Below are 56,555 nucleotides of genomic sequence, written 5' to 3' on the forward strand. Positions count from 1 at the left end.
TAAGCTCCAGATGGTTATGGATGCGTGACTTAACCAGCGCTGGTTTGATCGGTTTGCGGATGTAATCCACGGCGCCGATCTCCAGCCCCATTGTTTCGTTAATATCCTCATTCAGTGAGGTTACGAAGATCACCGGAATATAACGGCTCCGTTTCTCCTGCTTCAGCCTTCTGCAAACCTCATAACCATCCATAAGCGGCATCTGGATATCGAGAAGGATAAGGTCCGGTACTGGCTCTTTGATTGCAAGTTCAAGTGCCTTGCTGCCACTGGTGGCGGCAATCAGGGCATACTCATCCTTGAGCGTCTCGATAAGCAGGTGGATGTTCTCCACCATATCATCGACAACCAGAATTTTCTGCTTCTCCACGGTCACACCTCCTTCTCCAGTGGTAGACCAAAGTGCTCGCGGATCATCTGTAGGGAGGCTCTTGCGTTATCCGTATCGAATGCATCCATGGCGTTCTCAAGCTGTTCGAATAGAACTTTCGTATCACTTTTATAGACTAAAGGCCGCAATAGCTCAAGTTTGGCTGCTGCCACACCAAGGTCACTTTCCAAGGCAACCTCCAGTTCTCTGATCAGTTGTGCCAGCTCCACCATGCTGATTTCACTGCTCTCTATGTGCAGGTCATCTTGCCCCGTCTCTGTTGAAGCAGTGATGCTTGCCAGCGCCCGGGTGAGTTGCTGCTCGAATGGTTCGATTAACCTCTCCAATGCACTCCCTTTGCCCCTGGTGGCGGCCTTTTCAATCTCTCCTGTGATCCCGGCCAGTTCATTGCCCCCGAGGTTGGATGCCACCCCTTTGATGGAGTGAGCAAGTCTGGCGGCTTCAGCGAAATCTTTATGGCCAACGGCATGACGCATGCGGGAAGCTGCATTCCTGTTGCTGTTGCTGAATGTGTTCAGCAGTTTCCTGTAAAGCTTGCTGTTTCCACCCAGCCGTTCAACTGCAGTGCCAACATCAAACCCATCTATGGGTGGAAGCAGGGTCTCTGGCCGGCTGTTATCCTGGATTTCAGGAGCCTGTGTATCCATGGTGGTATCTTCTGCCTGCAGCCACTGAACCAATGTTCTGGCCAGCTCCTGAGGGTCGAGCGGCTTGGTGATGTGGTCATTCATGCCGGCTTGAATACTTTTATCGCGGTCGCCAACCAGCGCATGTGCGGTCATCGCAATAATAGGGGTCTCAGCCAAGTGGTGGTATGATGAATCTTCTGCAAGTTTGCGAATCCGGCGTGTGGCCTCCAGCCCATCCATGCGTGGCATCTGAATGTCCATGAGCACGAGTGCATATGGATGGATGCGGAGTTTTTCTACTGCTTCGATTCCGTCATTGGCGATATCAACGGTGCAATCCAGCTGCTCAAGCATCTCGGTAGCCACCTGCTGATTGATCTCATTGTCCTCAACCAAAAGAAGGCTGGAGCCACTGAGGAGGCGCAATTTCTTCTTGGGTAACTCTTTCAGCGACTCATGGGCAGTGACATGGCGCCTGTAGCCATACAGATCCATGATCGCATCAAAGAGCGTGGAGGGGTTGAAGGGCTTGGAGATGATGTTGCAGTTGTTGATCTCCTTTACTTTGTCGTATGTCTCTTCACCACTGTAGGGCAGTGCCAGAAGCACCACTGGGACGTCCCTGTAGGCCTCCAGTCGGCGGATTTCACGGCAGGTCTCCAGACCGTTGATGCCGGGCATCTCCATGTCGATAAAGATCAGCCCATAGGGCTCCTGCTCAGCCTCACCGGCCAGTTTGATCCCCTGTTTGCCGGAGGAGGCAAGCCTCGGTTTGAAGGTGAAGGATGTCAGGGTCTCTTTAAGCATGCTCCTGGCCGCCTTGTTGTCATCAATGGCCAGTACCCTCATGCCTTTCAGGTTGTCCTGGGGGACGGGTTTGCTATGGCTGCCGTTGTGGGTGCTGCCGAATGTGGCGCTAAAGTGGAAGGTGGTGCCTTTGCCGACACTACTCTCCACCTCAATCTCCCCACCCATGAGGTTGATCAGGCGGCGACAGATCGTCAGGCCTAGTCCTGTGCCACCAAGGTTGCGTGAGATGTCGCCGTGCGCCTGGTCGAACGGTTCAAACAGGGCCTGCATGCCATCCTCTGGAATACCTATGCCCGAATCGCTGACAGAAAAATCTAGTGTGATCGTCTCACCATCTTCAGCTGCCTTATCGACAGTGACGATCACTTCACCCTTGTCGGTAAACTTCAGCGCGTTGCCGATCAGGTTGAGAAGAATCTCCTCCAGCCGAACCGCATCGCCGACCAGCCTGATCGGCACCTCAGATTTGACATGAAATACCAGCTCCAGCTTCTTCTCTGCCGCCTTGATGCTGGTGATATTGGCGACACTGTTGAGCACCTCGTCGATATCGAAGGTTTCACTGGAGAGCTCAAGTTTGCCGGCTTCGATCTTCGAGAAGTCGAGGATGTCGTTGATCAGGTGCAGCAGGGATTTTCCTGCCGCCTGAACCTTCTTCAGGTAATCCTCCTGTTTGGTCGTCAAGTCGGTCTTCAGTGCCAGATGGCTCAGTCCGATAATGGCATTCATCGGCGTGCGAATCTCATGGCTCATGCGGGCCAGGAATTCGCTTTTGGCGGTATTGGCGCGCTCCGCCTCCTGCTGGGCTGCAATCAGGCCGGTTTCAGCTCTCTTGCGAGTCTCAATCTCATCGTTCAGTTCATCGCGTGAGGCCATCGTCTCTTTCAGCCTGTTGGTCATGGCATCGAAGGTGCGGGAGAGCTGGCCTATCTCATCCTTTGCATCGGTGGCGACCGAGGTATCAAAATTTCCTTTTGCCACCTCATTCATCCCCTCCTGAAGGGACTGAATGGGGGAGGCGATGGAGCGTGCCATGGTCCAGGCGATCAAAATCACGATCAATGCTGCAATGGAGCCGATCAGCAAGATAAGCTTCCTGATATGCTCGATTGGAGCAAATGCTTCCTCACGGTCAATCTTGGCTACCACACCCCAATTGCTATTGGGTAGTGGACGCCATGCTGCAATCACCTCTCTGTTGCGATAATCGATTGAGAGGCCGGAGCCGCTTTTTCCTTGAAGCGCCTTCTGTATCGGTAACGCAAGGTTTGATCCGACTGGAACATACCGTTTCATGGCTGCGTCCGGATCGTGGCGAAGTGGATTCAGGAAGAGGATGTCGTCCCCATCCTTTCTGGCGATCAGCGTCTCTCCGCTGACGCCCAGACCCGCAGCATTCTGGATGAGGTTGAACAGGGTCGACATATCCACTTCAAAAAGAATATTGCCGACTCTCTCCCCGGCATGATTGCGAATCGGCGCATAGATAAGTCTGCCGAATGGTCTGTTGCCACCGGGATATTGAAATGTGGGGCTTATCGAGACCCTTTCCAGTTCGGGTGTGAATTTTCCGTCAAAGTAGTCTGGAACAGTAGCGCCGAGCGTTTCGAGGTTGTGATGTTCCTTGTTGGCGATAAATTGAATCCTTTCTGCTCTGTCGAGCAGCATCACATCATGAAAGCCGTATGCCCGGGTTAAGCTCTCCAACTGCCTGGAAAGCTCTTTCAAGTCTACATGCTCACAGTTTTGCTCACTGCAGTCGTGTTCCAGAAACTGGCGTACGGATGTGTTTAGCATGGCCACATGGACATTACCCATTCGTTCTGAGATGAACCGTTCGATGTTGAAGATTTTAAGGTCAGCAATGGTCTCAAGGTCAGAGATGATGGATGTCATCATCGCTTCCCGTGTGTTGCTGTAACTCAAGTTGGCGATAAAGGTCATCGGGATGATGGCGATGAACAGAAATACAATGGCCAGCCGCCACTTCAGTTTCATCTAGCCCTGCTCTTTCTTGTACTGCCGAGAAGAAGCAGTCCCACTCCCAGCATGGCAAACAGGATGGCGGTATGCACTGCCATGGCGCTACTGATCCCCTCAATATGGTAGTAAAGGGCCGGTTTATCGACGAGGTAACCGAGAAGTGCGGTGAAGCTGAAGCCGCTCTCAATACAACCTGTCACCAGCAGGTGGGTGGCTTTCATCGGGTTCATCAGGGTAACGACACCGCTTAATGAGATGATGATAAATGCCCCCATCGTTCCGATGGAGGGCATGCCCGGAATTACTGTTTTGACCGCATGGGAAACGTCCTCAATAAACCAGCCCTCTATGCCGGTATGAATTCCCGTCAGGCTTGAGGCCAGCAGGCTTCCCATCAGCAGCAGGATGCCCATGGTCACAGCAGGCATAAATATACCGGATTGAATCGAATGGGTTTCAGTAGCTTTGACGATACCGAGCAGCACCAGGCCGCTGAGAAGAAATGAGAGAGCCGTGGTGAACTTCATGCTAACCCAGTGAGGCAGGATGCTTTTAAGCAGCGGTATGTCATAGAGCCAGCCTAGCATGACGATGATGCCGGCCAGACATACCAGCATCGCGATTGCGCGAACCAGAAGGAATCTATTCATGAATATATTATAGCAGCTAAAAGCAGGATTGGTTTTAGGAAAATTCTTAGAAAAGATCGGGGTTTGATAGGTAAGATGGGGCGAATGTTTTGAGTGGAGGGGTGACAACTGACTGTGAAGGTGGTTGTAGTGGCAAGATAGAAACGATGAATCGTTTCTCCCTATCGCGCAATTTCAAAGATTGTTAATCTTTGAAATTGCTTGCTGGTACCTGAGGCCGGAGTCGAACCGGCACGCCCGTGAGGGCACGGGATTTTGAATCCCGGGTGTCTACCAATTCCACCACTCAGGCATTGCAATTGATCTATCGGAGACGGCGCGAAGCATTGTCATCCGGCATGCAGGTGTCAAGCCGCAGAGGAGCGGGTTGCCAACAGCTTGCAATCCTATTTAAACCCGCAAGGATAATGCGGTTAGGGATGGAGCGTGGGGGATACGCATGGGCAAAGCAGAACATTTTGATATTGTTATTGTCGGCGGCGGTGCCGTTGGGGCGACGCTAGCCCTTGAACTGGAGCATCTGGCCTACTCTGTAGCAGTAATTGAGCACGCTGAACCCTCATTTTCATCCAGCAACCCGGAACGCGTTATAGCCCTGAATTACGGCTCCCGTTGCCACCTTGAGCGCCTTGGCCTCTGGCAGGGTGTTGAAGAGGGCGGCGTTGGCAATATTCGCCATATCATTGTCACAGAACCGGGTAACCGCGGTCGTGTTGATATCGATGCCAGCGATGGCCGTAACGACATGCCGGCTATGGAAGAGCTTGGTTATGTGGTCGAGATGGGACTGTTGCTGAAACCGCTGTACGAAAAGCTGCGCGCCTCTTCGGTCACACTCTTTTCACCCGCATCGCTCTCAGAGTTTACACAGCACAGTGAGCGTGTGGAGATAACCCTTTCAACAGGTGAAGGTGAACACCAATTAACTGCTGCACTGATGGTTGCGGCAGATGGTACCCACAGCCAGATTCGACGCATGGCTGGCATTGGTTTGTTCGGCTGGGATTACAACCGTTTTGGCCTTGTGGCATCGGTAAGTTGCGAGAAAGGGCACCGCGATTTTGCGCACGAGTGTTTCCGCAATTCCGGTCCTCTGGCACTCCTGCCACTGGCCGATGGTCGTTTCTCGATCGTCTGGGCTATGGCACCTGCCGAGGCAACCCAGCTTCTCGCCATGAGTGATGAGGCTTTTATCTCTACGCTGCAAAGGGCAGTCGGAGAAAATACGATGGCCGAGATCGGCGCTATTACCGCTGTTTCCAAGCGAGCCAGCTATCCGCTTGAGCTCTCCATCGCCAAACAGTTTACGGCACCACGTATTGCACTGGTCGGTAATGCCGCCCATACGATCCATCCGGTGGCAGGGCAGGGGATGAACCTCGGATTCCGGGATGTTCAGGATATGGTAACCATGCTGGATGGTGAGCTTGCCCACAGCGATCCTGGCCAGCCGATTATTCTGCAGGGTTATGCCGAGAAACGCCGCGCTGATGTGATGGCTGTTGCCGGCTTTACCGAGTCGATGACACACACCTTTGGCAGCACAATTCCGGGCGCGAAACTGCTGCGCGGCCTGGCACTGGAGAAGATGGCCTTTACACCGTCGCTGCAGGGGCTGCTGCTCAGGCAGGCATCCGGTATCGGCCAGATGCAGGCAGTTACAGGAGAACTATTATGACCTCACATGCCGATCATGCGGATCTGATTATTGTTGGTGGCGGTATGGTGGGGCTTGCCCTTGCCTGCGCACTGCGCCATTCAGGCCTGCATATTGTGGTGATTGAACGCGGCGAGCCGCCGGTGCGCAAATCACTGGATCGCGACTGCCGTGTCTCTGCCATTGTAATGGGTAATGTGAAAATCCTGCAGGGGCTCGGCGTCTGGAAATATCTGCAGGAGGATGCCGGCCCCATGCGCAGCATGCGTATCTGGGACAACCAGGAGCAGGGTGGCATCCGCTTTGATGGCAGCGAGATTGGTGAGGATGTGCTGGGTTGCCTGATTGAGAACTCGGCCACCCAGAAGGCGATGCATAAAGCGATGCTGGAGAGCGACAATATCGAGTTCTGTTCGCCTGCCGAGATTGTCGAGGTGCAGTGGCTTGAGGAGCATGTACTTGTCAAACTAGCTGATGGGCGTGTGCTGACCACGCCGCTGATTGTCGGTGCTGATGGCGGGCGTTCATGGATTCGCGAACAGGCTGGGATTGGTGTCTGGCAGCGCGATTACAAACAGAAGGGGATTGTTGCAACTGTGCGTCCTGAGCGCGACCACAATGGTGTCGCTTTCCAGCGTTTCCTGCCGACCGGTCCCTTGGCGATGCTGCCGATGACGGAAGGGCTATGCTCCATTGTCTGGAGTGCCGAGAGCAGTGAAGCGGATCGTCTGATGACGATGGATGGGGATGCATTCCTCGATGCGCTGAACCTTACATTCGGCCCTGTATTGGGGCGTATAACCGAGGCAGGTGAGCGGACGGCGTTCCCTCTGATTGCACGACTTGCCAAACATTTTGTGCGCGATCGCGTGGCACTGATCGGCGATGCGGCGCACTGCATTCATCCACTTGCGGGGCTTGGTGTGAATCTGGGGCTGCGCGATGCGATGGTGCTGGCTCAGGAGATATCCGATGCAAGACGCTTTGATGAAGACTGGGGTAAGATGGATGTGCTGGAGCGCTATATGAAGCTTCGTATGCCGGATGTGCTCTCGGTGATGGGTTCCATGGAGGGGCTGCACCAGATCTTTACCGGCACGATTCCGGGGCTGAAAGAGGTTAGAGGGCTCGGCATGCGGTTGATGGGAAACTCCGGTGCGATCAAGCAGCTGCTGATGCGCAACTCCACGGGCCTGTCGCTGCCTGTTCCCAAACAGATCAGCTAATTCCTTAAAACCACATGGATGACCTGCAAGCATGGCAATATATTGCCACGGCACTGATTTTTGTCTGGACCGGCTTTGTACGTTCAGGACTTGGATTTGGTGGTGCCGCGCTTGGCTTGCCGCTGCTGTTACTGGTTGTTGATGATGCGTTGATCTGGCTGCCGCTGATCGGAATACATCTGCTTTTCTTCTCATCCATCACGGTCAGTTCCCGCATTCATGCGGTCAACTGGCCATACCTGAAAAAGGCACTCGGCATCATGATCATACCCATGCTGATCGGCGTGTTTGGGTTGCTGACCCTTCCTCCTGAGTGGGTCGTAGTTTTTGTCTATCTTACCACGCTCTTTTATGCCTTCTGCTACCTGTTTAAATTCCAGATCAGAGGTGGCAACCCCTGGGTGGATAACACGCTGCTGATCAGCGGCGCCTATGCCGCAGGTGTTTCACTGATTGGCGCTCCATTGATTGTTGCGGTATTCGCACGGCACGTGACCATAGAACAGCTGCGCAATACTCTCTTCGTCCTCTGGTTTATACTGGTGGTGATCAAACTCTCGGTGCTGCTTTGGGCAGGCATCGACTTCTGGTGGTTCCATCACCTCTGGCTGCTGCCCTGCGCCGCCCTTGGCCATATCGTTGGCCTCAAGCTGCACGAACGCCTGATGGCAGGCGATTCAGCCACCTTCAAACAGATCATTGGCGGCGCTTTAGTCCTGATCTGTATCGTTGGACTTCTTCGGTAGATATGGGAGTGTAATATTCTTCGTGCGTTCAAAGAAAGGTTAATGGCCTACCAATAAGAATGGATAGTCGTGTAAAGATGGACCTTACCCCTTGAGATATTGCTGTGATTAAATAATGAAGGTAGGAACCTTAATGCGTAGTGCGATGGCGAAACATATTCTGGTAAAAACAAAGGATGAGGCCGAGCAGCTGAAACAGCGGCTCGCCAGAGGTGAAGATTTCGGCAAACTGGCGAGAAAGCATTCAACCTGCCCCTCTAAAAAGAGGGATGGCGATCTCGGTGAGATCTATCCCGGCCAGCTGGTAAAGCCGATTGAGGATGTTGTTTTCAAGAAACCGCTGCTGAAGGTGCACGGGCCGATCAAGTCAAAATTCGGTTACCATCTTGTGGTTGTCTATTTCAGGAGCTAGGCCTCTCTGTGAGAGGTGGCCCTCCGGTATGAACCGGAAGGCCGTCCCCATGCTGTACCACTACAGCCTTTTCGAGAGGAGATCAGAAGATCAATAGAAGTGGTACTGCAGCGATAGGGTGTACATGCTAGCGCTGACACCCTTGTAGTTGGCGGAGCTTGCTCCTTTAGGTTTGCTGTTCAGGTGTGACCATTCGCCGGAGATGCCGAGGTTGTCCATGGCGCTGTAGGAGAACCCCAGGCCGTAACCAAGGCCACTGCGTATTTTGCTCGAGGAGAGTCCTGCAACAGGGGAGTGGGTGGCGCGGATGGTGCCCACACCAATCAGCGCGTAACCGGTGAAATCTTCAGCAATTTTGATCTGCGGCTTCAGGAATGCTGCAGCAAAGTAGTCAATCTTGTTACCCGCAATGATAGCCAACTCCTCCTTGGTACTGCCGCTGGTTCCGATGCGAATTTCACCACCAAGAAACTCCGAGAAATTATCTCCAACCTGCAGATAGGTTCCGATGGTGCTGGCTTTTTTCGAGATACCGTCGTTGAGGATGAATGAGCCGACGCCGACGCCGACGTAAGGGTCGCTTGCGTGTGCGACAGATGCCATTGAGGTGATGGCAGCCAAGGCAGCGATAAAGGATGTTACGGTTTTTTTCATTGAGTGCTCCATATTAGATTGATGCCGGTCGGAACGGCGGACGCGATGACGCTATGGCGTCAAGCTGAAATGAAACTGAAAGGGGAGGCTTACTGTTTTGTGGGTTTCTGGTTGCTTTGAAGCGGCAGTGACAGCTCAACGCGCAGACCGCCAAGCGTTTCGGATCTACCAGCACTGATTCGGCCACCATAGGTGGTGACGATATCGTTGACGATCGCCAGTCCCAGACCGTGTCCAGGCCTCGATTCATCGCTGCGCATACCACGCTGCAGCAGCTCCTGCCATGCACCCTCAGCCATTCCGGGTCCATCATCCTCGACGATGAGTTCAAGCTCATGATTCATCCGCAGTGTGCTGCGGATCTGCTGCCTGGACCATTTACAGGCGTTGTCGAGCAGGTTGCCGATTAGCTCCAGCATATCCTCGCGGTCGGCCGGAAGATGCAGGTTGGACTGTATTTCTAGTTCGATTTGGAGCTTTTCACCATGCACTTTTTTCAGCATGGCGGCCATATCCCTGAGATCCTGCTCTGGCTCCGGCCAGAAGCCACCGGGAGCTGAACCGGCCAGCCGTGCACGTGAGAGTTCACGCTCGATCAGTGATTCGATCTTTCCCGCTTGCTCGCCAATCACATCGTTCGCGGAGCCGCTCTCCAGCGTGCGCCTGATAACCGCAAGCGGTGTCTTCAGGGCATGTGCGAGGTTGCCTGTGGCTGAGCGGGAGCGGGCCAGGCGCTCCTGCATCACCAGCAGCAGGCGGTTTACCTCCTGCACCAGGGGATTGATCTCACTCGGCAGGTCGAGCTGCAGTTGCTGGCTCTCACCCTGTTCAAGTTGCTGCAACGCCTGCCGCACCTGGCCGAGCGGTCGCATTGCCCGCCTGATTACCCAGACCTGCAGCCCGAGCAGCGCCAGCAGGGTAAGAAACAGCAGCAACAGCAATCGCTTCTGGTATATCCGGGCCTGATGGTAGAGTTCCGACATATCTTCGGCGATGGTTAGGCTTATGGTATTTTCGTTGATGCTGTATTCACGCTTTAGCAGCAGCAGGTGTTGTCCGTCTGGGCCGGTGATATCGCGGTGAATGCCTGTGTCTAGGTTCTGCAGACTCTGGTCCCATAGTGAGCGTGAACGGATCAACTGATCACCTGCGCGAATCTGGAAGTAGTGGCCCGATAGGGGGCGCTCATAGATGGCATCGATCTTGGCAGGGTCGAGCAGCAGCTGATCACCCTGCAGGCGAGTCGCAGCCAATACGCTCTCCATATCGTGCTCCATACGGGAGAGGACTGTGTTTTCGCTCAGCGATTCACTTTCAATACCGAAGATGAATGCCAGCAGCAGGAAGAAGAGGGCCAGACTTGCAGCAAGGCTGAGACTCAGGCGCTGGCTCAGTGATCGCATACGCCATCCGGATTGAAGACATACCCCTGTCCACGCCTGGTCAGAATGGCGCTTTTGCCGAGGCGTTTGCGCAGGCGGCTGATATAGACCTCGATGACATTCGACTCCTTCTCATCATTGTAGTCGTAGACATGTTCAACAAGTTGGCTGGCGCTGAGGATTTTTCCCGGTTGCAGCATCATGTATTTGAGTAGCCGGAACTCGACACCGGAGAGCTCGATGGTTTTCTCTTGCCCTGCGCAGTGGATGGAGACGCGCTGCCTCTCCTCATCAAGCCTGAGCGGGCCTACCTGCAGTTCGCCGCCTGCATGGCCGTGTGCTCTGCGAACCAGCGCCTGCAGGCGCACCAGCAGCTCCTCGGAGTGAAACGGCTTGGTGAGGTAGTCGTCGGCCCCGGCACGGAACCCGTCCACCTTCTCATGCCAGGCACCGCGCGCAGTCAGTATAAGTACCGGAATAGTGATGCCCGAAGAGCGCCACTGCTGCAGCACCTGCATACCACCGAGGCCGGGTAATCCCAGATCCAGGACGATCACATCATAAGGCTCGCTACTGCCGAGAAAGGCGGCCTCGGTACCATCTTCGGCAAGGTCAACTGCATAGCCGTGGCTGCGCAGGAAATCGGCCACGGTGGCGGAGAGTGCTGTGTCATCTTCAACCAGTAGCAACCGCATCAGTCATCTACCTCACTTTCTAGCACGCTGCCGGTGCGGGCATCCACCTTGATTTTGCGCACGCCACTATCCTCGCCGAGGATTTTTATCTCATAAACAATCAGGCCGTTATCCTCCTCTTCCAGTTCAAGGTCGAGAATCTTGCCGGGGTAGGGGGTGGCGATGATTTCTGCGATGCGGCTGAGCGGCAATACCTGATGCTCATGCATCAGTCTGTGTGCCCGCTCATGATCCTCCTCATCCCCCCATGCCACTGGAGAGATAGCCGTCAGCGATAGCAGGAGGAGAACGATTAGCAGGCGCATCAATCAGTCGTCCCAGCGGCCGAAGCCGGGGATAACCACGCTGTGCTCATTGAACGAGCCCTGTGCCGCCTGTGTGTGGCAGCTCTGGCAGTTGGAGAAGGAGCGTACCTTTGGGTTGTCCCTGACAAGGCGGTTCGGAAGCTCATGGTGTTCGCGGGTGAAAAAACGGGTTTCGGTAATGCGCAGCGGCGCAGCATCCTCCGGGATTGAGCGCAGGATGCTGTAGCTGAAACGCTGGTTCATGCGGTCTGCAGCATTGTCGCTCAGGTAGGCGAGAACCTCCTTGCCGGTGGGGGCATCAAGTGCCGCATTGTCGCCAAAGTGATCCTCAAGGCTGCCCATGATTTTCACCCATGAGCGCACTGGCAGGAAGCCTGGCTGATAGGCAAAGTGGCATGCGCCGCACTCGCTCTCGTAGGCTTTGTTCATCACTGTTGCCACGGATTTGGTTCTCTCACCATAACTCCGATCTTTGTCACCCCACCAGTCATCGTCGCCAACGGCAACAAAAGAGACCGAAAGGCCTATGCATAGTGCCATGATAGCACCGCCTGTCGCAATTTTTTTATTCATATACATCTCCTCAATTAATAATTTTGAATAAACAGCAGAAGGTCGCCCTTCTCCTGCGCTGTGCAGGCGCGGCCGTAGGTCCAGTTGCAGTTGCGGTTAAACCACTTCTCGATTTTCTCAGCATCGGTCAGGCGGTCGGGGTTAACGCGAACCGCCAGTGGCTCGATCAGTTTTCCGGTTTTAATGTGTTTGCCGGTTTGGGTCAGGTCCGGGCTGTGGCATGAGGCACAACTAACCTGTTGCTCTAAGTTCGCCTGTAGATGCTGCTGTTGCCACCGTATCCGGCCAGCTGCTGCATCGAACGGGCCGGCGCCTTCACTCCGGTAACCGTTTAACAGATCCTCAACAACATCAGCAGCCATGGCTGGTTGCCCTATCAATAGCAAAAAAATGATTCCGATTCGTTTCATTTCTCTCTCTCCTTTCTTGATTTGCGGCCGGTAATCATGGCCAGAGGTAAATTCTGTTTATGTAAAAGGCTTTCAATCAGTACGCCGCCTACATGCAGCAGCACAAGCAATACGATGCTGTCGGCGAGCAGGCTGTGAATCTTTGTCATCCATATCTCGCGCTGAAAATCGATTGCGCCTGCCCAGCCGGCCATAGGTCCGTGACCTGTCTGCAGTGCATAAACCGCTACGCCGCTCAGGCTCAGAAGCAGAAGCAGAAGGAGGAGTGCGACAATCATGAAGCTGCCGGCGGGGGTGTGCCCCGGATAGCTGTTTTTGCGCAGCTGCCAGAGGCTTTTGAGGTGGGAAAGAAGCAGGCGGGAGGCAAGCGGGAAATCACGGAACAGGGAGTAGCGCGTGCCGGCAAAGCCCCAGATGATGCGGAAGAAAACCAGGCCGAGAACAGTGCTGCCGCAGAGCAGGTGCAGATAGAGATAGTCATCCTCGAACCACCATGCCACTGCAAAGCAGAGCATGAGCAGCGCATGGAAGATACGCACCAGTGGATCCCAGATAATTTGGTTGTTTCTCATCATGGCCGCAACTTTAGTGCGGTTATCTGAACTCAAGCTGAAAGCTTCAGGCGTTGCGGTAAAGCGGGGGCTCTTCAGTCGCACAGGCCTATTGTGTAAATGTGCTTTTGGTGGTGTCAGTTTAGCTTTCTATCTATCGTAAACCTTTTTCATGGCTGTTTCGCGAAGCTGTCTGGAAAAATCAGGGTATCTGGCAGACACTTCATCAATCACTTCGCTTGGAAACAGAATCGCCTCTACATCACTCACCGCAATCACATCGGCAACCGGCGGGCTGATCTTCGACATCGAAACCTCACCGGCGGTGTCACCGGCCTTCTGCCGATCCACCTCGGTGCCATTGGATACGATTTTCGCCTCACCCAAAGTCAGCAGGAATAGCGACCTGTTTTTGCCATTCTCTTCAATCAGTTTTTCACCTGCACTAAATGTTTCAATTCTGCTGTGATCGGCCAGTTGAGCCAGACCTTCTGAGGGAAGGAGGGCAAAGAGCGGATTACCTTTCATCTTTGTTATCGTGTTTGCCGCATCGCCCATGTCAGACCTCCGGTTTGGAATTGCTACACTCTAGGAGCGGAAGGAATATGTGCACCCTTTGATTGTGAGGGTGGATTGTTGCGCTTAAAGCTTGCAGATTTACGCCACTTTTCTTGCAAGGAGCTTCATCATCGCTGTTTCTCTTCACCAGACTGCGCTTCTATGACCACTGAACATCTGATTCATATCTTATCGCCTCAGGTCGCCAACCAGATTGCTGCCGGTGAAGTGGTGGAACGCCCGGCCTCTGCGGTCAAGGAGCTGGTGGAGAATTCGCTTGATGCGGGTGCGACCAAGGTTGTGGTGCGCATTACAGCCGCAGGCAAGAAGTCCATTGTCATTGAAGATGATGGTTGCGGTATGTCAGCAGCCGATGCCGAGCTTGCACTGCAGCGTCATGCCACCAGCAAGATCGAAACATCAGAGGACCTGCATCTGATTGCCAGCCACGGTTTCCGCGGCGAGGCACTGCCTTCAATCGCATCGGTCTCCCGTTTTCGCATGCAGACAGCCCTGGCAGGAAGCAGTGAAGGGGTGGAGGTGCGCGTGGATGGTGGTGCCACCACCGAGGTGCGTCCGGCTGCACCGAGAATGGGTACCCGTATCGAGGTGCTCGACCTCTTTCTCAATACACCTGCACGTCTGAACTTTATGCGTACAGATAAAACCGAAGATGCCGCCATCATCGAGGTTTTTCGTGCTCTGGCGCTGGCCAATCCATCCGTGGCGATGCTGCTGGAGCTCGATGGTCGCAAGCGGTTTGATTTCACACCACAGGATGAACGATCACGTGTGATGGCGATTCTGGGTAGTGATTTTTCCGATAATAGTATCGAGATGGCCATAGAGCATGAGGGGATGCAGATCTCAGGTCATCTGGGGTTGCCGACCTTCCATCACCGTGACTCTACGCGCATGCTCTTCATGGTGAACGGTCGTGTGATTCGCGACAAACAGCTGCTTGCCGCAGTTCGGGCGGGCTACCGCGATGTGATGTTCCATGACCGCTATCCTGTGGCGGTCATCAGGATCGAGATCGATCCTGCTGATGTCGATGTCAACGTTCATCCGGCCAAACGCGAGGTGCGTTTCAGGTCTCCGCAGGCCGTACGGGCGGGTGTGATATCCTGTATTCGGGCGGCGATTGAGAAGATGGGGCAGGCTGTCTCTTCAACTACGACGGACCAGGCGATGCGCTCGATGCATTACGGAGGGTCGGCATCACCTTCGATGGGGCGTGGTGGCATGCCGCGTTTTTCATCCGGTGATTTCAGAGCGCCATCGACCGGTTCCAACCCTATGCCGAAAGATATGCAGCGTATTCTCTTCTCTGCAGCGGCTGTTTCCGAGCCGGGAGCTGAGTACGGGGCAGGGCAGCTGAATCTCGGTCATCCGCTAGCCCAGATTCACCGCTGCTACATTCTGGCGCAGACCGAAGCCGGTGTGATTCTCGTCGATCAACATGCGGCACACGAGCGCATGACCTACGAAAAGCTGAAAACACAACTGGCAGGTAAAAAGGTCTCCAGCCAGAAACTTCTGACCCCCGAACCGCTGAATTTGAGTGGCAAGGTGGCGGCATGGCTGCATGATCACGTTGAAGAGCTGGAGCCCTTCGGGGTGGAGCTTGAGATCAGTGGTGAGGAGTCTTTCCTGATTCTTGCTGTTCCTGCGATGCTGGTACGGGAAGCTGCAAGTGAACTGGTGGCTGAACTTGTGCAGAGTATCATGTTGATGGGGAGCGATGCGGAAGGGGATGGTCGCGGGCTGGGGCGGATTCTTGAGCGCTGGCTCGGTAACCGCGCCTGCAAGGGCTCGATCAAGTCCGGCCGGCTGCTTTCACATCAGGAGCAGGAGGCACTGCTGCGCGAGATGGAGCAGACCCCCAACATTGCCCAGTGCAACCACGGTCGTCCGACCTATGTATCCTTGTCGCTGAACGATCTCGACCGCCTCTTTGGCAGGAAAGAGTGATGAGTATTAAATGCACTTAGATCCGGTGATTCTGGTGATCACCATTGTGCTGTTTTTCTCTATGCTGATGGCTTATGCCGCCATGCGCATGAAGCTGCCGATTGTCGTCGCCTATATCCTTACCGGTATTGTGATTGGCCCTTCCGGGTTCGCCATTATCGAGGATCACGATCTGGTGACCCGCATTGGAGAAATCGGTGTGATCATGCTGCTTTTCTTTGTCGGCATGGAGGTATCCATTCCGCGCCTTATGGCTGGCTGGAAAATAGCCTTTGTCGGCACCAATGTTCAGATCGTGATCAGTGTGGTCGCTTGCGTTGCTCTTTCCCTGTTGGTTGATATGAGCTGGCAACAGGGCGTGCTTTACGGCTTTATTATCAGTCTTTCCAGTACTGCTGTGGTGCTGAGGATGTTGCAGGACTCGGGAGAGTTGGAGCTGCCGATGGGGCAGAATGCGCTTGGTGTACTGCTGGTTCAGGATATGGCCATTATTCCGATGATGGTTATTCTCAGTATGCTCGGTGACAGCGATAAAGTCGCGTTTTCCCATATCGCCATACAGGTGGCCGGTGGGGTTGCGATCCTGCTGTTTGTCTATTGGTTGATGCGCAGCAAGCGGTTTCATATCCCTAAGGCTCTGCTGGGCAGTTACGAACACCGGATGATGCTTGGTCTCCTGCTCTGCCTGGGTTCGGCATCACTGACCGGCTGGCTGGGTCTCTCTCCGGCTCTGGGGGCATTCCTTGCCGGTGTGCTGCTGGCATCATCGGATCAGTCGCAATGGGTGCATGAGCATATCGGCCCTGTGCAGGTGATATTCATGGCGATGTTCTTCCTTTCTGTCGGCATGCTTGTGGAGATCGACTACCTGCTGGCCAATATTGAAATGGTATTCGGATTGACTTTGCTGGTATTCCTCTTTAACTCGGGCAGTAACGTGTTTGTCATGCGTGCACTCGGGGAGCCATGGGAGTCATCGTTGATCACTGCCGGCTTGCTTTCCCAGATCGGTGAATTCTCCTTTCTGCTTGCGGCCGTTGGTCTGCATGTAGCCCTGATTGATGAGAATATGCACACCATGACGGTTCTGGTTATAGCGCTGACACTGATGCTGAGTCCACTTTGGCACGCTCTGATCAAGAGATTTTCCCGGATGCAAGGTATTTATACAAAGGATCGCTTATGACTCACGCACTTAAGGCAGTAGCCCTGATGGGGGCAACCGGCACCGGTAAATCGGCGTTGGCGATGCGGCTGGCTGCCCAGTCGCAAACCGCAATTATCTGTTGTGACTCAATGCAGCTCTATCGAGGGTTGGATATCGGCACGGCGAAGCCGACCGAGGCTGAGCGGAAAGAGGTTGCGCATTATCTTGTAGATTGTTGCGAGATGCCTGACCTCTATTCGGCTGCGCGCTGGGCCCAGGAAGCGCGGCTTGTGATCAAATCGGAGAATGAGCAGGGGCGGACTCCGTTGATTGTCGGTGGTACCGGCCTTTATCTCAAAGCACTTTTACAAGGCTTCGCAGATATTCCGGACGAGAAGGAAGCGGTGCGTAAAAAGTTCGAAATGCTTCAGTGGGTGGAGGGGACAGAGGGGCTGTTCAGCTACCTTCAGGAGCATGATGCGGTGATGGCTGCGCGGCTGGAAGCGAACGATAGCCAACGCATCATGCGCGCACTCTGCGTGCTGGAGAGTACAGGACGTTCACTCGCCGACTGGCAGGCTGAGGCTTCCAGCCAGGTGGTGACAATTGATTGCCCGGTCTTTGTAATCGATGTTGAGCGCGAGCTTTTGCGTGAGCGGCTTGCCGCACGTTGCCAGGCCATGATGGAGGCGGGTTGGCTGGATGAGGTGCGCTGGCTTGCAGCGTTAAGTCTGCCTGATACTCATCCGGCGATGCGGGCGGTCGGCTACCGGCAGCTTCTCGATCACCTGAAGGGTGATCTGAGTTTAGAAAAAGCGGTTAGTGACACTGTTACGGCTACGCGTCGCTACGCCAAACGGCAGGTGACCTGGTTCAACCATCAGACACCGGACGCTGTGCATGGCAGCGCTGAAGATTTGAAAGATAACATGATGGAGATACTGCGAAACCGATGAGTGGCGAATTGAACGATACACAACAGGCGCCGGATATTGCTATCAGTGTGCACCCTGAACTCTCCAGCCGGCGTATCAGTGATTATGCGTGGAAAGCGCGCGCTGAAGAGTTCGACAGGCTTGTTGAGACCAGCAGTTGCAACTTGGTAGAATCGCTTCGCTTCACAGTGCGCAGGGCACTGTCTGGCACCCTGCTTGGCTCAGGGCAGGTTGAGGATATTCGCCAGCAGATTGAAATTCAGGAGGCTGTGGTGGTGTTTGTGGATCATCCGCTTACACCTGTACAGCAGCGTAACTTGGAGAAGGCATGGGATGCCAAGGTGGTGGATCGTACCGGCCTGATTCTTGAGATTTTCGCATCGCGTGCCCGCACCCGTGAGGGTGTCTTACAGGTGGAGCTGGCCAGCCTCAACTATCAGCTTGGCCGGCTGGTGCGCAGCTGGACCCACCTGGAGCGTCAGCGTGGTGGCTTCGGTTTTATGGGTGGACCGGGTGAACGCCAGCTTGAACTCGATCGCCGTATGATTATGGGCAAGGTTAAATCCCTGGAGAAGGATCTGGAGAAGGTGCGCCAGATGCGCGCAACCCAGAGGGCCGGGCGCAAAAAGAAGGATATTCCGACCGTGGCGCTGGTGGGTTACACCAATGCCGGCAAATCGACACTTTTCAATCATCTGACTGCATCGGGCGTCTATGTTGCTGACCAGCTCTTTGCCACACTCGATCCTACCATGAGGCTGCTGGAGCTTCCCGGTGGCCTGCGGTTGATGCTCTCCGACACAGTGGGTTTTGTGCAGGAGTTGCCGCATGAACTGGTCGATGCTTTTCGGGCTACACTTGAGGAGGTGATTGAGGCTGATCTGGTGCTGCATGTGCGCGATGCTGCTGACCCGATGCTGGCTGAACAGGGCAAGGTTGTGGAGCAGACGCTGGAGCAGATGGGGTTGGTGGGTGATCTGGCTCCGCCGGTGGTTGAGGTGATGAATAAGAAGGATCTGGCTCCGGGGCTGGAGAGCTATCGCGCCGAAATGGTATCGGGTAGCCGCATTGCACTCTCTGCCGTCACAGGTGATGGGGTGGGGGATCTGATTGCGTTGCTGACCGACTGGCTGCAGCAGGATATGCACGAACTGCACCTGAAACTGGATGTTTCAGACGGGCGTTCGCTGGCTTTCTGTTACCAGAAAGGTTCGGTGCTATCTAAAACAGTGGATGAGTCTGTCGTGGATGTTGTGGTGCGCATGAATCCAGCCGATGCGGGTCGCTTCATGTTCTATGAGGGGATGCACCAGCTACAGTAGCGAGACCGGATTGGGGTTTTCGTGGAAATCGAAGGTGACGCGGCAGTTTCGATTCGACATAATACGCGCCCCGAATTCCTCATTGCTCGGGAGTAGAGGGAAAAGGCGTGTGATAACATCGCCTTTTTGTCATTTTTAGGAGTTTTCATGTCCGATCGCAGTCAGTTTTTTAATGCGCCACTCGCCGATAAGGTAGTCAAAGATGCCATCGCAGCCGAGTTGGGTCGCCAGCAGCACACACTGGAGCTTATCGCCAGTGAGAATATCGTCTCGCGTGCAGTGATGGAGGCGCAGGGTTCTGTGATGACCAACAAGTATGCTGAAGGTTATCCGGGTCGCCGCTACTACGGCGGCTGCGAGCATGTTGATGTGGTTGAATCACTGGCACAGCAGCGCGCTTGCGAACTTTTTGGCGTCAAATACGCCAATGTACAGCCGCATTCCGGATCTCAAGCCAATATGGCCGTCTTTATGGGGCTGCTGAATACCGGTGACACCATCATGGGTATGGACCTTTCACACGGTGGCCACCTGACTCACGGCTCTCCTGTGAACTTCTCAGGGCGCCTCTATGGGGTTGTGGCCTACGGAGTTCGCAAGGACAATGAACTGATCGATTACGATGTCATGCAGAAGATGGCAGAAGTGCATCGTCCAAAGATGATTATCGGTGGAGCATCGGCATATGAGCGCGGTATTGATTTTGCACGTATGCGCGAAATTGCTGACTCTATTGGTGCCATCCTGATGGTGGATATGGCGCACTATGCAGGCCTGATTGCAGCTGGCGTCTACCCGAGTCCGGTAGGGCATGCCCACGTGATTACCACAACAACCCACAAAACCCTGCGCGGACCGCGTGGCGGCATGATTCTGACCGATGACGAAGAGATCTATAAGAAGATCAACTCGCGTATCTTCCCTGGCATCCAGGGTGGCCCGCTGATGCATGTTATCGCAGCCAAGGCGGTTGCCTTCGGTGAAGCACTTGGTGAACAGTTCAAGGCTGACCAGAAGCAGGTGATCGCCAATGCACGTGCTCTGGCCAAGACTCTGACTGAGGGTGGTCTACGCATTGTTTCCGGCGGTACCGACTGCCATATGTTCCGGGTTGATGTTCGCCCACAGGGCATTACCGGCAAGCAGGCTGAAGAGGCGCTGGAAGCAGCCGGCATCACCACCAACAAAAACACCATCCCGTTTGACCCTGCGTCCCCGTTTGTTACCTCCGGTATTCGTATTGGTGCTTCCGTGATTACCGCACGCGGTATGGAAGAGGCTGATGCATGTCTGGTTGGTGAGATGATTCTGAAGGTGCTGAATGCTCCGGAGGATGCTGCTGTTCATGCAGCAGTATTTAAGGATGTACGCAAACTGACTGACCGTTTTCCGATTTACGAAAGTTAAGATCGTTAAACGTTAGCCTGTAGCTGATCTGAATGTTTTGCCCCTATTGTGCAAACGATGACACGCGCGTGGTCGATTCACGTGTAGTGGAGGATGGTGCTGCTGTGCGCCGTCGTCGTGAGTGTGAAGCATGCGGCAAGCGTTTCTCTACCTATGAACGTGCTGAGCTCAAGCTGCCGCTGGTAGTGAAGAAGGACGGTACGCGGCAGACATTCAGTATAGGTAAAATTCACTCGGGTATGCAGAAGGCACTGGAGAAGCGTCCGGTCTCGGCAGAGGCGCTGGAGAAGGGTGTTAATGCGGTGCTTCGCTCTGTGCAGGAGCAGGGTGAACCGGAGATTGCTGCAGCTAGTGTGGGTGATTTTGTGATGGAGCAGTTGCGCAGGCTTGATGGTGTGGCCTATGTGCGCTTTGCCTCTGTATATAGAGAGTTTAAAGATGTGGATGATTTTCTGGCAGCGGTAAAAACCGTAGTTGGAAAGAAGGAGTAGATATGTCTGTTAAGATTGCAGTGTTGCCCGGTGACGGCATCGGAAAAGAGATTGTCGATGAGGCGCTGAAAGTGCTTGAGGTGCTTAATCGTGATTTCGCGCTTGATGCGACCTGGGAAGAGGGTGATATCGGCGGCGTCGGTTACGATGTGGCGGGCGATCCCTATCCGGAAGCAACGCAGAAGCTGGTTAAGGCATGCGACGCCGTTCTGCTTGGTGCTGTGGGTGGCCCGAAATGGGAGCCTCTGGACAAGCCGCTGCGTCCTGAGGCCGGTCTATTGCGTATCCGCGAAGATCTCGGTCTGTTTGCCAACTATCGGCCGGCCAAGGTGCACGATCAGTTGCTCAATGCCTCAACTCTGAAGCCTGAGGTTATCAGCGGTGTTGATATTCTGGTGGTTCGCGAACTGGTTTCCGGCATCTACTTCGGTCAGCCACGCGGCATTGAAGAGCTTCCAAACGGTGAGAAACGTGGTTTTAACACGCTTGAATATAAGACTTCCGAGATTCAGCGTATTGCCCGCAAGGCATTTGAAGCGGCTCGTCTGCGCTCCAACAAGGTCTGCTCGATCGATAAGGCCAATGTGCTTGAATCCACCGAATACTGGCGCGAAGTGGTGACTGAGCTTCATGCTGCCGAGTACGCTGATGTCGAACTTTCGCACATGTATGTCGATAATGCGGCGATGCAGCTGATTCGCAACCCCAAGCAGTTTGATGTGATTGTAACCACCAATATGTTTGGCGATATTCTCTCTGATGAGGCATCCATGCTGACCGGTTCCATCGGTATGTTGCCGTCAGCCTCCATTGGTGTGGATTATGCCATGTATGAGCCGATCCACGGCTCTGCTCCTGATATTGCAGGCCAGAACAAGGCGAATCCGCTGGCGACCATCCTTTCCGCTGCAATGATGCTGCGCTTCTCACTCGATCGTGCCGACCTGGCTGAAAAGGTAGAGCAGGCAGTGGAAAATGCACTCAATGCAGGAATTCGCACCATCGATCTTGCTGAAGGCGGTGATTTTGTATCCTGCTCCGGCATGGGTGATGCGATTTGTAAAGAGCTGGAGGCGCTGGCGTGAGTGCAGAACCATTTATGCTGAAAAAAGAAGAGGGTTATGTCGTAGCGGTAGTCGGGGCAACCGGTGCGGTTGGCCAGACCATGCTGGAGATCCTGGCTGAGCGTAACTTCCCGATTGATGAACTCTATCCTGTGGCATCCAGCCGTAGTGCCGGCTCAACTGTTGAGTTTAAGGGCAAAGAGTATGTTGTGCAGGACCTTGAAACCTTTGATCCCACAGGTGTTGATATTGCACTTTTCTCTGCAGGGGGATCCACCTCCAAAGAGCATGCACCACGTTTTGCAGCAGCAGGCTGTTATGTGATCGACAACTCCAGCGCCTGGCGCATGGATGAGGAGATCTGCCTCGTTGTTCCCGAGGTGAATCCGCATGCACTTGAAATGGCGCGCGAGAACAAAATTATCGCCAACCCGAATTGCTCGACCATCCAGATGGTGGTGGCACTCAAGCCACTGCATGATGCCGTACCGATTGAACGTGTGGTTGTTTCCACCTATCAGGCTGTAAGCGGTGCAGGTGGCAAGGCGATGGATGAGCTGGCCAAGCAGTCAGCACAGCTGATGAACGGCCAGAGTGTTGATGTAAAGGTGTTGCCTGCCCGTATCGCTTTTAATGTGATTCCGCATATCGATGTCTTCATGGAAGACGGATATACCAAGGAAGAGCGCAAGATGATAGATGAAACGCGCAAGATCATGGAGTGTGAGATCAAGGTCACAGCTACGACGGTTCGTGTGCCGGTATTCTACGGTCACTCTGAATCGGTGAATATTACATTTAGCGGGCCGATGAATGCTGATACAGCACGTGGACTGCTCGCTGATGCAGAGGGGATCTGCGTTGTCGATGATCCGACAACTGAAGATTATCCGATGCCGAGTGAGGCAGCTGGTACGGATCCGGTTTGGGTCGGTCGAATTCGCAATGATGATTCCTGTGCGAATTCTTTGCATTTGTGGGTTGTTGCCGATAACGTACGTAAAGGTGCGGCTCTAAATGCTGTGCAGATAGCGGAAATTCTGATTCCTCACTCTTAGGAGAGAAGCTCCTGCAGTGGTGATGGAGGGAGCAAAATGAATCGAGCAAGGCATGTTTTTCGACTGGTCTGGGTGGCTGTGGCGCTGCTGCTGGCGGGTGGCGCATATGCTGCATCTCTTGAAAGGATCGAGGTTAACTCCCGCCTGGGAGAGATCTTCTATGCAGAAATCCCCCTCAATCTGGAGGCCGATGAACTGGTTTCCAAGGTTTATGTCGAAATTGCATCAGCCTCCGATTACAAGATTTTCGAGGTTTATCGCGACTCGGTTCTGCAGGGTATTCGCGCCAGTGTGGCCAGCGATGATCGAGGCACCCGTGTTGAACTCACTTCATCCAGCGAGATCAAATCACCGTTTTTTAACTTGATTGTAAAAGTGCGTCATGGCCGTGTGGCTCACTTCAAGAAGTATCCTGTCTTCCTCGAGCTACCAAAAGCTGTCATCCATGCAGCAGAGATGTCGAAATCCTCAACAGCTCAACAAGCATCTCCGCAGGATGTTGCATCAACAGGCCAGGCTGTGGCGGCTGAAGATCAGCCTGCCTCCCGTGTTGAATATTTTGACGGTTGGGCCAGAACCAGCCGTTACGGGCCGATTGTGCGTGGCGATATGCTCTCGACAGTCGTTAATCGACTTAGCATCGACAAACGATATACGCTTTCCCAGGTGGCGGTCGCGCTTTTTGAGAAGAACAGGTCTAAGTTCAATAAAGACAATATTAACCTGATGTTGAAGGGCAGCTATCTTGATGTGCCGACTGCAGCTGAGGTCGAACGCCTCTCTGCCAGCGAGGCCTATAAGGTTTTTGAAAAGCATAATCAGCAGTGGAAAGCGTTGAAGCAGAAGCCAAGGTATGCCGCTGAGGCCGAGGCACAGCGTACCCGTTACTCAAAACGCGTTCATATCGGCAAGACGGCAGGTGGCGTTGCCTCTGCACCTGCAGTAGCAGTTGATGCTGCAACGGGCCAGGCTAAAAGTGAGGCTGCGACTGTCAGTGCCCAGGATGGAGCGGAGAGTGGAACCCTCACCGAAGAGGCGGTTGTTGCAGTAGATCATGCAGCTGTTCAACAGGCGGCTGCTGGAAAAGAGAGTGCCTTGCTGACAGAGCTTCAGGAGAACAATGAAATTCTGAAGCAGAAGCTTGAGCAGAGCGAAAAGAGAGTCGAACTGCTGAGCCAGAGTGTGGATGAGGGGGTTGCTGCAGCATCCAATGCCAAGGTTGCAAGGTTGGAGCTTCTGGTAGCCCGCATGCAGAAAGATCTGGAGAGTGCGAGAGCACAGGCAGCGCCTTCACAGGCAGGTGCTATGGACTGGATCGTCTGGGTTCTGGTCGGGCTGGTCATTATTCTGTTAATCGTTGTTGTGCTATTGATGCGCAGGGAACCTGCCCATCCGGCTGAATCACAGGTTGCCCCGGGTGTCGCGGAAAATCCTGCTGCACTGGCGCAGGAAGCGGCGCCAGTCATGGATGTAGCTATGCAGGAGAGCGGTGAGGGAAAAACCGATGAGGCTGTTGAAACTTTCAACCTCTCTGAGGGTCTTTCCGATACAGATACTGCGGAGATGGTGCCTTTTGACTCATCTGCAATGGAGAGTGAATCGAATATTGACTACCTCTCCGAGGTTGATGTTTACATCCGTTATGGCATGGAAGAAGAGGCTATGCAGCAGCTGGAGATGGCATTGGCTGCCCATCCGGACAATGTAGAAGCCCATATTCGTAAGGCTAAGCTGCTGCATGGTAAGGGCGATAGCGCAGGCTTTGATATGGCGAATTCTGCTGCTCTGGCTCTGCTCAGCGGTGCTGCGCTAGAGAAGTTCAATGCTGCAGTGAGTGAATGTTCTGAAACAGGTAAGAGTGCTGCTGTTGATGAAGTGGCTGAAGTTGATCTGGAAGAGAATAATGATGTGGCGCCTTCTGCAGCAGCAGAAGAAGCAGAAGAAGAAGAAGGGCCCATGCTGGATTATGATCTTTCAGGGATAGATGAATTGGAAGAAGAGCTCTCTGAGACAGATGACGCTGTTACAGAAGAGAACCTGCATGCCTCCAGTATGGATGACCTCTCCGAAGTGGACTGGTTGCGCGGCGCCTCGTTTGAGGATGAGATTGTAGCTGCTGATGAGGATGAAGCTGTCATACTGAACGTGGACGATGAGGAAGCAGCTACAATCGAATCAATTCTGGATGAATTTGAAGACGAAGGCTCAAATGAGATCTCTCTGGAGGGGGAATCGATTGATACAGAGCATACCGCCGAGCAGTTGCCGGAATCTGATGGCACGATAGATCTTGCAGAGGTCGGTGGGACGCAGGAGCTGGACAACCTCTTCAATGCTTTCAGCGAGGAGACTGAGGCAGCACCGGAAGAGCTTCTCGTGGAAGAACCTGTGGCCCCTTCAGATCAAGATGCGCTGGATTTGGAAACGGAACTTACTGCAACTCAGCATCTTGATAACCTCCTTGGTGAATTCGATGATGAAGATGATTTTCTGTTCGAGGTTGAAAAAGAAGCTGTATCCTCGTTTGAAGGAGACAGTGACCTTGACTCACCGGGGCAAGTACCTACGGATGAAGATATATTCGGGTCCACGCAGCATCTTGGCTCTCTGATGAGTGAATTTGCCGGAAACGAAGAGAATGGCGATCTGCTGGAGTTCGATGATGAGAGCGTGTTCGCGGATGCCTCTCTTTCAGAAGGGTCGACAGTAGAGGAAGTCGCCGGAGGTCATGATGCCACTCAGGAGTTTGATGAACTGCTTGGTAAATTGTCCGCCGAAAGTGGCTTGGAAGAGGGCAACGGAGAGGCAGAGGTGAGTCGTGAGGATGAAAATAGTCTTAGTGCGACTCAGGAACTGGATGATCTGCTGATCGACTTTGCTGATGACGATGATGAGGAGAAGGATAAGAACGCCTGAAGCTGTTGCAGGTCCGTCCAATGCCAGCGAATAGAGGTTTGTTCTACACGATCCATCCGGTTTCAAGGTTTCTGCTTGGCCTGGCACTATTAAGTTTGGCAACAGTGGTTTCAGTCATTGGTTATGGTGTGCTGCTGGTGCTGCTCTCAGCCCTGTTCCTGCGATTTATAGATGCTGACTGGAGCAGGGTAATTCGAACGCTAAGCCTGTTGCGCTGGTTTGTGATTCCCATTCTGATTCTACATGCATGTTTTTCGCCTGGGCGATTTGTTTTCCCCGGACTGCCGCTGCCTTTGACATGGGAGGGCGTCACGCAGGGGATATACCTTTCCGTCCATCTTGCTGCCATGTTCTTTGCTGCGACTGCTCTGTTCCTCTGTCTGAATCGACGTGAGTGGTTTAAGGCCATATTAAGCCTGCCGGTCATCAACAGAGAGCTGGCAGTTTATGTGGTGATGATTGCACCACTGCGAGGCAGTGTTGGTTGTATGTTGCAGCTGTTACGGCAGAAGTGGCAGTTGCGAAAAGGTTGGGTTGAATTCCCTTTGATTCTTGTTTCCGCATTTCGTTCCACGCTGGTGCTGGCTGCAGAGCACTCCCGCCAAATCTGGCTGCGCTGGCCTGTTCATCCATTGCTGGATGACCCGTTGCCGGTCAGTTCAAGCCTGATTGTGAACCTGTTGTGTGCGATTATTGGCGGATTTGGAGTAGTGATGGCATGGCAGATTTAAACGTGGAGAAACAGCGCATCGCAATGGCGGTGGAGTTTGATGGCAGCGCATTTCACGGTTGGCAGAAGCAGGATAATGCGGCCTCTGTGCAGGCTGAACTGCAGGCTGCACTGGCAGCTATTGAAGGAGATTCGGTTGTTACGGTTGCTGCGGGTCGCACTGACAGCGGCGTCCATGCAGAGGCGATACTGGTGCATGGGGATGTCTCAGCAGCGCGCTGGCAACGCTCGCATCTGGCGTACCTGCATGGGCTCAACAGCAAGCTTCCGGATACGGTCAGGGTTATTGGCGTGAAAGCTGTTAAGCCAGATTTCCATGCGCGCTTCGACTGCAGGGAGCGCGCTTATCGTTATCAGATTTGGAATCGTAATACGCTATCCGCTATTCACCGCTGGCGGCACTGGTGGATGCCCAGAGAACTGGATGTGCAAGTGATGCAGGAGGCTGCATCATACTGTCTTGGTACGCATGATTTCAGTTCCCTGCGTGCATCAGGTTGCCAGGCCGCGCATGCAACCCGAACGATCAACAGACTGGAGATTAGAAAAACCGGTGATGCCATCGAGATCGAAGTGGCGGCTGATGCCTTTCTCTATCACATGGTTCGCAACCTGGTGGGAAACCTTGTCGAAGTAGGGGTGGGGAAGCAGAGCCCCGATGGGTTCAGGGAGCTGCTGGCTATGTGTGATCGCAGCAAAGGTGCCGCAACTGCGCCTGCCCACGGTCTCTACTTTATTGATGCGGTTTATGACGGCTTCAGCTCCCGTGAACTGATTGGTCGCAGCTGAACTCAGTCCGAGCTTAACAGTGATGCCTGGGCGATGGCTTCACTAATACCATCTTTGAGTTTAAGTAACGTGACGGGTTTGTTGATGAGTGTAACACCATAGTTGCCGACCCTTTGCAGCTGCTCATCCTCACCATATGCTGTGACCATCAGAATAGGGATGGTCGAATGCGTTTTTCTGATCGCCTCGACCAGCTCCAGTCCATCCTTTCCGGGCATGCGATAATCAGTAACGACCAAGTCGAACTGATGCTGTTTATCCTCAAACAGGGTGAGTGCGGCATCTGCGGATTCTGCAGGCGTTGTCGTATGGCCTATGCGGGAGAGGATGGCCTGATGAATTTGCAGAATATCAGGCATGTCATCGACAACAAGAATGTGCTGTGAAGGTATCTCTGCTGATAGGCTGGCAGTGCTACTGCTGCCAGGCTCTATCTCAGTAAGCGGAGCAGGGGTTTTAATCGCTTCAGATATATATGGCGGAATGCAGACACGGACCGTTGTTTTTTGTTCTCCGGCTGGCGATGAAACATCAATACTGCCGTGGTGCAGCTTGACGATGCGTTGAATCATGGTCAGGCCAAGGCCCGTGCCTCCCTCGTCTGCCCTGGAGGTCCAGAACGGCTTGAATACCATCGCTATATTCTCGTCACTGATGCCCGCTCCATTATCAGTGACGGTAATGCAAAATGCCTCCTTGCCTGTTGTGTCCTGGCCGCTGACCTCCACCTCGATAAGACCTGAGTCGACGATAGCCTGCATCGAGTTGTTGATCAGGTTGAGGAGAATCTGTTCGATCTCAACAACAGAGATGGCAACGTCGGGCAGTGGCTCCCTGATATTGCTGATTAAACGTACCTTGTGCGGAAGCTGCAGACGGGCAAGGGCGATAATATTCCCCAGCGGCAGAGAAAGTTCTTCGCCTTTCGTGCAACCTCGGGATTGGTCGTGGTTCCTGTTGCTTCTGCTCAGCTTCAACAGGTGGGTAATCAGGTCAGAGCCGCGCTCTCCAGCTGCAATAATGGTTTCGATCTGCTGTTTTTCAGCCTCATCATCACTGTTCATTTGCAGCACTTCGGCATTGCCTATCATATTGGTCAGCACGTTCCTGAAGTCGTGAACAATGCCTGCGACAAGCGTGGACATATACCCGTGCCGGTGCACCACCTCCAGCTGTTCCTGCAGGGTTTCTCGCTCGGTGATATCGAGGAGAAAACAGACACCGATCCAGCGGTCGCGCCAGCGCATGCGGATAGCCTTAACCATCAGTTTGAGTATCCGGCCAGATCCGTCCCTGCCCCTGATATATGTGGAGAGCGGTAGCTGGGGTTCCTTGTGCCCCTGTTCGCGGAAAGCTGAAGAACAGAATTTATGCATCTCTTCACTATCCTCTGGAAGTACCAGAAGATCTGTGGATTGGCCGATAATGTCACTTTGGGTTTTATTAAATAGCTTATAAACGGCTGCATTGGCATAGAGGAGGCGGATGCCAAACTTGCTGTTCAGTTCATAGGTGAAGACAGGCAGTGGTCCCTTGTCGATCAGCTGGAAAGAACTCTGTTCGGCCACGTTTTTATCGTCGATTGCCTTTTCAACCTTTTTAACGATCAGGTAGGCGAACAGAGGTACAGCAAAGAGGGTGAATATCTGCCAGCTGAACAGGGTATAATCGATCGCAAGTTGCAACGTGTAATGTCCATAGGCGGTTGTGCATAGCATGCCGACCAAGCATGAAACCTGAGCATAAATAAGCAGGGGGTTGCCGAAGCGAAGACCATTGCCGATAATGATTGGTAAGAGCATGAAATAGACGCCGCTTGAGTGACCGCCATCGATCAGCATACCGAATGAAACGATCATCACATCAAGAATTGGGTAGGCCAGGCTGCCAACGATGGTGAAGGGGCGGTGGCGAAGCCTTATCAGTGCTATCGAATTCAACATGAAATAGAGAGCGGCGAAAGAGAGTGCCTCTAGCTTGTAGTATTCGAAGTACTCCCCGTGAAGGATTATATATGTAAGGCTGGCTATGGTTAGCAGGATGCGCGACTTGGTCTGCTGAAGCTGCAGTTCGGCAAGGGGTTTGCTGTCCGTATACGCTTCGTTCTGAATCCATGTTGCGAATCTTTTGAAGTTTTGCACGAGCCCTCCACCCATAGTTGTTGCTTGCATCAGGGAGCCGCCTCATCTGCTTCCTGACTAACGAGTGTAGTTTAATTCCATGCTGCTGCAAGGTGCCTGGGGAAAGCTGAAAATATTTCGGCGTACTTTTTCAATCATACTTGATATGGTTCGCGAACCGATCAGGCTGACTCTAACGGGATCGGCTGTTTCAGGAGTGATGAGTGTTATATGTAGCAGTGCGGGCCGCCAGACGGGCAGGGGATTTGATTGCCAGAGCATTTGATGAGCGTGATGACATCAAAGTGCATCAGAAAACCGATCGGGATTATGTTACCGACGTGGACCAGCGTGCGGAGGCACTGATTCTCAGGGAGATTACCCAGCACTATCCCGATCACGGCATCGTTGCTGAAGAGTCTGCTAAACGAGTGAATCCCGATGCATCCATACAGTGGTATATTGATCCACTCGATGGTACGACCAACTTTATTCACGGCTATCCGCATTTTGCCGTCTCTATTTCTGCATGGAAAGATGGCAAGCCACTGCTGGCAGTGGTTCATGACCCCATTCGCGATGAAACGTTCGAAGCCAAAAACGGTGGCGGTGCATTTGTAAATCGTCGGCGGTTGCGTGTGAACAGTGAAAAGAGGTTGAGCCATGCCCTGTTTGCTTCAGGTATGCCCTCCTATCAGCGGGAGCATATCGATCTGTTCCAAAGGCGCATGGATCTCTGTATGCGCTCGATGGACGGGTATCGCCGCGGTGGTTCCGCTGCGCTTGATCTTGCCTATGTGGCAGCAGGACGCCTTGATGTTTACTGGGAGGCGGGTCTGAGGCCCTGGGATATTGCAGCGGGTTACCTTCTGGTTCAGGAGGCCGGTGGTATGGCGACAGATATCAATGGCGCAACCATCGATCTTGAGAAGGGTGATATTCTCGCCTCCAATTCACATCTGCATGGAGATGTTTGCAAGCTGCTCAAGTCGGCTTAATGGCCTTCCCGTTTAAGTAGCAGGAACATACCCAACCCTCCGAAAACAAGGGTGGGTAACCATGCAGCATAGGCCGGAGGAATCCGTTCGCTACCGGCCAGCAGGTTTCCTGCATTGCCAATCACATAAAACAGTAGCCCAAGTGAAATAGCAGAAACGATGCCCCAAGACATCTTACTGTTACGGCTGCCGGTGTGCAGGCAGAGGGCGGTTGCAAGAATGACCATCAGCAGGCACGCCAGCGGAGCAGCGAACTTTCTGTGCAGAGCATAGGTGTAAGAGCCGGTGGTTAGTCCGGCATGCTCAAGGTCTGAAATGTAGTGGTAGAGCTCGGAGACGTGCATGTGGCGGGGTTTAGGGAGTTCAGCGGTTTCCGGTCCGATCGCCGAATTAAGGGTCATCTTCTCCAGCTTCTCGTGAAGCATGCCGTGTTCGGAAGAGGGCTTGGTAATGTGGACGTCAGACATCTGCCACTGCTGGTTTGAATAGTTGGCGCTGGCGGCATCGATGCGTTTTAGCCAGCCTCCCTGACTGTCAGTTTCCAGAATAATAATAGCAAATTTACTCTCTTTTAATGGCGTCAGCCGGAAAAAACGCTGCCCGTCCTTTAGCCACTGGACGCCTTGGCTAGCACTCTTTTTCTGCTGGATGTGTACATTTTCAATGACATCCAGACGTTTGTTGGTAACTGGAGTGATCCACTCGCCAATAAGGAAACTTAGTGCTGAGGCAAGAAAGGCGACTGCAAGCAGTGGCATCAGCAGTTTGTTGATACCGAGACCTGCTGCCCTGATGGCAACCATCTCATGGTTGCGGGAGAGTTCGATCAGGTAAATGCTGGCTCCGATGAGTACGATGATCGGCATAAACTCACTGATCATAAATGGAATCTTCAGCAGCAGGTATTCGACCATCAGCCCACCATCCAGACCGTGGCCGAGATAACGGGCTTTATCGAAGCTCTCAATAATCACATATATGGACAGCAGGGCTGCCAGAGTGACCAGGGCGCGGCTCATGCAGCCGGAAAAAATCCATCTGAATATGACAGGCATGGGGAAAGACTAAGCAGCTGTTACGGTCAGGGGAAGAAATCAATGCGTGTTCATGAAGCCCATTAGGTTCATCGGTAGTAATTGCAGGCTTTTCTCTTTTCAGGTGAGAACTAAGATTGGTAAATCCTGTTGTCACGACTCGATGAATAACAACCCTTGGTTTTGAACATTTTTTACTTTCCTGTTTAAATACAGGTGCAAGGTTCTGTGTTTGCGGGGAAACTGTTACACTCGCGCAAATTTTTACAGGCGGTAGCTTTTTTATGGCGACTGAGCTGACATATAAGGATACATAAATGAACGAGAACGAGATTCTGGCAATGTATGAAGATGCGGGTGCACTGTTAAATGGGCACTTTATCCTCTCAAGTGGCAGGCACTCTGCCCGCTACCTGCAGTCGGCACTGGTGCTGATGAATATCGATAATGCTACAGCTCTGGCTGGTGAACTGATCACCAAGGTGGATGCGGATGAGATCGATATGGTGGTTGCGCCTGCGATTGGCGGTTTGGTGATTGGCCAGGAGGTTGCACGCCTGCTGCGCAAGCCGTTTATCTTCACCGAGCGCAAAGAGGGTGAAATGCAGATGCGCCGTGGATTCTCGATTCCGGAGGGTGCAAAGCTGCTGGTTGTTGAAGATGTGATTACCACTGGTGGTTCGGTGCGCGAATGCATGGCTGTTGTGCGCGAACATGGTGGTGAGCCGGTGAAGGTGCTGGCCGTCGTAGACCGTGCGCCGGATGCCGAGGGTCGCTTTGATGTGCCTTTTGCAACAGCGATCAGCCTGAGTGTTGAAACCTATGCTGCAGATGACTGTCCGATGTGCAGCGAAGGTCTGCTGCCACCGGTTAAACCGGGAAGCAGGGGTGCAGCCTGAAACAGGCAGTCCCGATAAAGGCGCTTGTGATCAAGGGCACGGCAGTTTGGCCGTTGCCTGTTACGTTTGTCCCTCGGTCAATATAAGGAGTTTAAATGAGTAAACCTGTGCTGCGATGTTTCCCGTTTGGTGGAGTCGGTGAGTTTGGCAAAAACATGATGGTATATGCCATCGATGATGATGCCGTGATTGTCGATTGCGGCATGGGTTTTCCTGATGCAGGTCAGCATGGTGTTGATGTCGTGGTGCCGGATATATCATCCCTGCATGAACTTGGGTTGAATATCCACGCTCTGCTTATCACCCATGGCCATGAGGATCATATTGGCGGCCTTCCGCACCTGTTGCCGCGCCTTGGCCTGCCTGTTTATGCTACAGAGGTGACGCTGGCACTGATCAAGGCAAAGCTCTCCGAGCGCGGCTACAAAGGTGATCTTCGCAAGCTTCCGGATGACGGGAGGATGGTGAAGGTCGGACCATTCAAGGTTGAGGGTGTACCGGTAACTCACTCGATTATGGATGCGGTCTCCATCGCGATTCACACCTCACTCGGCATTATTGTCCATACCGGCGATTTCAAGATTGACCCGGCACCGATCGATGGTCGTACCACTGCCATCCATCGATTCTCTCAGCTGGGTGATAAGGGTGTGTTGCTTCTGGCATCTGACTCTACCAATGCGACGCGCTCCGGTAGCGGCCCATCCGAGCGTGTTGTGGGGCCCGCACTGAAGCAGGCCGTTTCCCAGTGCAGTGGCAAGGTGATAGTCACAACATTTGCCTCCAACATGTTCCGTATCCAGCAGATTGTTGATGCGGCTGTGGCCAATGGCCGCAGGGTGGCCGTTGCTGGGCGCAGCCTGGAACGGCATATGGATATCACCAGTACGCTTAAGCGCCTGACTATTCCGGCTGGCACCCTGATTGACATCAAACAGTCTTCAAATATCCCTGATGATAAGCTCCTGATTATTGCGACAGGCTCGCAGGGTGAATCGAGGGCGGCACTGGCCCGCCTAGCGCAGAACAGGTTTACAGGGCTCAAGCTTGGCCATGGTGACCTGGTCATCTTTTCATCAAGCAATATTCCAGGTAACGAACGCATTATCGCCGGCCTCTACAATCATATCTACCGCTGCGGTGCCCGGATCCTGCACTCAGGTCAGGCCTCCCTGCACGTTTCCGGCCATGCACAGGCGCATGAGTTGAAGATGATGATACAGTTAACCAGACCCAGTTATTTTTACCCTGTGCACGGCGAATACCGAAACCTGATTGAACACCGCGACCTGGCAGTATCGACCGGCGTTGCCTTTGACCATACGGTGATTGCCGAGAATGGCCAGAGCGTCATTGTCGATGAGGAAGGGGTAAAGCAGGGTCCTGATTTCCATGCTGGTGCTGTCTTTGTCGATGGTGATGCCCGTGACGAGATTGACGGAATTGTGCTGCGGGACAGACGGGTTTTGGCGGATGATGGCATGATCTCTGCCTTCGTGCTGCTCAGCAAACACGAAGGAAAACTGCTGGGCGAACCGGAACTGGTTGCCCGCGGTGTGCTGCATGAGGATGTCAGCGACGAGGTTCTGGCTGCAGCTGGCAAGGCGCTGCGCCAGTTTCTTGAATCAATGGATAAAGAGTGGCTTGCAGATATGGATGCCGCTAAAGAAGAGGTGCGAATCTTCCTGCGTCGCTGGTGTAAGAAACATATCGGACGTAGGCCGATGGTGCTGCCTATCGTGCTGGCATTGTAAGGAGCCCTGATGGATGTTCGTCTGTTAGTTCGCGAATCGCTGGCCTTACTGATTGCCGGTGTTGTCATTGTTTTGCTGCTGGCGATGTACAGCTTCTCACCGCTGGATCCGTCACTCAATCGTGAAACAGGCGAGGCAGTGCGGAACCTGACCGGCATGGCTGGTTCCTATACCTCCGATTTTATCTATCAGCTGTTTGGTTATGCAGGCTGGATCTGGGTTGCCCTGCTGGTGATGTTAACAATTCGTATCGGTTGGGGGCGTCGTCCTTACATGGGGGGGTGGACCGCCCTGTTCTGGCTGCCGGTTATTCTGACGCTGGCGGCACTGATGCATGCCCATATTCCATCCGGTTCAGCTGTCGATCTGCTTGATCTTCCGGCTGGTCCTGGTGGTGCGCTTGGTTCAATGCTGGATGCGACACTGCGTGAACCCTTACGCGCTCTTGGCCGCGATGTGCTGCTGCTTGCCCTGCTACTTTCAAGCCTTGTTGCGGCAACCCACTGGTCACTGGTGAAGCTGTTGCAGAGATGTTATCAAGGTTTAGTCGGCGTTATCGCCTATCTGACCAGTATCACTCAGGCTGTGTTTTCAAAGGCCTATGAGCGCAAGGATCGCATGGATGCGCGCGAGGTTCGCAAGGAGATTCGCAAGGCCCGCCCTGAACGCATTGCCAAATCAGAACCCGCTGTAACCAAGCAGCCAAAGGTGAAGGTGTCTCGCCAGGCCAAGCAACAGCAACAGGCTGAGCTCTCCTTCTTCGAAACTGCAGCATCCGGTTTCAAGCTTCCCTCTTTAAACCTGTTTGGTCGTGGAGAGGGACGGCAGAAGTCCCACAATCCGGAGGCACTGCAGGCGATAGCCCGTATGCTGGAGAAGAAGCTTCTCGATTACAGGGTGGAGGGGCAGGTAATAGCTGTGCACCCGGGCCCTGTGGTAACGCAGTTTGAACTGGAGCCGTCACCGGGCACCAAGGTGAATCGTATCGTTGCACTGCAGGATGACTTGGCCCGCTCGATGGCTGCGATCAGTGTGCGTGTGGCCGGAAATATTCCGGGTAAGAATGTGATCGGCATCGAGCTTCCGAATGAGGAGCGTGAGACAGTCGTTCTGCATCAGGTCCTCTCCAGTACGGAGTTCGCCAACCGTAAACTTATTTTACCGATTGCTCTCGGCGTCGATATTTCTGGCCAGCCGGTAGTAACTGATCTTGCCCGCATGCCACATCTGCTGGTGGCCGGTACTACCGGTTCTGGTAAGTCGGTGGCGATCAATGCCATGATCTGTTCTCTGCTGATGGTGAAGACACCACTGGACCTGCGAATGATTCTTGTCGATCCGAAGATGCTGGAACTCTCTGTTTACGATGATATTCCACATCTTCTGGTGCCAGTGGTGACCAATCCACATAAGGCGGCCAAGGCACTGGCATGGGCGGTTTACGAGATGGAGCGCCGTTACCAGTTGATGAGTGATGCCAAGGTGCGCAATATCGATGGCTACAACAAGGCCGCAGAAAAAGATGAGGGAGCCGAGCGTCTCCCTTATATCGTGATTGTGATTGATGAGCTGGCTGACCTGATGATGGTGGCGGGTAAAGAGGTGGAGCAGTCGATCTGTCGTATCGCACAGAAGGCGAGGGCGGCGGGGCTGCATCTGGTGCTGGCAACCCAGCGTCCGAGTGTCGATGTCATTACCGGACTGATCAAGGCTAACCTGCCGAGCCGTCTCTCCTTCCAGGTTTCATCGAAGATTGATTCGAGAACCATTCTTGACCAGATGGGTGCTGAACAGCTTCTCGGAAATGGCGACAGCTTGTTCCTGAGCGGCGGTCGTGACCTTAAACGTGTGCACGGCGCATTTGTCTCTGATGCAGAAGTGATTGATCTGGTCGAACATCTGAAGGCGCAGGGTGAGCCCGATTATCGGGAAGAAGTCTTCGAGGTTCCTACTGCAGCCGATGGAGACAGCGCTGGCGGTATGGGTGGCGATGATCATGATGAAAAATATGATGAGGCGGCGGCACTGGTGATCGAGAAGGGGCAGTGCTCTGTCTCGATGGTGCAGCGCTACCTGCGCATCGGTTATAACCGCGCCAGCCGTCTGGTTGAGCATATGGAGCGGGAGGGTCTGGTTTCACCGCCCGGTTCAGGGGGTATGCGCAAGGTGTTGGCCCGCTCAAGCTCTGATGGTGGCGGTGTCATAGAGTGAAGCAGTTAACCCCCTCATCGTTGGTGATTTTCTCTTTTGCCCTGTTTATGTTTATCTCACCGTTGCACGCCGCCGAGTTGAAACCGGTTGAGCAGACTAATGGGCATGAGCAGTCGTCGGACGACTTTTTTACCAGCAGCATCAACCGCCTTTCCGGGCTACCGGGTTTTCAGTGCCAGTTCGACCAGTTGATGGTTTTCAGTGATGGCGGTAGCCAGCACTTCTCCGGTGAGGTGGCTGTGCTCAAGCCCAAGCGCTTTCGCTGGTCCTATCACCAGCCTTATGAGCAGCTCTATGTCGGAGATGGTTCGGTCATCTGGCACTATGAGCCAGACCTGCTGCAGGCTGAACGCCTGAATGACCTTGATCAGGTCGATCCCGCCGTGATGAAGCTTCTGGATGGACGTGTGTCGGTGAAGGATGTGGAAATTTTAAATCAGAAGCAGGATAGCGAACTTGAAACCAGTCACTATCAGGTGCGCATTGGCGACTCTGCGGCAGTCTGGCTGGGGTTCAATAAACTGGGTGACCTGATCGCTATTGAGCGCAAGGATATGCTCGGTAACAGTAACCGGATGCAGTTGTCTGAGTGCTCTTACATTGCACCTTCGGTAAATCTATTTAGTTTTGCACCGCCAGAGGGTGTGGATTTGTTAGATCTGCGCACAGCAAACAGTGAATAAGGATTCCCAATGAAAAAAGTAATATGTTTGATCGCCGGAGTAACGTTTGGCAGCACTTGCGCCCAGGCTGGCGGTTTCATCCAGAGCAGCCATTCTGCTGCCGCAGCAGGTGTGGCCGATGCTTTTGCTGCCACGGCAAGCGATGCGTCCGCCGTTATCTATAACCCTGCAGGCATAGCCTGGTTGCCGGGCATATCGATAACCGGTGGTATTAATCTTTATTACAGAGATTCATCAGTGAAGATTCCGGGTGGTATCGCCCCGAATGAAGGGACTGAGCCCACCAGTGGCCATATCTTTGCAACCTGGGCGCCGCTGGATAGCCGCTGGGGCGCAGGTTTCGGATTTGCCCCTCTCTACTCAATCAACAACGACTGGAGCAGTACTGCTTTTGCTGGTGCTACTAAGCTTACGGTGGATCATGCCAGCTTTGATGGTGTCTATGCTGTCAGCAGCAGCCTTGCTATTGCTGCGGGCCTTGACTGGTATCTCACCCGTGCCGATTTTTCTCAGGTTCCCAACAGCTTTAAAAAGAACAACTTTGCCACCTTCGGTGGTCACGCGTCACTAATGTGGAAACCGGCACCGGCTTGGAGTCTTGGTTTAACCTATCGATCCGGTGCCAAGGTCAAGTTGTCCGGTTCTGCCAATCAGGAGCTTGCCATTAAGCTGCCCGATGAACTGACAGTTGCTGTTGCCCGTGATTTTGCCGATGTCTGGCGTTTTGAAACGGATGTGAAGTGGACCCGCTGGTCAACACTGAAGGATATGAATGTTACCGGTGCCACACCTCAGTCAAATCCTCTGAATCTTCGCGATACCATCACAGCGATGGCTGGCCTGACATGGACATGGCGCCCGGATAGCCAGTTCCGTTTTGGATATGCCTATGATCAAGGTGCAAACAAGAGTGCCGGCTATAACCCGATTATTGCAGATCAGGACGGTCACCGCATCACGCTTGGTATGGGCGGAGAGATGGCGGATATGCATATGGACCTAGCTTACAACTATACCTATTACACCAAGAAAACTGCGACTGGACTCAATGCAGGAACCTATCGTGATCGCAAGCAGGCGTTTGTTTTTTCCGTAAGTAAAACCTTCGATTAAGATACAAACGGGTGGCAGAACAGGTTTCATTTCTTCAACCCGAGGCCATGGCCAGCGGTAATGAGGTGGCCATACCGCTGGCACACCGCATGCGGCCGAAATCGCTGGACGAGGTGGCAGGGCAACATGAACTGACCCGCCCTGATTCATGGTTTGCAGCGATGATGGCCGAGGGTAGATGCATCTCCTGCATCTTCTGGGGGCCGCCGGGGGTGGGTAAAACCACGCTGGCAACGATGATGGCCGATGCTGCAGGCCTTCCCTTCACACAACTATCTGCCGTTTCAGCAGGTAAGGCCGAGGTGCAGCAGGTTGTGCGGCAGGCCAAAGAGCAGGGCCAAACATGGCTGCTCTTTCTTGATGAGATACACCGTTTTAACAAGGCGCAGCAGGATGTTCTGCTTCCCTATATTGAGGACGGCACACTGGTGCTGGTCGGTGCCACCACCGAGAACCCGTCGTTTACGCTGAATAACGCACTGCTTTCACGTTGCCGGATGATTGTGCTTAATGCACTGGAACCGGCTGATATTGAATCGATCCTGTTGCGTGCTGTGACATTCCTGCAGCAGGAGAGCCCCGCGTTTACTGTTGATTCCGATGCAGTGAGTTGGCTGGCATCAGGAAGCGATGGCGATGCCCGTTATGCGATCAATGCTCTCAATGCACTGTTTGAGTCGGACCGATCTAAAAGCTGGAGCAAGCAGGCGGTGAAGGCGCAGAGCCTCAGACGTGCTGCCCGATATGATCGTGATGGCGATGCCCATTACGATCTGATCTCTGCGCTGCATAAGTGTATACGCGATTCCGATGCCGATGCTTCCGTCTACTGGCTGGCGCGAATGCTGGAGGCGGGAGAGCAGCCGCTTTACATCGCCCGCAGGCTGATCCGCATGGCTACCGAGGATATCGGCCTGGCCGACCCCAAAGCACTGAATGTGACGCTCGATGCGCATCGCATGTATGAGATCCTGGGTTCACCAGAGGGCGAACAGGGGCTTTTTGAGGCAGCAATCTACCTGGCACTAGCCCCAAAGAGCAATGCGGCTTATATGGCCGAGAAGGGTGCGAGAAAGCTGGCAAAAGAGACGCAGCAGACGGATGTGCCGATACACCTGAAAAATGCCCCGACAAAGCTGATGAAGGAGCTTGGTCATGGTGTCGGTTACCAGTATGCACATAATGCAGTGGACGGGGTGGTAAATCAGCAGCATCTTCCCGATGGTGTGAACGCCGAGTTATATCAGCCTGTGGATCGCGGGTTTGAGCGTACGCTCAGAGAGCGCATGATTTGGCTGACTGAGAGAAAGGGCAGGGGAGATAAACCGTGACGGGGCAGTTGATCGCAGTGGCAATCGGAGGAGCAAGCGGTGCAGTGATGCGCTGGTTGATGGCGTCCGGTATCCAGAGGCTGGCTGGCGGTCCGTTTCCCTGGGGCACCTTTGCGGTCAATGCGATTGGTAGTTTCCTGCTTGGTTTCCTCTTTGTCTGGCTGATTGAGCGCTCCACGGTCAGTGAACTTGTGCGCCTGGCACTCACCGTTGGTTTTCTTGGTGCCTTCACCACTTTCTCCACCTATTCGCTGGAGTCGATTCGCCTTTTGCAGGAGGGAGCCTTGGCGCTCGCTTTCGGCAATGTGGTGGGTCAGGTGGTTGTCTGCCTCACTCTGACATGGCTGGGGATCCAGCTCGCCCGCGCGCTCTAGGTAGCTGCGAAAGCTTTTAAGAAAATAGCTGGCCGAACAGCTTAATCATTAAACTGTTTTCTTTTCTATGGATGCGAAAGATCGATGATTTTGCGGATATCGTAATCCTTTGAACCACCGGCCTGTTTGACCAGGTCGGCCATGATATCGTCCAATGTTGGGCGCTGGGTTTTATACAGAAGGCCTACCGGCTCCTTCTCCTTCTCTTTGAACTTGTAGACTAGTCGCATCGCCTTGCGAAGGTCAGTCACATCATGGCCTTCCGGAACTTCCTTGATGATGGACTTGAAATAGTCAGCGGTGTCCATCTTGTTGAAGCTGGGGCACTGGCTGAGGATATGGATATAGGCCATGCCCCTGTGTTCCAGCCCGCCCTTGATCAGTTCAGCGCACATCTTTGCATCGCCGGCAAAGGCCTGTCCCACGTAGGTGGCGCCGTAGGTGAGCATGTAGAGCAGTGGCCACATCGGTGCCTCAATGCCGCCATAGGGGGTGGTGTAGGCTTTCATCTCCCGCCTGGATGTGGGCGAAGCCTGTCCCTTGGTTAGCCCGTAGATGTGATTGTCCATCAGCACATAGGTGAGGTTAACGTTGGTGCGCCCCAGATGTGGCATGTGTCCGCCACCGATGGAGAAGCCATCACCATCGCCACCGGTAACCAGCACCTTCAGGTCAGGCCTAGCCAGTTGCAGGCCTGTGGCCACAGGGCCTGCGCGCCCGTGCAGGGTGTGCATTTTAAAGGCTTTGAGGAAGTAGGGCATGCGCGAGCTGCAGCCTATGCCTGAGATGTTTACGAGATTGGCGGGGTCTATCTGCAACTCGGCCAGTGCGCGGTAGACTGCGGCGAGTGCACCGTAGTTGCCACAGCCTGCGCACCAGACCGGATGTATGCCCGACTGATACTCTTTGGCTTTCATGAGTTCACTCATAACTGTTCCCTGACTGCGGCCTCAATGTTGGCCGGTGTGAAGGGCATGCCTCCGCAAATGGTGTGTGAAAAGGGATTGAGAGAGGTTTCCGCACGGATAAGGTGAGCCAGCTGCCCCTGATGGTTGACCTCAACGACGAGGATCGTGTTGCACCTCTCTGCGAAGCTCTCGAACTGATCCACCTGCATCGGCCAGAGAAGTTTGGGGTAAAAGCCTTTTACGCTGATGCCTTCACCCCTGAGGCGGGCGATGGCTTCGCGCACCACGCCGATCGTGCTGCCCCATGCGATAATGCCGATATCGGCTTCTATTTTGACATCGCCATCAATTTCAACCGGGTGATAGTGATCAGGCAGCGATTTAAGCTTATCAAAACGTTTGTTGGACATCATCTCATGATTATCCTGCGTAAAGGCAGGTCTGCCGTCTGCTTTATGCTCCAGCCCCGTAGCGATGTGGAGGGCACATGGGGTGCCGGGATCAGCCATCGGCGAGATAAAGTCTGCAGTCATCTCATAGCGCTGGTATTCACCCTCGCCACCCCAGCGTTTGCGCTGAACTACCTCTATGAGATCGGGATCGGGGGTAGGGATGGTCTGGCTGGAGAAGGCCAGTGAAGACTCGGATAACAGGATAACCGGGGATTGATAGTTCTCTGCAATATTCATCGCATCGACTGTCATGCTGATACAGTCAGCTACGTTTTCCACAGAGAGCACAATGCGGACGGCATCGCCGTGGCTACCGTAGATGGCGGCAAATAGATCTGATTGCTCATGTTTGGTGGGCAGCCCGGTAGATGGTCCACCGCGCTGAACGTCCACAACAACGGTCGGTGTTTCGCTCATAAAGGCAAACCCCAGCATTTCGCTCATCAGGGAGATGCCTGGGCCGCTGGTGGCAGTCATGGCCTTTTTGCCGGCGAATGATGCACCTATTACTTGCGAGATAGAGGCGATTTCATCCTCGGCCTGAATCAATGAGCCGCCCGTTTTGGGCAGGTGCATGGCCAGGTACTTGGCTATTTCGCTGGCCGGGGTGATGGGGTATGCTGAAAAGAAATCCAGGCCGCCAATCAGTGCGCCAAGGCCAATGGCCTCATTGCCGGAGATCATAATAACATCTTTTGACTCCGTACCTTTGGATAGCTGCAGCTTGTCGATCTTTTCCATGCCTGTCGCAAGCTCTGCACCCTTATCAAACGCTGCGAGATTGGAACGCAGTACCTTTTCCCCCTTGCTTCTGAACTTATCGCTCAGCACATCCTTTAAGGTCTTGGCGGGTATATTGAACAGTTCAGAGATGGCACCGAGTGCCACCATGTTCTTGGCCTTTTTAAAGCCCAGACCTTTTGAGGCTGTTGTCATCGGGATAGGGAAGGCAAGTACGCCATCGGGAATATCAGGGCTGAAGCTATCATCATAAACAAGGACGGTGCCGGGCACCAGGTGGCTTCTATTGAGGCCATAAGCCTCGCTGTTCAGCGCACAGAATATATCGAAGCTGTCACCCTGATTGTGCAGGGCTTTCATGCCGGCACGAACCTGATACATGGCATAACCACCACGCACCTCGGCAGGGAAGGTTTTGAATGTATATACCTCCAGACCAGAGCGGGCGCAGGCGGCAGCAATAAGATCGCCGCAGGAGATGATGCCTTCACCACCGTCGCCAGCAATCCGGAATATCATATCATGAGCGTGATCTGTCACGGTTCTGATCTCCTCTTAAGCTGCATATATCTATCATAGAGTATGCAACTTGAATAGGCTACTTCAGCAAGAGGATTAGATCTGTTTTCTCCATGAGAAGCAGCAAAGTCCTTTTCGTTTTCCAGCGATTCAGCCATCGGTCTATAATATTGTGACAGTGATGTGACTATTCATAAATAGCTCACAATGGCCTCCTGACTGCGGTCTGTTTTTCATATAGATCAGCTGTTTTGTAGACATACTGAATCAGTACCACTGCACTTTCTGAATTGCCTGATATAATAGTAGGATTATGTGATGCTTGACATATAACCATATTATAATATCTTAACGCCATAATTTGAATTCGATCTCTAATGACGTTTAGGAAACAGGAGGAGAAAACATGTCGCGAATCGTGATTTTAGGTGCAGGCATATCTGGCCATACTGCCGCCAGGTATCTTGATAAATGGATAGGCAAGAAACATGAAATTATCGTGGTTTCTCCTAATGCCAAATGGAACTGGATTCCATCCAATATCTGGGTAGGCGTGGGTCAGATGACTGAAGAGGATGTGACCTTCGATCTGGCTGAGGTCTATAAAAAGACCAATGTCGATTTCCGTCAGGCTAAAGCGATTTCTATCAATCCAGAGGGCAGTGCCGATAGTGAGAAACCATTTATCACAGTTGAGTACACCCTTGAGAGCAGAGCCGGTGAGCAGGAAAATATTGAATATGATTACATGATCAATGCCACCGGTCCTAAACTGAACTTTGGCGCTACCGAAGGATTAGGCCCGGATCATGGCCATACTGTATCGGTCTGTACTGCTGGCCATGCACTCGAGGCCAATGAGAAGCTGCAGGCGACCATCGATAGAATGAAAGCAGGCGAGCACTGCACTGTAGTGATCGGAACCGGTCACGGCATGTGCACCTGTCAGGGTGCTGCCTTTGAGTATATCTATAATGTTGATCATGTTCTGCGTGAAGCGGGCGTGCGTGATATGGCCCGTATTGTCTGGATCAGTAATGAGTATGAGCTGGGCGACTTCGGCATGGGCGGCGTACATATCAAACGTGGCGGTTACGTCACCAACGGTAAGACCTTCGCTGAATCACTGATGGTTGAGCGTGGCATCGAGTGGATTACCCGTGCACATGTGAAGAAGGTTGAAGCGGGCCTGATTCATTACGAGACGCTCGATGGTGAATTTCATGAGCAGGAGTTTGATTTCTCCATGCTGATTCCACCGTTTGCCGGTGTTGGTCTGAAGGCCTTTGACAAAGCCGGTGAAGATATTACAGCCAATATCTTTGCACCTAATGGCTTCCTGAAAGTTGATGCCGACTACACACCGCGCCCATTTGCGGAGTGGAGTGCCAAGGATTGGCCAAGGAACTACCAGAACCCAACCTACAAAAACATGTTTGCAGTCGGTATCGCCTTTGCACCACCGCATCCGATCAGCAAACCGATGCAGAGTCCTAATGGCACAGCCATCAACCCGACACCACCACGGACCGGCATGCCTTCAGCAACCATGGCTAAAGCTGTGGCTCAGAGCATCCGCGATATGGTTAATGGCGCTAAAGAGCCAACCCATTCTGCGTCAATGGCAGAGATGGGTGCGGCATGTGTCGCCTCTACCGGTTCGCATGTGTTTAAAGGAACAGCTGCAACAATGACTGTGTTCCCGGTTGTACCGGACTTTGAGAAGTATCCGGATACCGGTCGTGATATTGAGCTTACTACCGGTGAGATCGGTTTGGCAGGTCACTGGATGAAGTATATTCTACATCACACCTTCATCTACCAGGCTAAACTGAAACCGGGCTGGTCAGTGCTACCGGATTAATAGAATAGATATTTATAATTATTGAGGAGCATGACATGGCAAATAAAGTAACCAATAAGGAGCCTTATCAGCAGGCTTATTATCCACCAGCCCCGACCGGGTTTACCAAAAGTATGCGGACATCAGTCATCTGGCAGTTTTTCCGCTTTATCGTCATCAATCTGAAGATGCTTAAATTGATGTCGAAATCGCACCATTAATACCCAAGGGTATTAACCGCTGAAACACCAAAGCCCTCTGCGCAAGCAGGGGGCTTTTTCTTTTTTTTAAATAATAGCTTAACTTCCTTCGGGTGATGAGCTGGGTAAGTATCTAGGGTGTTTAATATGAATGGCTGCTTCCAGCCAAGCCCACTCATTCAGCATTTCCTTTTTTGAACTAGAATAGAACTATAAGTGAAAAGGAGGCAGCAATGAATGAGTTGGCACCTAACAAGATATCCTGCCTTTGCGGGGTAGTAACCCTCACTACCAAACCAATCAAACAACAGTTTACAGCATGTCATTGTGGCATGTGTAGGCGATGGGGTGGCGGCCCTTTGTTGGCAGTTGATTGTGGAACAGAAGTTCAGTTTGATGGGGATGAATTTGTAGCGATATATAACTCGTCTGAATGGGCAGAACGTGGGTTTTGCAAGAAGTGTGGAACACACTTGTTTTATCGTTTAAAGGAGTCTCGAGAGTATCAAATTCCTGTTGGACTATTTGAGGAAGTGGTTACCCTGAAGTTTGGACTTCAAGTGTTTATCGATAGAAAACCCGATTATTACACCTTTGCCGATATAACCCAGAAGATGAGTGAGGAAGAGATATACGAGATGTATAAACCTAAGAGTTAGCGACCCAGTCGTTCGCTCAGTGTCCGCTCCTTTCCGCAATCGGGCGGCGATAGTGAATCCTGATACTGTGCATAGATAGACAGTACGCCGACATGCAGGGTCAGTGAGCAGAGAGCGAATCAGTAACGGGAGTTGCTGAGTTGTTTGAACTCGGCCGGTCAGAGGCTTTCTTTATGTTTTCAGCGGATTACTTCAGAGACTTTTTGAGCCAGATGTAGCCGCAGATGGCTGAGAGGCTGGAAGCTAAAATGATACCCAGGCGCTCATCGAAGAGGAGATTGTTACCACTACTCTCAAAAGCGAGGGAGCCGATAAAGAGGCTCATCGTGAAACCGATACCGCAGAGCAGTGATACACCGTAAATAAGTGACCAGTCGACGTTCTTTGGCAGCTTGGCTAGTCCCATTTTTACTGCCAGCCAGGCAAAGGTGAATACGCCAAGCTGTTTGCCGATAAACAGGCCTAGTGCGATGCCAATGGTTACTGGATGTAACATCTCATCAATGCCCATGGCACTTACATTCAGTCCCGAGTTGGCAAAGGCAAAGATGGGAAGGATGACAAAGGCGACCAGGCCGTGCAGGTCATGCTCCAGCTCTTTAAGCGGCGAACGCCCACTCTCCGGTTCCCTGGCAAGAGGAATAAACATTGCCAGAAATACACCGGCAAGCGTGGCATGTACGCCCGATTTCAGTACAGCTACCCACATCACCAGTCCAAAAAAGATGTATGGCGTCAGCCTGTAAACATTTCCCCTGTTCAGCAGGGCAAGCGCAGTCATGCAGACAGCGGCGGTGATCAGACTGATTGCGGAGATATTGCTGGTATAGAAGATAGCGATAATGACGATCGCACCGATATCATCAAAGATCGCCAGCGATACCAAAAAGGTTTTTAGTGCCAGCGGTACGCGATCACCCAGCAGGGTCAGTACGGCAAGTGCAAAAGCAATATCGGTCGCTGTAGGGATTGCCCAGCCCTGCAGGGCAACCGGATCATGGCCATTCACCAGAATATAGATCAGAGCCGGTAGAGCCATGCCGCCAATTGCAGCAAAGGCAGGCAGAGCAATAGCGCGTGCGCTGCCCAGCTCACCTTCAAGTATTTCCCGCTTCAACTCCAGGCCAACAATGAAAAAGAACAGGGCCATCAACCCATCGTTGATCCATAGCAAAAGTGGCTTGGCAATCTGAAGCGCGCCGATACGTACCTCTACGGGTGTATCAAGCAGCAGGTCGTAGTAGTGCGAAAGCGGAGAGTTTGCCAGCAGCATGGCAAGCAGGGCCGCGGCAATCAACAGGATGCCGCTGGCTGATTCGAGCCTTAAAAATGTTTTGATTGCTGCAACCATTGAGCCTCCAGAGCTATGAGGTTTTCATGTTATCTTATGTGAGATTAAAGGTGAACTAAATGACCAGTGCAGAAGGGGGTGCTTAAGAAGTAAAGCTCAAGACTCAGAGGAGGGATTGAGCGGCTCGGGTTGGCCGCGCATTTTACGAAATGCATTGATCAGATAGATTTTAATATAATTAAGCATCACACCAGCCATTATGCCATAACTGATCGCAGCCATGCTGCTTAATGCACCCTGGCTGAGGGTGATGATTTCGATTGCCGATACTGCTAATTCGCCCATGCTGACGGCCGCAAACGCGATAACTTGAGGTGCGAGGAAGAGGGTCGCCGCCGCTATCGCCAGACGTTTAAGAAATATTGTTTCAAGCTTCATAAACAGAATAAACAGAGCAAGAATAGTTGCTGTAGAAAGGTGTACACCTGCGATTAGATTGATATCCATTTTCTCTCCAGGGCCCGACGAGGCGGTGCATATTATAAGGTGACGATTTCTGCCTCCTGAATCATTAATATTCTATGAAGCTGGAGTAGCCATGGGAAAGGGTGAATAACTTGGCATCAGTACTGATCGGAGGCGATTAAACAGTTACGATACAGAAGGTACTGGTTTTCTTGGCGAGATGACCAATCTGGATATGAGACAAAAAAAAGTCCCGGCACGGTCGGCCGGGACTTACACTGATTCCACTCCGGGGGTTATAGAACGCCGCCCAGATATAGAAAGAACACTACCACTATGCCGCCCGTAATGCCTGTCAGCATCAATGCTTCCATGGTTCCGTTTACCTGCTCTGAATCGCTCATGTTGAACTCCTGTTGTCGCCACCTGGGCGAACAAGCTTTCTAAAGTAGAATAACCGAGAAAAATAATCAACTATTTTCATTGTGGTTAAGGTTTGTAAATATTTGAAAAATAAATATTTTTTCCACAGTTTGCCAGCCAGTGGCTCCTTCAGACGCGCCTCTGTTCTTACTATTGATGAACGATTCTAGATGCTTAGCGAAGCAGGCGGTGAGCGGCCAGGCGCGCGGCCAGAGTGAATCCTGCTACCGCATAAATAGCGAGCACGCCGACATGCAGCCACGGCATAGTTAACGGCATCTCTGTGAGTAGGGGCCGAATCAGTGCCACCGCATGGGTCAGCGGCAGAATCTGCGCCACCATCTGGACGAAGGCTGGCAGGGTGTCGATCGGGTAGAAAACACCGCAGAAGAGGAACATCGGTGTCACTGCCAGGGTGAAATAGTAGAGGAAGAAGTCGTAGCTGGGGGAGATCGCGCAGATCGCCAGAGCGGGACCCGCAAAGGCGAGACCTACCAGGAAGATCACAGGTAGAGCCAGAAGTGCCGTTTCCCACTGCTGGATGCCGCCTAGCAGGCCTGCAACCAGGAAGATTGCCGTGCCGCTGATCAGGCTCTTGGTAGCTGCCCACACCTGTTCACCTGCAATGATCTCGGCAATGCGTACAGGGGTGGCTAGCATGGACTCCCAAGTGCCCTGTTGGTTCATGCGAGTAAATGCCGAATATAAGGACTCAAAGGTGGCTGTGTTCATCGCGCTGGAGCAAAGGATGCCGCTGGCGAGATACGCCATGTAGGGGATGCCTCCCATGGCACCAATATAAGATCCGAGGCCATAGCCGAGGCCCAGAAGGTAGAGAAATGGATCACCAAAGTTGCCGAGCATGGAGGCGCCGGCAAGCTGCTTCCAGACGAGAAAGTTTCGCCGCCAGACGGCCAGCACACGGGTGAGATTAAGGTGAAAGGGGCTCATGCCTCTTCCCTCATATCACGCCCGGTAAGTTTCAGAAAAACATCTTCGAGTGAGGCGGGACGATGGATGAAGGTGAGTTCGGCTCGCTCGCTACAGCGTGCTACCAGTGGGCGTGCATCAATGCCGTAGCAGAACCATGTGTCGCCGACATGATCACGGCGGATATCCAGCCCTTCACAAAGCTCAATCGCATCCAGCTCATTGTGCAGCCCCCGGATTGCCACCACCTCAGGTTCAACATGCTCGACAATCAGGTCGCGCGGTGTGCCACGCGTCAGGATCGAGCCGCGATCCAGTACCATCAGTTCATCACACAGCTCTGCGGCCTCCTCCATGTAGTGGGTGGTTAGAATCAGGGTTTTGCCATGTTTTTTCAGTGAACGTAGCCGTTGCCAGATCAGGTGGCGCGCCTGTGGATCAAGGCCCGTGGTCGGTTCGTCCAGCACAATAAGATCAGGGTTATTGATCAGGGCGCGTGCGATCATCAAGCGCCTGCGCATGCCACCGGAGAGGGCGGATACCTGATCGTCTCCACGGGAGGTGAGGGCGGCGAATTCGAGTAGATCCTCGATGCGGGGCTCGGCATCTTTAGCGCTAATGCCAAAGTAGCCGGCATAGACCTTCAGGTTCAGTCGCACGGAGAAATCCGGGTCAAGGTTATCCTGCTGCGGGACGACACCTACGCGGCTGTGAATGGATGCATCGGAGACATCTCTACCAAACAGTCTGTAACTACCAGCAGTGACCGGGGAGAGGCCAAGCAGCATGCGCATGAGCGTTGTTTTGCCTGCGCCATTCGGGCCAAGAATGCCAAAGCAGATACCCGGTCGAATATCAAAATCGACACCACAGACCACCTCCCGGTCGGCGAATATTTTGTACACACCTTTTGCACTGACTACAGTTCCACTCATTGCCCTAATCTCTCACAACCGGCGGCAACTTCAATGTGTGGGAAACAGATGCATATTACATGTTGCTAATATAATCAGAATCGAATATATTACGCCGCATGAGTGAACTACCGCAAATCCCAGAAGATAGAATTAAAGCTGCCAGTCAGGGTTTAAGAGCCATTGCGCACGAATTGCGCCTCTCCGTGCTCTGCCTGCTGCTTGAGCGCCCGATGTGTGTACATGAATTGATTGAGGCAACCGGAGCCGCGCAGTCCAACCTGTCGCAGCATCTTGCTAAGATGCGTATGCTTGGTATTCTTGAAAATGAAAAGAGGGGACAGGAAGTCATTTACCGCATCGCCAACCCGGCGTTTGCTGATCTGGTGCAGTCCTTGAAGTTTATCTACTGCCCAGAGATGTGTGTGCCCTCTAAGGGGGAGTAATGCCATTTTTTTGCTCTAATGTATCAGTAAATTCTAATTCTGTAATAAAGCCTCTACTTCTTGCGGGGGCTGTTTTTGTGACCCAGCCAATGGCTGTTGCAGGAGATATTTCGACGCTGAGAGAGAGCGTGGAGTATGCGCTCACACATAACCGGATGCTGGGCGCTAATGCACAGTCTGTAGAGCAGGCCAATGCCGGCCTTTCCGATGCAACAGGGCGTCTGCTGCCGCGTGTTGATCTCTCCAGTGGCGTGGTTCGCAGCAATGCGCCGGGAGACTATTTCGGCATGAAGCTGAACCAGAAGGGTATCACTGCTGCCGACTTCAACCCGGCCGTGATGAATAACCCCGGTTATATCAATAATTACCAGACCCGTGTCGGCGTGACGATGCCCCTGTATCAGGGGGGCGCGCTCTGGGCAGGCCGGAAACTTGCTTCACATCAAGCGGATGCAAGTCTCTACGGGCATGACTACATGAAACAGCAGATTGTGTTTCAGACGGTGTCAGTCTATGCGAGAGTAAGGCAGTCGCAGGCGCATATTGAAGCGATGCAGGGCGCTGTAGTTGCAGCAAAAAAACGACTTCAGGATACAGAGGCCATGGAGAAGCGTGGTGTTCTTATCAAGAGTGATGTCATGGATGCCCGTGTTCACCTGCTGCGCACGACGGTCCAGCTGGAAGAGGCGAAAAACGCTTTAGCCGGCAGTAAGGACATGCTCGAGCAGGTGATGGGGCTGAACGGCGATGTGGCGCTGAATACTGAAGAGGATCCGCACCTGAAGATGCCTGTCATGACTCTGGAAGAGGCGATTGAAAAGGCACTTGCGGCTCGTCCAGATCTGAAGGCGCTTGAAGAGAATCATATGGCTGCCTCCGCTGGTATCGACAGGTCACGTGCAGCCTTCCTGCCACACGTTGATCTGGTAGCCGCACAGGATTGGAACTCATCCACCTTTGGTATGAAAAATCGCAACTCTATGGTTGGTGCGACAGTGACTATGAATATCTTCTCTGGCGGTTCCGACGCAGCCAGAATGCGTGCGGCTCAGGCTGAAACGGTGTCGCTGGAGTATAAAACTGGCGATCTCAAGCAGCAGATTCGCAATGAAGTGTCTCATGCCTGGCGACAGCTGGCTGAGTCCCGCATGCGCTTTGAAAGTGAAAGCGAAGCGATGCACCAGAGTGATGAGTCGCTGCGTATCAAATCGCTGCGCTATGAGCAGGGGCTAACCAAGACCTCTGATCTTCTCGACGCACAGGTGCAGACCGATTCAACGCGTGTTTCCACGATTCGCGCAAAATATGATGTAACGGTTGCCGAGGCGGCGTTGCTGCTGGCAGTCGGCGCTCTCAGTGAAGAGGTGATTCAATGAACAGACATTTCGCTTTTGCCGTAGCGGTTTCATCCGGGTTGTTGCTGGTAGCCTGTGGTTCTGATGATGGGAACGGCGATGCGGGGCAGCCGGTGCTCTCCAAAGCTGATACTTTGACACTTACCTCAGTTGAACTACCTGCGCGCTACGTCACCAGCGGCACGGTCACCTCCGACCATCGCGTTTCGATCAGCTCGCGTATCTCCGGTTATATTCGTGAGCTTCCGGTACGGGAAGGTGATCGCATTAAAACAGGCCAGGTGCTGGTTCGTGTTGATCCTGTGAATGCACGTCAGGGTCTTGTGCAGGCTGAAGCAGACCTGGCCGATGCAAAAGGTGACCTGAATCGCTACGAAGAGCTGTTCAAAGCCAGTGCTGTAAGTAAGCAGCAGCTTGACCGTGTTCGCCTGCGCTACAAGGTGGCTCGCTCACAGGTTGAACAGGCACGCAACCAGCTCAGCTATGCTGAGGTGCGCTCACCTGTTGACGGTGTTGTTGTTGAAAAACGCATGAATAAGGGTGACTTGGCATCACCGGGTGCGCCGATTCTGCTGCTTGAAGATCCAGCCAACCTGCTGGTGGAGACATATGTATCTGATCAGTTCGTCAGCGGTATCCGCGAGGGTGATGAGGTTGAGATTGAGGTTTCATCGCTGCAGCAGGCTTTTACAGGTGTTGTACGCCAAGTCGTGCAGGCGGCCGATGCCGTCTCTCACCAGTTTCTGATCAAAATTGCCCTGCAGGCACGTGATGATGTGCATCCGGGTATGTACGCGCAGGTCGGATTTAAGGTCGGCAGCCGCAAGGGGTTGCAGGTTCCTGTTGCTGCCGTGATTGAGCGTGCTGGTTTGAATGGTACCTATGTGGCCGATAGCAACGGAATTGTGCACTACCGCCAGATCCGTCTCGGCCAGAAGCGGGGCGAGCAGATCGAGGTTCTGGCAGGGCTTCATGATGGAGACACCGTTGCCTGGAACGGAGCGCCTGCACTTGTAACCGGCATGAAGCTACAGGCCAAATAATGAGCGATAAATCATCTCAGAACAGTGAGGCTCCTCTGAATATTGCAGGGCGCCTCGGTAAAGCGGCGATGTTCTCCAATCTGACACCGATGATCAGCCTACTGATTTTTCTGGTTGGTGCAGTGGCGTTGATGGTGACGCCACGTGAAGAAAATCCCCAGATTGATGTGCCTGCAGCTAATGTGTTTGTACAGATGCAGGGTGCCAGTCCCGAAGAGGTGCAGAACCTGATTGTGCGCCCGATGGAGATGGTGCTGCGCGAGATTACCGGTGTAGAGCATACCTATGGCATGGCGGTGGATTCGCTGGCAGTCGTGACGGTGATGTTCGAGGTTGGCGAGGATAAAGAGGTTAGCCTCGTTAAGCTCTATGATCGAATTATGCAGAATATGGACCGGATTCCGGCCGGCGCTTCGCAGCCGCTGGTTAAACCGGTGGATGTTGATGATGTGCCTGCCTCGGTGATTACACTCTCATCGCGCGAACTGGACGGACTGGCTCTCAAGCGGCTCGCAGAGCGGGTTCGTGACCAGCTCGCGCCACTTGATGGCGTTTCCGTAGCCGAAATTATCGGTGGCCGCGATCACGAGATCAGTATCCGTCTCGATCCGGCACGCCTGGCTGCTTACCGTATTCCGCTTGATCAACTGCACAACGTTTTGGTATCAGCCAATGCGGGTGGCCCGGTGGGATCACTGGTCGGTGACAACCGTGAAACAAAAATTTGGCTGAATGGTTACCTGAAAACCGCCGAAGAGGTGGGGCAGCTGGTGGTCGGAGAGTGGCAGAACAGGCCGATCTATCTCAAGGATATTGCCAAGATCAGCGACGGTGCCGCTGAGGCTGAGAATTATCACCGTATTGGTTTCGGAGCATCTGTAACCGGAGCAGGTATCACTGGTGAGCCTGAGCTGCCTGCTGTATCCATTGCGCTGGCAAAAAAGCGTGGCACCAATGCCGTTGATGTGACTCAGCGCATCGAAGCCAAGCTCAATGAACTGAAGGGCGATTTTATCCCCAATAACGTACAGGCCACAATCACCCGCGATTCGGGGTTGCGTGCCAATGCTGCAGTGAACATGCTGATCGAACATCTGGGCATCGCGATCGGAACTGTAATTCTGATTCTGCTGCTCTTCCTCGGCTGGCGAGAAGCAGCCATCGTGACCATGAATATCCCGCTGATTCTGTTTGTGGTGCTGGCAATCGGGCTGATGGCCGACCAGACAATCAACCGGATTACGCTCTTCGCTCTGATCCTGGCGCTCGGCCTGCTGGTAGATGATGCCATTGTTGTGATCGAAAATATTCACCGCCACCTGCACAAGGGTGTAAAGGATGCGGCTGATAAGGCGCGGCTGATCGTGACCGCAACCAACGAAACGGGTAAGCCAACCATTATCGCTACTATTGCCGTGATCCTCGCATTTGTGCCGATGGCATTCGTGACTGGAATGATGGGGCCGTATATGGGGCCGATTCCTTTTAATACACCCATTGCCATGGCTGCATCGCTGGTCATTGCATACATGTTTACACCGTGGATTGCGCAGCGTTTTCTGCCGACGAAAAATGTGACTGCTGTCCAGCATAGCAACAGCGATGAAGAGAAGGACTGGGTCTACCGTACCTATATGCGTTTTGCTGTGCCGCTGGTCGAGAAGACCCGCGTCCGCAAAGTTTTCTGGATTGTCACGCTGCTACTGTTTCTTGCCGCCATGATGCAGCCGGGTTGGCAGTTTATCAGGCCGGCGGGTATCAACGGCCCGCTTACGCCAGGCACCGTTGAATTGAAGATGCTGCCCAAGGGCAACAACAACACCTTCAATCTTACTATTGATTTGCCGGAAGGGGCGACACTGGAAGAGAGTGATCGCGTATCCCGTCAGGTGGGTGATGTACTGCGTGCCCATCCGATGGTGGTCGATTATGAGACATTTGTAGGTCAGGCTGGACCTGTAGACTTCAATGGCATGTTGCGTGGTGCCGTGCTCAGGAAGGGGGCTAATCTCGCCGAGATTCGCGTTAACCTGGTCGATAAACATGAACGCTCGATCCGCTCTGTAGGTATCGTACTGGAGCTGCGCGAGCTGTTGGTACCTGTTATGGCAGCCAACCCGCATGCCATTATCAAACTGGTTGAGGATCCACCTGGTCCTCCAGTGCGTTCAACGCTGCTGGCGGAGATTTACGGACCTGACTATGAGACCCAGCGACAACTGGCCAAAGAGGTACGCAAGAGATTTGTTGAAACCTATGATGTTATCGATGTTGATGACTCAGTAGGTGATGACCAGATGCAGTTGAATGTGCATGTGGACAAGCAGAAGGCAGCGCATCTGGGCGTGGCAACGCAGCAGGTTGTTACTGCCCTCCAGGATTTCCTGAGGGGCTACGACTTTGGTGCCATGCACGTTGATGAGGAGCGCCACCAGGTGCGCCTGCATGTGCAGTTGCCAAAAGCGCTGCGTGCCCATGCCGAGGACTTGCATCGCATCTATGTCAGTGGTGCACAGGGGGCGGTTCCGCTCTCTGCTATTGCTGTGATTGAAGAGAGCATGGCCAGTAAACCGATCTATACCAAGGATGGTCATCCGGTCACTTATGTGATGGCTGAGCCTAAGCAGGGTTCACAGGTTTACCCGCTGCTGGAGATGGATGGCAAGATTGATGAGCACGAGGTACTGCCGGGTGCTACCGTGAAGACAGGCGGTATGCGCTTTACCGATACCGCACCTGACAACACCTTTGGTTACCATATGCTGTGGGATGGAGAGATGCGTCTGACACTGGATGTGTTCCGCGATCTTGGTGCGGCATTTATTGTGGCACTGGTGCTTATCTTTCTGCTGATGGTGGCTTATTACGGACAGTTTGTCCTGCCTATGATGGTGATGGCACCGACTGCACTGACGATGATCGGCATCTTCCCCGGTCACTGGATTACGGGCCAGCCGTTCACGGCTACATCGATGATCGGCATGATCGCTCTTGCCGGCATCGTGGTGCGCAACTCCACGCTTCTCATCGATTTTATTGTCGACTACCGTAAGCAGGGGTATTCGGTGAAGGAGTCAGTGCTGGAAGGTGGGGCAGTGCGTGCGCGTCCGATTTTGTTGACGGCCCTTGCTGTGATTGCAGGAACCTCGATCATGATTACCGATCCGGTATTCGGAGGTCTCGGTGTTTCAATGGCATTCGGTACGCTGGCGGCCACGATACTGACCCTCTTCGTGACACCGCTAATGTATTACCTGTGGTACAAAAACCGTCCGTGGGAATCCGAGCAGGATGACTCGGAACTTGCCAAACAAACTGATTAATCCAAAAAAACTGAAAACTGAAGGAGAACTACTGTGACGATTCAACGCACAATTCGCATCATTGCCGGCTCATTTATTCTGCTGAGTCTCTATCTCGCATCCCGCTACAACGGCGTGGTACTCACTGAGCTGACATGGCTCTGGTTCACCGCATTCATCGGGGTAAACCTGTTGCAATCCGGTTTTACCAACTGGTGCCTGATGGAAACCATCCTTGCCAAGCTGGGCATGAGAAGCTGCTGTGAGCAAGCAAAATAGAGCGTGCAATGCTGTTGCTCAATTTAGCGCGATAGTAAAATAAAAGTTAGAGCAAAAGCCCTGCCTGAATTAGCTGAATAGCCACAGAGCAGGAGATTGCCAAAGTTGACGGGTGCAGGCGGGACTCCTCTCCCCCCATCCCTATACGCGGATATCGTCTGCACCCGTCATTCATTTAGTTTTATGATTTGAGGTGGAACATGCAATTTATGCAACAATATGCCGTATACATTTTTATCGCCCTGCTGATCAGCTGGTTTCTCTGGCAGCGGGTGATTGGCCCCAGGCTTTCAGGTGTTAAATCGTTGAGTGCTGCCGACTACATGCAGATGCGCAAAAAGCCGCACACGCTGGTTGATGTTCGTCAGCCCGGTGAGTGGCAGGCTATCCATGCCACAACAGCTGTTCATATTCCTCTGGGCGAGGTGAAGCAGCGTATGGACGAGATACCGAAAGATAAAACCGTGGTGGTGATCTGCGCTTCAGGTGCTCGTTCATCCATGGCTGCGACAGCACTTGCCAATGCCGGATACAGTGAGGTATACAACTTCTCCGGTGGTATGGGGGCATGGAGCAGCGCAGGGCTGCCGACTAAGTGACATTATCACAGAAGAGGGAAGCTTGTATATTATGATTTCCTCATATAAAAAGAGACAGGAGATAAAGATGGTTACAAAGAGAGTCTGGTTAATAATGGTAGCGTTGCTTGTTATGCCGATGACAGCCGCTGCATGCGGAATGGGTGAGAAGGTTGCCGAAGGTTATGAAAATACCGAGGTGAAGCACGCTTACCAGCACTGGAA

The 56,555-nt window shown here is 53.1% G+C and carries 53 protein-coding genes and 1 tRNA gene (2 of these 54 only partly in view); 33 read left to right on the forward strand and 21 right to left on the reverse strand.

Features of this window, described 5'->3' with window-relative positions; genetic code table 11:
• The 4 genes from Ga0123461_RS04935 to Ga0123461_RS04950 form a co-directional block, all read right to left on the reverse strand.
• Positions 1-376 carry the start of a response regulator gene (locus Ga0123461_RS04935; RefSeq protein ID WP_418289087.1) on the reverse strand. 698 nt of this gene lie to the left of the window's left edge, so 376 of the gene's 1,074 nt are visible here — the first part of the coding sequence; it begins with the start codon at positions 374-376; its stop codon lies off the left edge, out of view.
• On the reverse strand, positions 373-3,828 hold the full coding sequence (locus Ga0123461_RS04940; RefSeq protein ID WP_100277313.1) for a hybrid sensor histidine kinase/response regulator: 3,456 nt from the start codon (positions 3,826-3,828) through the stop codon (positions 373-375). Before Ga0123461_RS04940 ends, Ga0123461_RS04935 begins: the two co-directional genes overlap by 4 nt.
• The gene (locus Ga0123461_RS04945) at positions 3,825-4,463 is read right to left on the reverse strand and encodes a hypothetical protein (protein ID WP_157819232.1); all 639 of its coding nucleotides are present in this window, start codon (positions 4,461-4,463) and stop codon (positions 3,825-3,827) included. The genes Ga0123461_RS04940 and Ga0123461_RS04945 overlap by 4 nt, the downstream gene beginning before the upstream one ends.
• 205 nt (positions 4,464-4,668) lie before the next feature.
• A tRNA-Leu gene (locus Ga0123461_RS04950) sits at positions 4,669-4,755 on the reverse strand.
• A gap of 147 nt (positions 4,756-4,902) precedes the next feature.
• Between Ga0123461_RS04950 and Ga0123461_RS04955 the strand changes: the two genes are divergently transcribed.
• From Ga0123461_RS04955 to Ga0123461_RS04970, 4 genes are all read left to right on the forward strand, one after another.
• On the forward strand, positions 4,903-6,141 hold the full coding sequence (locus Ga0123461_RS04955; RefSeq protein WP_100277315.1) for an FAD-dependent monooxygenase: 1,239 nt from the start codon (positions 4,903-4,905) through the stop codon (positions 6,139-6,141).
• A complete protein-coding gene (locus Ga0123461_RS04960) occupies positions 6,138-7,346 on the forward strand; it encodes a UbiH/UbiF/VisC/COQ6 family ubiquinone biosynthesis hydroxylase (protein ID WP_100277316.1) in 1,209 nt (402 codons plus the stop codon). Before Ga0123461_RS04955 ends, Ga0123461_RS04960 begins: the two co-directional genes overlap by 4 nt.
• Positions 7,347-7,360: 14 nt before the next feature.
• Positions 7,361-8,092: a TSUP family transporter gene (locus tag Ga0123461_RS04965; protein ID WP_100277317.1), complete on the forward strand. Its 732-nt coding sequence runs from the start codon at positions 7,361-7,363 to the stop codon at positions 8,090-8,092.
• 133 nt (positions 8,093-8,225) lie between these two features.
• A complete protein-coding gene (locus tag Ga0123461_RS04970) occupies positions 8,226-8,504 on the forward strand; it encodes a peptidylprolyl isomerase (protein WP_100277318.1) in 279 nt (92 codons plus the stop codon).
• A gap of 90 nt (positions 8,505-8,594) precedes the next feature.
• On the opposite strand, the gene Ga0123461_RS04975 is transcribed toward Ga0123461_RS04970, so the two are convergent.
• The 8 genes from Ga0123461_RS04975 to Ga0123461_RS05010 all read right to left on the reverse strand — a co-directional run bounded on the left by Ga0123461_RS04975 (position 8,595) and on the right by Ga0123461_RS05010 (position 13,632).
• Positions 8,595-9,158 (reverse strand): outer membrane beta-barrel protein, encoded by a 564-nt coding sequence (locus tag Ga0123461_RS04975; protein ID WP_157819233.1) that lies wholly within the window; start codon positions 9,156-9,158, stop codon positions 8,595-8,597.
• A gap of 89 nt (positions 9,159-9,247) precedes the next feature.
• Positions 9,248-10,561 (reverse strand): sensor histidine kinase, encoded by a 1,314-nt coding sequence (locus tag Ga0123461_RS04980; protein ID WP_100277320.1) that lies wholly within the window; start codon positions 10,559-10,561, stop codon positions 9,248-9,250.
• On the reverse strand, positions 10,549-11,235 hold the full coding sequence (locus tag Ga0123461_RS04985) for a response regulator transcription factor (RefSeq protein WP_100277321.1): 687 nt from the start codon (positions 11,233-11,235) through the stop codon (positions 10,549-10,551). Before Ga0123461_RS04985 ends, Ga0123461_RS04980 begins: the two co-directional genes overlap by 13 nt.
• The gene (locus Ga0123461_RS04990) at positions 11,235-11,540 is read right to left on the reverse strand and encodes a PepSY domain-containing protein (RefSeq protein ID WP_100278689.1); all 306 of its coding nucleotides are present in this window, start codon (positions 11,538-11,540) and stop codon (positions 11,235-11,237) included. Before Ga0123461_RS04990 ends, Ga0123461_RS04985 begins: the two co-directional genes overlap by 1 nt.
• 3 nt (positions 11,541-11,543) lie before the next feature.
• Positions 11,544-12,113: a diheme cytochrome c gene (locus tag Ga0123461_RS04995; RefSeq protein WP_198507132.1), complete on the reverse strand. Its 570-nt coding sequence runs from the start codon at positions 12,111-12,113 to the stop codon at positions 11,544-11,546.
• A gap of 14 nt (positions 12,114-12,127) precedes the next feature.
• Entirely contained in the window at positions 12,128-12,523 is a 396-nt protein-coding gene (locus Ga0123461_RS05000; RefSeq protein ID WP_100277322.1) for a DUF1924 domain-containing protein, read from the reverse strand.
• Positions 12,520-13,179, reverse strand: a complete 660-nt coding sequence (locus Ga0123461_RS05005) for a cytochrome b/b6 domain-containing protein (protein WP_157819234.1) — start codon at positions 13,177-13,179, stop codon at positions 12,520-12,522. The genes Ga0123461_RS05000 and Ga0123461_RS05005 overlap by 4 nt, the downstream gene beginning before the upstream one ends.
• Before the next feature lie 45 nt (positions 13,180-13,224).
• Complete coding sequence (locus Ga0123461_RS05010) at positions 13,225-13,632, reverse strand: cyclic nucleotide-binding domain-containing protein (RefSeq protein ID WP_100277324.1); 408 nt, start codon at positions 13,630-13,632, stop codon at positions 13,225-13,227.
• Between the two features lie 162 nt (positions 13,633-13,794).
• On the opposite strand from Ga0123461_RS05010, the gene mutL reads away from it, so the two are divergent.
• The 11 genes from mutL (at position 13,795) to truA (ending at position 27,465) form a co-directional block, all read left to right on the forward strand.
• The gene (gene mutL, locus Ga0123461_RS05015) at positions 13,795-15,606 is read left to right on the forward strand and encodes a DNA mismatch repair endonuclease MutL (RefSeq protein WP_100277325.1); all 1,812 of its coding nucleotides are present in this window, start codon (positions 13,795-13,797) and stop codon (positions 15,604-15,606) included.
• Between the two features lie 10 nt (positions 15,607-15,616).
• A complete protein-coding gene (locus tag Ga0123461_RS05020) occupies positions 15,617-16,792 on the forward strand; it encodes a cation:proton antiporter (protein ID WP_100277326.1) in 1,176 nt (391 codons plus the stop codon).
• Positions 16,789-17,709: a tRNA (adenosine(37)-N6)-dimethylallyltransferase MiaA gene (gene miaA / locus Ga0123461_RS05025; RefSeq protein ID WP_100277327.1), complete on the forward strand. Its 921-nt coding sequence runs from the start codon at positions 16,789-16,791 to the stop codon at positions 17,707-17,709. Before Ga0123461_RS05020 ends, miaA begins: the two co-directional genes overlap by 4 nt.
• Complete coding sequence (hflX, locus tag Ga0123461_RS05030; protein WP_100277328.1) at positions 17,706-19,010, forward strand: GTPase HflX; 1,305 nt, start codon at positions 17,706-17,708, stop codon at positions 19,008-19,010. The genes miaA and hflX overlap by 4 nt, the downstream gene beginning before the upstream one ends.
• A gap of 147 nt (positions 19,011-19,157) precedes the next feature.
• Entirely contained in the window at positions 19,158-20,417 is a 1,260-nt protein-coding gene (gene glyA / locus Ga0123461_RS05035; protein ID WP_100277329.1) for a serine hydroxymethyltransferase, read from the forward strand.
• A 32-nt stretch (positions 20,418-20,449) separates the two neighbouring features.
• Positions 20,450-20,908 carry a transcriptional regulator NrdR gene (gene nrdR / locus Ga0123461_RS05040; RefSeq protein WP_100277330.1) on the forward strand — a complete coding sequence of 153 codons (459 nt, stop codon included), beginning with the start codon at positions 20,450-20,452 and terminating at the stop codon, positions 20,906-20,908.
• Positions 20,909-20,910: 2 nt separating this feature from the next.
• Positions 20,911-21,993 carry a 3-isopropylmalate dehydrogenase gene (gene leuB, locus Ga0123461_RS05045; protein WP_100277331.1) on the forward strand — a complete coding sequence of 361 codons (1,083 nt, stop codon included), beginning with the start codon at positions 20,911-20,913 and terminating at the stop codon, positions 21,991-21,993.
• Between the two features lie 14 nt (positions 21,994-22,007).
• On the forward strand, positions 22,008-23,030 hold the full coding sequence (locus Ga0123461_RS05050; protein ID WP_100278691.1) for an aspartate-semialdehyde dehydrogenase: 1,023 nt from the start codon (positions 22,008-22,010) through the stop codon (positions 23,028-23,030).
• A 36-nt stretch (positions 23,031-23,066) separates the two neighbouring features.
• Positions 23,067-25,946, forward strand: coding sequence for a type IV pilus assembly protein FimV (locus Ga0123461_RS05055; RefSeq protein ID WP_100277332.1), 2,880 nt, complete (start codon positions 23,067-23,069; stop codon positions 25,944-25,946).
• Between the two features lie 20 nt (positions 25,947-25,966).
• The gene (locus Ga0123461_RS05060) at positions 25,967-26,677 is read left to right on the forward strand and encodes a hypothetical protein (RefSeq protein ID WP_100277333.1); all 711 of its coding nucleotides are present in this window, start codon (positions 25,967-25,969) and stop codon (positions 26,675-26,677) included.
• Positions 26,665-27,465 carry a tRNA pseudouridine(38-40) synthase TruA gene (gene truA, locus Ga0123461_RS05065; RefSeq protein ID WP_100277334.1) on the forward strand — a complete coding sequence of 267 codons (801 nt, stop codon included), beginning with the start codon at positions 26,665-26,667 and terminating at the stop codon, positions 27,463-27,465. The genes Ga0123461_RS05060 and truA overlap by 13 nt, the downstream gene beginning before the upstream one ends.
• 2 nt (positions 27,466-27,467) lie before the next feature.
• On the opposite strand, the gene Ga0123461_RS05070 is transcribed toward truA, so the two are convergent.
• Complete coding sequence (locus tag Ga0123461_RS05070) at positions 27,468-29,636, reverse strand: hybrid sensor histidine kinase/response regulator (RefSeq protein WP_232710375.1); 2,169 nt, start codon at positions 29,634-29,636, stop codon at positions 27,468-27,470.
• 173 nt (positions 29,637-29,809) lie between these two features.
• Here Ga0123461_RS05070 and Ga0123461_RS05075 point away from each other — a divergent pair, with 173 nt between their 5' ends.
• A complete protein-coding gene (locus Ga0123461_RS05075; protein ID WP_100277336.1) occupies positions 29,810-30,583 on the forward strand; it encodes an inositol monophosphatase family protein in 774 nt (257 codons plus the stop codon).
• Here the strand turns inward: Ga0123461_RS05075 and lptG are convergent.
• Complete coding sequence (gene lptG / locus Ga0123461_RS05080; protein ID WP_100277337.1) at positions 30,580-31,638, reverse strand: LPS export ABC transporter permease LptG; 1,059 nt, start codon at positions 31,636-31,638, stop codon at positions 30,580-30,582. The genes Ga0123461_RS05075 and lptG overlap by 4 nt on opposite strands.
• A gap of 296 nt (positions 31,639-31,934) precedes the next feature.
• Here lptG and pyrE point away from each other — a divergent pair, with 296 nt between their 5' ends.
• The 7 genes from pyrE (at position 31,935) to crcB (ending at position 39,982) form a co-directional block, all read left to right on the forward strand.
• Complete coding sequence (pyrE, locus tag Ga0123461_RS05085; protein WP_100277338.1) at positions 31,935-32,516, forward strand: orotate phosphoribosyltransferase; 582 nt, start codon at positions 31,935-31,937, stop codon at positions 32,514-32,516.
• 95 nt (positions 32,517-32,611) lie between these two features.
• Positions 32,612-34,270, forward strand: coding sequence for a ribonuclease J (locus Ga0123461_RS05090; RefSeq protein ID WP_100277339.1), 1,659 nt, complete (start codon positions 32,612-32,614; stop codon positions 34,268-34,270).
• Positions 34,271-34,279: 9 nt separating this feature from the next.
• Positions 34,280-36,481, forward strand: coding sequence for a DNA translocase FtsK (locus tag Ga0123461_RS05095; RefSeq protein ID WP_100277340.1), 2,202 nt, complete (start codon positions 34,280-34,282; stop codon positions 36,479-36,481).
• Entirely contained in the window at positions 36,478-37,164 is a 687-nt protein-coding gene (locus Ga0123461_RS05100; RefSeq protein WP_232710376.1) for a LolA family protein, read from the forward strand. The genes Ga0123461_RS05095 and Ga0123461_RS05100 overlap by 4 nt, the downstream gene beginning before the upstream one ends.
• Positions 37,165-37,173: 9 nt before the next feature.
• Positions 37,174-38,277 carry an OmpP1/FadL family transporter gene (locus Ga0123461_RS05105; protein WP_100277341.1) on the forward strand — a complete coding sequence of 368 codons (1,104 nt, stop codon included), beginning with the start codon at positions 37,174-37,176 and terminating at the stop codon, positions 38,275-38,277.
• Positions 38,278-38,324: 47 nt separating this feature from the next.
• Entirely contained in the window at positions 38,325-39,608 is a 1,284-nt protein-coding gene (locus Ga0123461_RS05110) for a replication-associated recombination protein A (RefSeq protein WP_100278693.1), read from the forward strand.
• Positions 39,605-39,982, forward strand: coding sequence for a fluoride efflux transporter CrcB (gene crcB / locus Ga0123461_RS05115; RefSeq protein WP_100277342.1), 378 nt, complete (start codon positions 39,605-39,607; stop codon positions 39,980-39,982). Before Ga0123461_RS05110 ends, crcB begins: the two co-directional genes overlap by 4 nt.
• Positions 39,983-40,047: 65 nt before the next feature.
• On the opposite strand, the gene Ga0123461_RS05120 is transcribed toward crcB, so the two are convergent.
• The 3 genes from Ga0123461_RS05120 to Ga0123461_RS12315 are packed head-to-tail and all read right to left on the reverse strand — an operon-like array spanning position 40,048 to position 42,760.
• The gene (locus Ga0123461_RS05120; protein WP_100277343.1) at positions 40,048-40,911 is read right to left on the reverse strand and encodes a thiamine pyrophosphate-dependent enzyme; all 864 of its coding nucleotides are present in this window, start codon (positions 40,909-40,911) and stop codon (positions 40,048-40,050) included.
• Positions 40,908-42,623 (reverse strand): 2-oxoacid:acceptor oxidoreductase subunit alpha, encoded by a 1,716-nt coding sequence (locus Ga0123461_RS05125; RefSeq protein ID WP_100277344.1) that lies wholly within the window; start codon positions 42,621-42,623, stop codon positions 40,908-40,910. Before Ga0123461_RS05125 ends, Ga0123461_RS05120 begins: the two co-directional genes overlap by 4 nt.
• Complete coding sequence (locus tag Ga0123461_RS12315; RefSeq protein ID WP_157819235.1) at positions 42,620-42,760, reverse strand: hypothetical protein; 141 nt, start codon at positions 42,758-42,760, stop codon at positions 42,620-42,622. Before Ga0123461_RS12315 ends, Ga0123461_RS05125 begins: the two co-directional genes overlap by 4 nt.
• Before the next feature lie 248 nt (positions 42,761-43,008).
• Between Ga0123461_RS12315 and Ga0123461_RS05130 the strand changes: the two genes are divergently transcribed.
• The 3 genes from Ga0123461_RS05130 (at position 43,009) to Ga0123461_RS05135 (ending at position 45,304) form a co-directional block, all read left to right on the forward strand.
• Positions 43,009-44,466, forward strand: coding sequence for an NAD(P)/FAD-dependent oxidoreductase (locus Ga0123461_RS05130; RefSeq protein ID WP_100277345.1), 1,458 nt, complete (start codon positions 43,009-43,011; stop codon positions 44,464-44,466).
• A 35-nt stretch (positions 44,467-44,501) separates the two neighbouring features.
• Positions 44,502-44,666: a hypothetical protein gene (locus tag Ga0123461_RS12455; RefSeq protein WP_198507133.1), complete on the forward strand. Its 165-nt coding sequence runs from the start codon at positions 44,502-44,504 to the stop codon at positions 44,664-44,666.
• 212 nt (positions 44,667-44,878) lie between these two features.
• The gene (locus Ga0123461_RS05135) at positions 44,879-45,304 is read left to right on the forward strand and encodes a GFA family protein (RefSeq protein WP_100277346.1); all 426 of its coding nucleotides are present in this window, start codon (positions 44,879-44,881) and stop codon (positions 45,302-45,304) included.
• 187 nt (positions 45,305-45,491) lie between these two features.
• Here the strand turns inward: Ga0123461_RS05135 and nhaA are convergent, their stop codons facing one another.
• The 4 genes from nhaA to Ga0123461_RS05155 all read right to left on the reverse strand — a co-directional run bounded on the left by nhaA (position 45,492) and on the right by Ga0123461_RS05155 (position 49,348).
• Entirely contained in the window at positions 45,492-46,655 is a 1,164-nt protein-coding gene (gene nhaA, locus Ga0123461_RS05140) for a Na+/H+ antiporter NhaA (protein WP_100277347.1), read from the reverse strand.
• A gap of 96 nt (positions 46,656-46,751) precedes the next feature.
• Complete coding sequence (locus Ga0123461_RS05145) at positions 46,752-47,102, reverse strand: hypothetical protein (RefSeq protein WP_100277348.1); 351 nt, start codon at positions 47,100-47,102, stop codon at positions 46,752-46,754.
• 555 nt (positions 47,103-47,657) lie between these two features.
• On the reverse strand, positions 47,658-48,434 hold the full coding sequence (locus Ga0123461_RS05150) for an ABC transporter permease (protein ID WP_100277349.1): 777 nt from the start codon (positions 48,432-48,434) through the stop codon (positions 47,658-47,660).
• Positions 48,431-49,348, reverse strand: coding sequence for an ATP-binding cassette domain-containing protein (locus Ga0123461_RS05155; protein WP_100277350.1), 918 nt, complete (start codon positions 49,346-49,348; stop codon positions 48,431-48,433). The genes Ga0123461_RS05150 and Ga0123461_RS05155 overlap by 4 nt, the downstream gene beginning before the upstream one ends.
• 98 nt (positions 49,349-49,446) lie before the next feature.
• On the opposite strand from Ga0123461_RS05155, the gene Ga0123461_RS05160 reads away from it, so the two are divergent.
• From Ga0123461_RS05160 to Ga0123461_RS05190, 7 genes are all read left to right on the forward strand, one after another.
• Complete coding sequence (locus Ga0123461_RS05160; protein ID WP_100277351.1) at positions 49,447-49,773, forward strand: ArsR/SmtB family transcription factor; 327 nt, start codon at positions 49,447-49,449, stop codon at positions 49,771-49,773.
• A 77-nt stretch (positions 49,774-49,850) separates the two neighbouring features.
• Positions 49,851-51,149, forward strand: coding sequence for a TolC family protein (locus Ga0123461_RS05165; protein WP_198507134.1), 1,299 nt, complete (start codon positions 49,851-49,853; stop codon positions 51,147-51,149).
• Positions 51,146-52,171: an efflux RND transporter periplasmic adaptor subunit gene (locus tag Ga0123461_RS05170; RefSeq protein WP_100277353.1), complete on the forward strand. Its 1,026-nt coding sequence runs from the start codon at positions 51,146-51,148 to the stop codon at positions 52,169-52,171. The genes Ga0123461_RS05165 and Ga0123461_RS05170 overlap by 4 nt, the downstream gene beginning before the upstream one ends.
• The gene (locus Ga0123461_RS05175; protein ID WP_100277354.1) at positions 52,171-55,494 is read left to right on the forward strand and encodes an efflux RND transporter permease subunit; all 3,324 of its coding nucleotides are present in this window, start codon (positions 52,171-52,173) and stop codon (positions 55,492-55,494) included. The genes Ga0123461_RS05170 and Ga0123461_RS05175 overlap by 1 nt, the downstream gene beginning before the upstream one ends.
• Before the next feature lie 33 nt (positions 55,495-55,527).
• Positions 55,528-55,752 carry a YgaP family membrane protein gene (locus Ga0123461_RS05180; protein WP_100277355.1) on the forward strand — a complete coding sequence of 75 codons (225 nt, stop codon included), beginning with the start codon at positions 55,528-55,530 and terminating at the stop codon, positions 55,750-55,752.
• Positions 55,753-55,952: 200 nt separating this feature from the next.
• Complete coding sequence (locus Ga0123461_RS05185; protein WP_100277356.1) at positions 55,953-56,351, forward strand: rhodanese-like domain-containing protein; 399 nt, start codon at positions 55,953-55,955, stop codon at positions 56,349-56,351.
• Positions 56,352-56,418: 67 nt separating this feature from the next.
• On the forward strand, positions 56,419-56,555 hold the 5' portion of the coding sequence (locus Ga0123461_RS05190) for a rhodanese-like domain-containing protein (protein ID WP_100277357.1). The gene runs 283 nt beyond the window's last position; 137 of the gene's 420 nt are visible here — the first part of the coding sequence; the start codon lies at positions 56,419-56,421; its stop codon lies beyond the right edge, outside the window.

Source organism: Mariprofundus aestuarium (assembly GCF_002795805.1).
Classification (GTDB): Bacteria; Pseudomonadota; Zetaproteobacteria; order Mariprofundales; family Mariprofundaceae; genus Mariprofundus; species Mariprofundus aestuarium.

What these genes read in the sequence shown, in the direction of transcription:
- Ga0123461_RS04940 (WP_100277313.1), bottom strand. Translation starts at nt 3,828, where the DNA reads ATGAAACTGAAGTGGCGGCTGGCCATTGTATTTCTGTTCATCGCCATC.
- Ga0123461_RS04945 (WP_157819232.1), bottom strand. Translation starts at nt 4,463, where the DNA reads ATGAATAGATTCCTTCTGGTTCGCGCAATCGCGATGCTGGTATGTCTG.
- Ga0123461_RS04955 (WP_100277315.1), top strand. Translation starts at nt 4,903, where the DNA reads ATGGGCAAAGCAGAACATTTTGATATTGTTATTGTCGGCGGCGGTGCC.
- Ga0123461_RS04960 (WP_100277316.1), top strand. Translation starts at nt 6,138, where the DNA reads ATGACCTCACATGCCGATCATGCGGATCTGATTATTGTTGGTGGCGGT.
- Ga0123461_RS04965 (WP_100277317.1), top strand. Translation starts at nt 7,361, where the DNA reads ATGGATGACCTGCAAGCATGGCAATATATTGCCACGGCACTGATTTTT.
- Ga0123461_RS04970 (WP_100277318.1), top strand. Translation starts at nt 8,226, where the DNA reads ATGCGTAGTGCGATGGCGAAACATATTCTGGTAAAAACAAAGGATGAG.
- Ga0123461_RS04975 (WP_157819233.1), bottom strand. Translation starts at nt 9,158, where the DNA reads ATGAAAAAAACCGTAACATCCTTTATCGCTGCCTTGGCTGCCATCACC.
- Ga0123461_RS04980 (WP_100277320.1), bottom strand. Translation starts at nt 10,561, where the DNA reads ATGCGATCACTGAGCCAGCGCCTGAGTCTCAGCCTTGCTGCAAGTCTG.
- Ga0123461_RS04985 (WP_100277321.1), bottom strand. Translation starts at nt 11,235, where the DNA reads ATGCGGTTGCTACTGGTTGAAGATGACACAGCACTCTCCGCCACCGTG.
- Ga0123461_RS04990 (WP_100278689.1), bottom strand. Translation starts at nt 11,540, where the DNA reads ATGCGCCTGCTAATCGTTCTCCTCCTGCTATCGCTGACGGCTATCTCT.
- Ga0123461_RS04995 (WP_198507132.1), bottom strand. Translation starts at nt 12,113, where the DNA reads ATGAATAAAAAAATTGCGACAGGCGGTGCTATCATGGCACTATGCATA.
- Ga0123461_RS05000 (WP_100277322.1), bottom strand. Translation starts at nt 12,523, where the DNA reads ATGAAACGAATCGGAATCATTTTTTTGCTATTGATAGGGCAACCAGCC.
- Ga0123461_RS05010 (WP_100277324.1), bottom strand. Translation starts at nt 13,632, where the DNA reads ATGGGCGATGCGGCAAACACGATAACAAAGATGAAAGGTAATCCGCTC.
- mutL (WP_100277325.1), top strand. Translation starts at nt 13,795, where the DNA reads ATGACCACTGAACATCTGATTCATATCTTATCGCCTCAGGTCGCCAAC.
- Ga0123461_RS05020 (WP_100277326.1), top strand. Translation starts at nt 15,617, where the DNA reads ATGCACTTAGATCCGGTGATTCTGGTGATCACCATTGTGCTGTTTTTC.
- miaA (WP_100277327.1), top strand. Translation starts at nt 16,789, where the DNA reads ATGACTCACGCACTTAAGGCAGTAGCCCTGATGGGGGCAACCGGCACC.
- hflX (WP_100277328.1), top strand. Translation starts at nt 17,706, where the DNA reads ATGAGTGGCGAATTGAACGATACACAACAGGCGCCGGATATTGCTATC.
- glyA (WP_100277329.1), top strand. Translation starts at nt 19,158, where the DNA reads ATGTCCGATCGCAGTCAGTTTTTTAATGCGCCACTCGCCGATAAGGTA.
- nrdR (WP_100277330.1), top strand. Translation starts at nt 20,450, where the DNA reads ATGTTTTGCCCCTATTGTGCAAACGATGACACGCGCGTGGTCGATTCA.
- leuB (WP_100277331.1), top strand. Translation starts at nt 20,911, where the DNA reads ATGTCTGTTAAGATTGCAGTGTTGCCCGGTGACGGCATCGGAAAAGAG.
- Ga0123461_RS05050 (WP_100278691.1), top strand. Translation starts at nt 22,008, where the DNA reads ATGCTGAAAAAAGAAGAGGGTTATGTCGTAGCGGTAGTCGGGGCAACC.
- Ga0123461_RS05055 (WP_100277332.1), top strand. Translation starts at nt 23,067, where the DNA reads ATGAATCGAGCAAGGCATGTTTTTCGACTGGTCTGGGTGGCTGTGGCG.
- Ga0123461_RS05060 (WP_100277333.1), top strand. Translation starts at nt 25,967, where the DNA reads ATGCCAGCGAATAGAGGTTTGTTCTACACGATCCATCCGGTTTCAAGG.
- truA (WP_100277334.1), top strand. Translation starts at nt 26,665, where the DNA reads ATGGCAGATTTAAACGTGGAGAAACAGCGCATCGCAATGGCGGTGGAG.
- Ga0123461_RS05070 (WP_232710375.1), bottom strand. Translation starts at nt 29,636, where the DNA reads ATGCAAGCAACAACTATGGGTGGAGGGCTCGTGCAAAACTTCAAAAGA.
- lptG (WP_100277337.1), bottom strand. Translation starts at nt 31,638, where the DNA reads ATGCCTGTCATATTCAGATGGATTTTTTCCGGCTGCATGAGCCGCGCC.
- pyrE (WP_100277338.1), top strand. Translation starts at nt 31,935, where the DNA reads ATGAACGAGAACGAGATTCTGGCAATGTATGAAGATGCGGGTGCACTG.
- Ga0123461_RS05090 (WP_100277339.1), top strand. Translation starts at nt 32,612, where the DNA reads ATGAGTAAACCTGTGCTGCGATGTTTCCCGTTTGGTGGAGTCGGTGAG.
- Ga0123461_RS05095 (WP_100277340.1), top strand. Translation starts at nt 34,280, where the DNA reads ATGGATGTTCGTCTGTTAGTTCGCGAATCGCTGGCCTTACTGATTGCC.
- Ga0123461_RS05105 (WP_100277341.1), top strand. Translation starts at nt 37,174, where the DNA reads ATGAAAAAAGTAATATGTTTGATCGCCGGAGTAACGTTTGGCAGCACT.
- Ga0123461_RS05110 (WP_100278693.1), top strand. Translation starts at nt 38,325, where the DNA reads ATGGCCAGCGGTAATGAGGTGGCCATACCGCTGGCACACCGCATGCGG.
- Ga0123461_RS05120 (WP_100277343.1), bottom strand. Translation starts at nt 40,911, where the DNA reads ATGAGTGAACTCATGAAAGCCAAAGAGTATCAGTCGGGCATACATCCG.
- Ga0123461_RS12315 (WP_157819235.1), bottom strand. Translation starts at nt 42,760, where the DNA reads ATGGCTGAATCGCTGGAAAACGAAAAGGACTTTGCTGCTTCTCATGGA.
- Ga0123461_RS05130 (WP_100277345.1), top strand. Translation starts at nt 43,009, where the DNA reads ATGTCGCGAATCGTGATTTTAGGTGCAGGCATATCTGGCCATACTGCC.
- Ga0123461_RS12455 (WP_198507133.1), top strand. Translation starts at nt 44,502, where the DNA reads ATGGCAAATAAAGTAACCAATAAGGAGCCTTATCAGCAGGCTTATTAT.
- Ga0123461_RS05135 (WP_100277346.1), top strand. Translation starts at nt 44,879, where the DNA reads ATGAATGAGTTGGCACCTAACAAGATATCCTGCCTTTGCGGGGTAGTA.
- nhaA (WP_100277347.1), bottom strand. Translation starts at nt 46,655, where the DNA reads ATGGTTGCAGCAATCAAAACATTTTTAAGGCTCGAATCAGCCAGCGGC.
- Ga0123461_RS05145 (WP_100277348.1), bottom strand. Translation starts at nt 47,102, where the DNA reads ATGGATATCAATCTAATCGCAGGTGTACACCTTTCTACAGCAACTATT.
- Ga0123461_RS05150 (WP_100277349.1), bottom strand. Translation starts at nt 48,434, where the DNA reads ATGAGCCCCTTTCACCTTAATCTCACCCGTGTGCTGGCCGTCTGGCGG.
- Ga0123461_RS05155 (WP_100277350.1), bottom strand. Translation starts at nt 49,348, where the DNA reads ATGAGTGGAACTGTAGTCAGTGCAAAAGGTGTGTACAAAATATTCGCC.
- Ga0123461_RS05160 (WP_100277351.1), top strand. Translation starts at nt 49,447, where the DNA reads ATGAGTGAACTACCGCAAATCCCAGAAGATAGAATTAAAGCTGCCAGT.
- Ga0123461_RS05170 (WP_100277353.1), top strand. Translation starts at nt 51,146, where the DNA reads ATGAACAGACATTTCGCTTTTGCCGTAGCGGTTTCATCCGGGTTGTTG.
- Ga0123461_RS05175 (WP_100277354.1), top strand. Translation starts at nt 52,171, where the DNA reads ATGAGCGATAAATCATCTCAGAACAGTGAGGCTCCTCTGAATATTGCA.
- Ga0123461_RS05185 (WP_100277356.1), top strand. Translation starts at nt 55,953, where the DNA reads ATGCAATTTATGCAACAATATGCCGTATACATTTTTATCGCCCTGCTG.